At 44.9% G+C, this 57,671-nt stretch carries 54 protein-coding genes, 1 tRNA gene and 2 other RNA genes (2 of these 57 running past the window's edge); 51 read left to right on the top strand and 6 right to left on the bottom strand.

What is annotated here, in order from left to right; genetic code table 11:
* The 8 genes from hisD to ACESLK_RS08995 all read left to right on the top strand — a co-directional run.
* Positions 1-234, top strand: partial view of a histidinol dehydrogenase gene (hisD, locus tag ACESLK_RS09030; protein WP_373228987.1) — the 3' portion only. Its footprint begins 1,056 nt before the window's first position; the window shows 234 of its 1,290 coding nt (coding positions 1,057-1,290); its start codon lies off the left edge, out of view; it ends in the stop codon at positions 232-234.
* Positions 231-839, top strand: coding sequence for an imidazoleglycerol-phosphate dehydratase HisB (hisB, locus tag ACESLK_RS09025; protein WP_373228986.1), 609 nt, complete (start codon positions 231-233; stop codon positions 837-839). Before hisD ends, hisB begins: the two co-directional genes overlap by 4 nt.
* A complete protein-coding gene (gene hisH, locus ACESLK_RS09020) occupies positions 840-1,448 on the top strand; it encodes an imidazole glycerol phosphate synthase subunit HisH (RefSeq protein ID WP_373228985.1) in 609 nt (202 codons plus the stop codon).
* A 21-nt stretch (positions 1,449-1,469) separates the two neighbouring features.
* Entirely contained in the window at positions 1,470-2,204 is a 735-nt protein-coding gene (hisA, locus tag ACESLK_RS09015) for a 1-(5-phosphoribosyl)-5-[(5-phosphoribosylamino)methylideneamino]imidazole-4-carboxamide isomerase (RefSeq protein WP_373228983.1), read from the top strand.
* 76 nt (positions 2,205-2,280) lie between these two features.
* Positions 2,281-3,039: an imidazole glycerol phosphate synthase subunit HisF gene (gene hisF, locus ACESLK_RS09010; RefSeq protein ID WP_373228981.1), complete on the top strand. Its 759-nt coding sequence runs from the start codon at positions 2,281-2,283 to the stop codon at positions 3,037-3,039.
* Positions 3,036-3,716 (top strand): bifunctional phosphoribosyl-AMP cyclohydrolase/phosphoribosyl-ATP diphosphatase HisIE, encoded by a 681-nt coding sequence (gene hisIE, locus ACESLK_RS09005; protein WP_373228979.1) that lies wholly within the window; start codon positions 3,036-3,038, stop codon positions 3,714-3,716. The genes hisF and hisIE overlap by 4 nt, the downstream gene beginning before the upstream one ends.
* Positions 3,717-3,724: 8 nt before the next feature.
* A complete protein-coding gene (gene hisJ, locus ACESLK_RS09000; protein ID WP_373228978.1) occupies positions 3,725-4,528 on the top strand; it encodes a histidinol-phosphatase HisJ in 804 nt (267 codons plus the stop codon).
* Between the two features lie 81 nt (positions 4,529-4,609).
* Complete coding sequence (locus ACESLK_RS08995; RefSeq protein ID WP_373228976.1) at positions 4,610-5,560, top strand: ribose-phosphate diphosphokinase; 951 nt, start codon at positions 4,610-4,612, stop codon at positions 5,558-5,560.
* A gap of 113 nt (positions 5,561-5,673) precedes the next feature.
* On the opposite strand, the gene ACESLK_RS08990 is transcribed toward ACESLK_RS08995, so the two are convergent.
* Positions 5,674-6,180 carry a shikimate kinase gene (locus ACESLK_RS08990; RefSeq protein ID WP_373228975.1) on the bottom strand — a complete coding sequence of 169 codons (507 nt, stop codon included), beginning with the start codon at positions 6,178-6,180 and terminating at the stop codon, positions 5,674-5,676.
* 253 nt (positions 6,181-6,433) lie between these two features.
* On the opposite strand from ACESLK_RS08990, the gene ACESLK_RS08985 reads away from it, so the two are divergent.
* The 8 genes from ACESLK_RS08985 to ACESLK_RS08950 all read left to right on the top strand — a co-directional run bounded on the left by ACESLK_RS08985 (position 6,434) and on the right by ACESLK_RS08950 (position 14,516).
* Positions 6,434-8,164: a tetratricopeptide repeat protein gene (locus ACESLK_RS08985; protein ID WP_373228974.1), complete on the top strand. Its 1,731-nt coding sequence runs from the start codon at positions 6,434-6,436 to the stop codon at positions 8,162-8,164.
* Between the two features lie 224 nt (positions 8,165-8,388).
* Positions 8,389-9,339, top strand: coding sequence for a thioredoxin-disulfide reductase (gene trxB, locus ACESLK_RS08980; protein WP_373228972.1), 951 nt, complete (start codon positions 8,389-8,391; stop codon positions 9,337-9,339).
* Between the two features lie 61 nt (positions 9,340-9,400).
* A complete protein-coding gene (locus ACESLK_RS08975; RefSeq protein WP_373228970.1) occupies positions 9,401-10,354 on the top strand; it encodes an ROK family glucokinase in 954 nt (317 codons plus the stop codon).
* Positions 10,355-10,435: 81 nt separating this feature from the next.
* Positions 10,436-11,326: an RNase adapter RapZ gene (gene rapZ, locus ACESLK_RS08970; protein WP_373228969.1), complete on the top strand. Its 891-nt coding sequence runs from the start codon at positions 10,436-10,438 to the stop codon at positions 11,324-11,326.
* Positions 11,327-11,335: 9 nt separating this feature from the next.
* On the top strand, positions 11,336-12,322 hold the full coding sequence (locus ACESLK_RS08965; RefSeq protein ID WP_373228967.1) for a gluconeogenesis factor YvcK family protein: 987 nt from the start codon (positions 11,336-11,338) through the stop codon (positions 12,320-12,322).
* Positions 12,323-12,329: 7 nt separating this feature from the next.
* A complete protein-coding gene (whiA, locus tag ACESLK_RS08960; protein ID WP_373228965.1) occupies positions 12,330-13,265 on the top strand; it encodes a DNA-binding protein WhiA in 936 nt (311 codons plus the stop codon).
* Positions 13,266-13,367: 102 nt separating this feature from the next.
* The gene (locus ACESLK_RS08955; RefSeq protein WP_094042918.1) at positions 13,368-13,637 is read left to right on the top strand and encodes an HPr family phosphocarrier protein; all 270 of its coding nucleotides are present in this window, start codon (positions 13,368-13,370) and stop codon (positions 13,635-13,637) included.
* A 117-nt stretch (positions 13,638-13,754) separates the two neighbouring features.
* Positions 13,755-14,516 carry an SIMPL domain-containing protein gene (locus ACESLK_RS08950; RefSeq protein WP_373228962.1) on the top strand — a complete coding sequence of 254 codons (762 nt, stop codon included), beginning with the start codon at positions 13,755-13,757 and terminating at the stop codon, positions 14,514-14,516.
* Positions 14,517-14,602: 86 nt separating this feature from the next.
* Here the strand turns inward: ACESLK_RS08950 and ACESLK_RS08945 are convergent, their stop codons facing one another.
* The 4 genes from ACESLK_RS08945 to ACESLK_RS08930 all read right to left on the bottom strand — a co-directional run bounded on the left by ACESLK_RS08945 (position 14,603) and on the right by ACESLK_RS08930 (position 16,343).
* A complete protein-coding gene (locus ACESLK_RS08945) occupies positions 14,603-14,887 on the bottom strand; it encodes a hypothetical protein (protein WP_373228961.1) in 285 nt (94 codons plus the stop codon).
* A gap of 121 nt (positions 14,888-15,008) precedes the next feature.
* The gene (gene sda, locus ACESLK_RS08940) at positions 15,009-15,269 is read right to left on the bottom strand and encodes a sporulation histidine kinase inhibitor Sda (RefSeq protein ID WP_373228960.1); all 261 of its coding nucleotides are present in this window, start codon (positions 15,267-15,269) and stop codon (positions 15,009-15,011) included.
* Between the two features lie 232 nt (positions 15,270-15,501).
* On the bottom strand, positions 15,502-16,083 hold the full coding sequence (clpP, locus tag ACESLK_RS08935) for an ATP-dependent Clp endopeptidase proteolytic subunit ClpP (RefSeq protein WP_373228958.1): 582 nt from the start codon (positions 16,081-16,083) through the stop codon (positions 15,502-15,504).
* A 185-nt stretch (positions 16,084-16,268) separates the two neighbouring features.
* Positions 16,269-16,343 (bottom strand) — tRNA-Arg (locus ACESLK_RS08930).
* Positions 16,344-16,571: 228 nt separating this feature from the next.
* Here ACESLK_RS08930 and ACESLK_RS08925 point away from each other — a divergent pair.
* The 24 genes from ACESLK_RS08925 to ssrA (ACESLK_RS30105) all read left to right on the top strand — a co-directional run bounded on the left by ACESLK_RS08925 (position 16,572) and on the right by ssrA (ACESLK_RS30105) (position 45,406).
* Positions 16,572-17,594 (top strand): sugar-binding transcriptional regulator, encoded by a 1,023-nt coding sequence (locus ACESLK_RS08925; protein ID WP_373228956.1) that lies wholly within the window; start codon positions 16,572-16,574, stop codon positions 17,592-17,594.
* A 112-nt stretch (positions 17,595-17,706) separates the two neighbouring features.
* The gene (gene gap, locus ACESLK_RS08920; RefSeq protein WP_373228955.1) at positions 17,707-18,717 is read left to right on the top strand and encodes a type I glyceraldehyde-3-phosphate dehydrogenase; all 1,011 of its coding nucleotides are present in this window, start codon (positions 17,707-17,709) and stop codon (positions 18,715-18,717) included.
* A 608-nt stretch (positions 18,718-19,325) separates the two neighbouring features.
* A complete protein-coding gene (locus ACESLK_RS08915) occupies positions 19,326-20,507 on the top strand; it encodes a phosphoglycerate kinase (protein WP_373228954.1) in 1,182 nt (393 codons plus the stop codon).
* 11 nt (positions 20,508-20,518) lie between these two features.
* Positions 20,519-21,271, top strand: a complete 753-nt coding sequence (gene tpiA, locus ACESLK_RS08910) for a triose-phosphate isomerase (protein ID WP_373228953.1) — start codon at positions 20,519-20,521, stop codon at positions 21,269-21,271.
* A gap of 1 nt (position 21,272) precedes the next feature.
* Positions 21,273-22,808 carry a 2,3-bisphosphoglycerate-independent phosphoglycerate mutase gene (gene gpmI, locus ACESLK_RS08905; RefSeq protein ID WP_373228951.1) on the top strand — a complete coding sequence of 512 codons (1,536 nt, stop codon included), beginning with the start codon at positions 21,273-21,275 and terminating at the stop codon, positions 22,806-22,808.
* Positions 22,809-22,847: 39 nt separating this feature from the next.
* Entirely contained in the window at positions 22,848-24,140 is a 1,293-nt protein-coding gene (gene eno, locus ACESLK_RS08900; RefSeq protein WP_373228950.1) for a phosphopyruvate hydratase, read from the top strand.
* A gap of 332 nt (positions 24,141-24,472) precedes the next feature.
* Positions 24,473-25,237, top strand: coding sequence for a sugar phosphate isomerase/epimerase family protein (locus ACESLK_RS08895; protein ID WP_373228948.1), 765 nt, complete (start codon positions 24,473-24,475; stop codon positions 25,235-25,237).
* Positions 25,238-25,343: 106 nt separating this feature from the next.
* Positions 25,344-25,571, top strand: a complete 228-nt coding sequence (locus tag ACESLK_RS08890) for a hypothetical protein (protein WP_373228946.1) — start codon at positions 25,344-25,346, stop codon at positions 25,569-25,571.
* Positions 25,572-25,595: 24 nt separating this feature from the next.
* On the top strand, positions 25,596-25,754 hold the full coding sequence (locus ACESLK_RS08885; protein WP_373228944.1) for a hypothetical protein: 159 nt from the start codon (positions 25,596-25,598) through the stop codon (positions 25,752-25,754).
* A gap of 24 nt (positions 25,755-25,778) precedes the next feature.
* A complete protein-coding gene (locus ACESLK_RS08880; RefSeq protein WP_373228942.1) occupies positions 25,779-26,135 on the top strand; it encodes a hypothetical protein in 357 nt (118 codons plus the stop codon).
* Positions 26,136-26,259: 124 nt separating this feature from the next.
* Positions 26,260-27,084: a hypothetical protein gene (locus ACESLK_RS08875; RefSeq protein WP_373228940.1), complete on the top strand. Its 825-nt coding sequence runs from the start codon at positions 26,260-26,262 to the stop codon at positions 27,082-27,084.
* 5 nt (positions 27,085-27,089) lie between these two features.
* Positions 27,090-27,260, top strand: coding sequence for a hypothetical protein (locus ACESLK_RS08870; protein ID WP_373228938.1), 171 nt, complete (start codon positions 27,090-27,092; stop codon positions 27,258-27,260).
* Positions 27,261-27,369: 109 nt separating this feature from the next.
* Positions 27,370-28,599: a GNAT family N-acetyltransferase gene (locus tag ACESLK_RS08865; protein WP_373228935.1), complete on the top strand. Its 1,230-nt coding sequence runs from the start codon at positions 27,370-27,372 to the stop codon at positions 28,597-28,599.
* Between the two features lie 100 nt (positions 28,600-28,699).
* On the top strand, positions 28,700-28,939 hold the full coding sequence (secG, locus tag ACESLK_RS08860) for a preprotein translocase subunit SecG (RefSeq protein ID WP_373228934.1): 240 nt from the start codon (positions 28,700-28,702) through the stop codon (positions 28,937-28,939).
* A 138-nt stretch (positions 28,940-29,077) separates the two neighbouring features.
* On the top strand, positions 29,078-31,891 hold the full coding sequence (gene rnr / locus ACESLK_RS08855; RefSeq protein WP_373229010.1) for a ribonuclease R: 2,814 nt from the start codon (positions 29,078-29,080) through the stop codon (positions 31,889-31,891).
* Positions 31,892-32,073: 182 nt separating this feature from the next.
* Positions 32,074-33,009 (top strand): aspartate carbamoyltransferase, encoded by a 936-nt coding sequence (gene pyrB / locus ACESLK_RS08850; protein ID WP_373228932.1) that lies wholly within the window; start codon positions 32,074-32,076, stop codon positions 33,007-33,009.
* A 111-nt stretch (positions 33,010-33,120) separates the two neighbouring features.
* On the top strand, positions 33,121-33,603 hold the full coding sequence (smpB, locus tag ACESLK_RS08845) for an SsrA-binding protein SmpB (RefSeq protein ID WP_373228930.1): 483 nt from the start codon (positions 33,121-33,123) through the stop codon (positions 33,601-33,603).
* A 182-nt stretch (positions 33,604-33,785) separates the two neighbouring features.
* Positions 33,786-34,151, top strand: a transfer-messenger RNA (tmRNA) gene (gene ssrA, locus ACESLK_RS08840).
* Positions 34,152-34,753: 602 nt separating this feature from the next.
* Entirely contained in the window at positions 34,754-37,180 is a 2,427-nt protein-coding gene (locus ACESLK_RS08835; protein WP_373228928.1) for an HD domain-containing protein, read from the top strand.
* Positions 37,181-37,206: 26 nt separating this feature from the next.
* Positions 37,207-40,191, top strand: coding sequence for an AAA family ATPase (locus ACESLK_RS08830; RefSeq protein WP_373228926.1), 2,985 nt, complete (start codon positions 37,207-37,209; stop codon positions 40,189-40,191).
* A 182-nt stretch (positions 40,192-40,373) separates the two neighbouring features.
* The gene (locus ACESLK_RS08825; RefSeq protein WP_373228924.1) at positions 40,374-41,627 is read left to right on the top strand and encodes a HEPN/Toprim-associated domain-containing protein; all 1,254 of its coding nucleotides are present in this window, start codon (positions 40,374-40,376) and stop codon (positions 41,625-41,627) included.
* A gap of 145 nt (positions 41,628-41,772) precedes the next feature.
* Entirely contained in the window at positions 41,773-43,146 is a 1,374-nt protein-coding gene (locus ACESLK_RS08820) for a toll/interleukin-1 receptor domain-containing protein (protein WP_373228922.1), read from the top strand.
* A gap of 284 nt (positions 43,147-43,430) precedes the next feature.
* On the top strand, positions 43,431-45,083 hold the full coding sequence (locus ACESLK_RS08815) for a hypothetical protein (protein WP_373228920.1): 1,653 nt from the start codon (positions 43,431-43,433) through the stop codon (positions 45,081-45,083).
* Positions 45,066-45,406, top strand: a transfer-messenger RNA (tmRNA) gene (ssrA, locus tag ACESLK_RS30105). Before ACESLK_RS08815 ends, ssrA (ACESLK_RS30105) begins: the two co-directional genes overlap by 18 nt.
* Positions 45,407-45,713: 307 nt before the next feature.
* On the opposite strand, the gene ACESLK_RS08810 is transcribed toward ssrA (ACESLK_RS30105), so the two are convergent.
* Entirely contained in the window at positions 45,714-46,397 is a 684-nt protein-coding gene (locus ACESLK_RS08810; RefSeq protein WP_373228918.1) for a DNA-primase RepB domain-containing protein, read from the bottom strand.
* Between the two features lie 477 nt (positions 46,398-46,874).
* On the opposite strand from ACESLK_RS08810, the gene ACESLK_RS08805 reads away from it, so the two are divergent.
* The 11 genes from ACESLK_RS08805 to ACESLK_RS08755 all read left to right on the top strand — a co-directional run.
* A complete protein-coding gene (locus ACESLK_RS08805; protein ID WP_373228916.1) occupies positions 46,875-48,395 on the top strand; it encodes a spore germination protein in 1,521 nt (506 codons plus the stop codon).
* A 24-nt stretch (positions 48,396-48,419) separates the two neighbouring features.
* Positions 48,420-49,625 (top strand): Ger(x)C family spore germination protein, encoded by a 1,206-nt coding sequence (locus tag ACESLK_RS08800; RefSeq protein ID WP_373228914.1) that lies wholly within the window; start codon positions 48,420-48,422, stop codon positions 49,623-49,625.
* 5 nt (positions 49,626-49,630) lie between these two features.
* The gene (locus tag ACESLK_RS08795; RefSeq protein ID WP_373228912.1) at positions 49,631-49,864 is read left to right on the top strand and encodes a hypothetical protein; all 234 of its coding nucleotides are present in this window, start codon (positions 49,631-49,633) and stop codon (positions 49,862-49,864) included.
* A gap of 6 nt (positions 49,865-49,870) precedes the next feature.
* The gene (locus tag ACESLK_RS08790; RefSeq protein WP_373228911.1) at positions 49,871-50,971 is read left to right on the top strand and encodes a GerAB/ArcD/ProY family transporter; all 1,101 of its coding nucleotides are present in this window, start codon (positions 49,871-49,873) and stop codon (positions 50,969-50,971) included.
* 274 nt (positions 50,972-51,245) lie between these two features.
* Entirely contained in the window at positions 51,246-51,437 is a 192-nt protein-coding gene (locus ACESLK_RS08785; protein WP_373228909.1) for an aspartyl protease family protein, read from the top strand.
* A gap of 182 nt (positions 51,438-51,619) precedes the next feature.
* Complete coding sequence (locus ACESLK_RS08780) at positions 51,620-52,075, top strand: GNAT family N-acetyltransferase (RefSeq protein WP_373228908.1); 456 nt, start codon at positions 51,620-51,622, stop codon at positions 52,073-52,075.
* A gap of 183 nt (positions 52,076-52,258) precedes the next feature.
* Positions 52,259-53,401, top strand: a complete 1,143-nt coding sequence (locus ACESLK_RS08775) for a cation:proton antiporter (protein WP_373228906.1) — start codon at positions 52,259-52,261, stop codon at positions 53,399-53,401.
* A gap of 15 nt (positions 53,402-53,416) precedes the next feature.
* Entirely contained in the window at positions 53,417-54,289 is an 873-nt protein-coding gene (locus tag ACESLK_RS08770; protein ID WP_373228903.1) for an alpha/beta fold hydrolase, read from the top strand.
* Between the two features lie 185 nt (positions 54,290-54,474).
* Entirely contained in the window at positions 54,475-56,154 is a 1,680-nt protein-coding gene (locus tag ACESLK_RS08765; protein WP_373228902.1) for a ribonuclease J, read from the top strand.
* A 182-nt stretch (positions 56,155-56,336) separates the two neighbouring features.
* Positions 56,337-57,074: a hypothetical protein gene (locus ACESLK_RS08760; RefSeq protein ID WP_373228900.1), complete on the top strand. Its 738-nt coding sequence runs from the start codon at positions 56,337-56,339 to the stop codon at positions 57,072-57,074.
* Positions 57,075-57,084: 10 nt separating this feature from the next.
* A protein-coding gene (locus ACESLK_RS08755) for a vWA domain-containing protein (protein WP_373228898.1) crosses the window boundary here: on the top strand, positions 57,085-57,671 show its 5' end (the start). It continues 1,102 nt past the right edge of the window; 587 of the gene's 1,689 nt are visible here — the first part of the coding sequence; its start codon is at positions 57,085-57,087; its stop codon lies off the right edge, out of view.

The following is a 57,671-nucleotide window of genomic DNA, read 5'->3' as shown; positions in this document are numbered from 1 at the left end:
CCTGTAGGCGATTATTTTGCGGGACCGAACCATATTTTGCCGACGAATGGCACTGCACGGTTCTCTTCGCCACTTAATGTAGATGATTTTCTGAAGAAGTCCAGCTTGATCCGATATAGCAAGGAAGCGCTCAGGAGAGATGCTTCGGGTATTGCTACGTTAGCCCGCCATGAAGGCCTGGAAGCTCATGCCCGCGCGGTGGAAATTCGATTCGAAGGTGGGGAAATCCAATGAATGATGATCAAGTGAAGTTAAGCCGCAGTGCTGCGGTATCCCGTAAAACAAATGAAACTGACATTCAACTGTCCTTAGGCGTAGATGGTTCCGGTGAGGTTTCAATCGAAACGGACGTACCTTTCCTTAACCACATGTTGGACCTGTTCGCCAAGCATGGACAATTCGATTTGAAAGTCGAAGCCCGCGGAGACATAGACATTGATGATCACCATACGGTAGAGGACATCGGTATTTGCCTGGGTCAAGTTCTTCGAGAAGCGATTGGCGACAAATCCGGCATTAAAAGATACGCTAGCGTATTCGTGCCTATGGATGAGGCTCTTGCGCAGGTTATTATCGACATTAGCAACCGTCCGCATTTTGAATTGCGCGCCGAGTTCCCTTCTGCTTCCGTGGGAAGCTTCACGACAGAGCTTGTGCATGAGTTTCTATGGAAATTCGCGCTAGAGGCACGTATCACTTTACATGTAATCGTCCACTATGGCCGGAATACTCATCATATGGTTGAAGCAGTGTTCAAAGCGCTGGGACGTGCGCTGGATGAAGCGACTTCGATTGATCCTCGCGTGAAGGGCGTCCCTTCCACGAAGGGAGTGCTGTAAGTGATTGCCATTATCGACTACGGCATGGGTAACCTGCATAGCGTCAGCAAAGCCGTAGAGCGACTGGGCTGCGAAGTGATCGTGACATCCGATCCCGAACAAATCCTTGCGGCCGACGGAGCGATTCTGCCGGGCGTAGGTGCCTTCGGCGATGCGATGGCTAATTTGCAGGAAACCGGATTGGTGGAAATCGTTAAAGCGTATGCTGAATCCGGGAAACCGTTGCTCGGAATTTGTCTTGGCATGCAATTATTGTTCACGGAAAGCGAAGAGCACGGAACTCACCAGGGCCTCGGTTTGCTGCCTGGGCGAGTTGTGCGTTTCCAAGGAGACTACAAAGTTCCTCATATGGGCTGGAACGAGCTTAAGTTCTTACAGCCAAGCCCGCTGTTCGACAATGTCGAGCCGGGACATGTGTATTTTGTCCATTCTTTTCACGCGTTGCCGGAGCAAAGCACGGATTTACTCGCGGTGACAGACTATCACCAGCCAGTGACGGCAATCGTTGGACGAGACTCGGTATTCGGCATGCAATTTCACCCGGAAAAAAGCGGGATGCTGGGCATGGCGCTATTGGAGCGTTTTGTCGCATTGGCTGAGAATCGGTAAAAAAAGGGAGTTTTAAAAGTAATGTCTAAATTTATCATCTATCCAGCCATTGACATTCGCGGAGGTAAATGTGTCCGCTTGGTCCAAGGCGATTATAACCAAGAAACAATATACAACGAAGATCCTGTAGCGGCTGCTCTTGATTGGGAAGCGCAAGGGGGGCAATGGATTCACTTGGTGGATCTTGACGGCGCAAAAGCTGGGCATCCCGTAAACGATGAACTGATCGGACGTATTGCTAAGGCTGTAAATGTACCCGTTCAAGTGGGCGGCGGCTTGCGCAGTGTTGAAGATGTGGAGCGACTTCTCGGATTAGGTGTCTCCAGAGTTATTCTGGGGACGGCGGCAATCGAGGACCGGACATTTGTTTCCCAAGTTCTGAATAAATACGGAGAAGCAATCGCAATCGGAATCGATGCACGGAACGGCTTAGTGGCGACTAGAGGCTGGTTGGAAACATCGGAAGTAAAAGCAGAGGATCTAGCCGTGCAATTGGCGGGAGAAGGCGCGCAAACATTCATCTTTACCGATATTTCCCGGGATGGCATGATGGGTGGACCAAACGTAGAGGCCATTCTGTCGCTGGCGAAGGTGTCCGGTCGCACAGTAATTGCTTCTGGCGGCGTAAGCAAGCCTGAGGATCTGGACAATCTTGCTGTCCATGCCGCTGAAGGCATTGGCGGTGCTATCGTAGGTAAAGCGCTATACACAGGAAGCATTAGCCTCGCAGAAGCAGTCAGCAAATTCCAAAAGTAACTTTTAACCGTCGCACGGAGCACCAAAAGCAGCTGATAGAAGAGGCGGCGAATAAGAAGGAAGGGGGATGACCCTTATGCTGGCAAAACGAATTATTCCTTGCCTAGACGTGAAGGATGGACGGGTCGTGAAGGGTGTTAATTTTGTGAATTTGCGTGATGCTGGCGATCCGGTAGAGCTGGCGTCGATCTATGACCGTGAGGGCGCAGATGAGCTAGTGTTTCTCGATATCTCGGCATCCGTCGAAGGTCGAGCGACAATGATTGATGTTGTTCGGCGAACCGCAGGTGAGATTACGATTCCGTTTACGGTTGGCGGCGGCATATCTGCTGTTGAGGATATGAAGCGATTACTGCGTGCGGGTGCGGATAAAATTGGCATTAATACAGCAGCATTACGCAATCCGGATTTGATTACAGACGGCTCGAGAACGTTCGGAGCACAGTGTATCGTCGTGGCCATTGATGCGAAGTTTAACGCGGAGTGGCAAGAGTGGGAAGTATTCACCCACGGCGGACGCAACTCGACGGGAATTAGGGCTTTAGAGTGGGCGAAGGAAGCGGAACGCCGAGGAGCGGGAGAGCTGTTGCTGACGAGCATGGACGCAGACGGTACTAAGGATGGCTTCGATATCGCGCTAACCCGTGCGGTATCCTGCAGCGTTGGCATACCGGTGATCGCATCAGGCGGAGCGGGTAATGCGTCGCACTTCTCGGATGTGTTCGCGGATGGGCTTGCAGACGCTGCGCTTGCTGCAAGTATTTTCCACTACAAGGAAGTCACTGTGCAAGAGGTCAAAAACACGCTGCGCGGCAAAGGAGTGAACGTAAGATGACACAAAATGATCGGGCAAAATTACTAGAGCAAATTACATGGAGCTCGGAGGGGCTAGTTCCTGCAGTAGTGCAGGATGCCCTCAGCAAAGAAGTGTTAATGCTGGCTTATATGAACCGAGATTCGCTGCAGAAGTCTCTTGAAACCGGGCAAACGTGGTTTTGGAGCCGCTCTAGGAGCGAGCTATGGAACAAAGGCGCGACAAGCGGAAACACGCAGGAAATCGTCTCCTTGCATTATGATTGCGATGGTGACACGCTGTTAGCGAAGGTAAAGCAGAAGGGTCCAGCTTGCCATACGGGGGCATACAGCTGCTTTTACCGAGAAGCCTCGGCTAACGAGACGACTGTACCGGAACAAGGGAATAAGATGGAAGACCGTTTCGGACCGCTCAGCCGATTGGAAGCGACGATTGCAAAGCGGGATGCGGAACGTCCAGAAGGTGCTTATACCACCTACCTTTTCGAAAAAGGCCTAGATAAAATTCTCAAGAAGGTCGGAGAAGAGTCGGCCGAGGTAATCATTGCCGCGAAAAACCGAGACAAAGAAGAGCTGCGTTGCGAGGCTGCGGACTTGATCTTCCACCTAATGGTGCTGCTCCGCGAGCAAGGGATTCCGTTCGACCAAGTCCTGCAGGAGCTGGAATTCCGCAATCGGATGCCGGTTAAGAAGGATTAGGTGGCACAATGCGCATTGACTATCACACGCATAATTACCGTTGCGGCCATGCGGTCGGCACGCTCGAAGAATACGTTCTAAGCGCCATCGACAAAGGGCTGGAGCAAATCGGTTTGTCTGATCATATGCCGCTTGTCCATATAAGTCCGGAGGATCACCCCGATATTGCTATGTCAATGGAGGAACTCCCTCATTACGTGGAGGAATGCTTCAGACTTCAAGATGTATACCGCGACCGAATCGCCGTTCGCGTTGGGCTTGAAGGGGACTTTATCGAAGGCTGCGAGGAGCAAATCGCGGCAATCGTGAATGGGTACCCATGGGATTACGTGATCGGCTCTGTTCATTTTCTGGGAACATGGGATGTGACGGATTTCAGGCAAGTTCACCAGTGGGAAGGACGGAGCATCATTGGTGCATATGAACAATATTTCGATGCGATCCAGAAAGCTGCTGCGACGGGTTTGTATGATTACATTGGCCACATCGACGCGATTAAGCGGTTCGGGTTCCGTCCGGAAGAGGATTCGGCTCCCCTAGAGGATGCTGCGCTACAAGCGGTTGCAAAGCATGGCCTTGCCTTCGAGCTGAATGCTGCCGGGATTCATGCCCCCTGCAAGGAAATGTATCCCTCGCTAAGTATGTTGGAGCGTGCTAAAGCATACGATATTCCGGTAACATATGGTTCCGATGCCCATCATCCCGATAAAGTCGGCCATAAAGGCTTGGATGCTCAAACAATGCTGAAAAATGTCGGATATTCACAAATAGCAACGTTTGAGCGGCGAAAAAGGGTAATGAAATCCATTTGAACTATAGCCATTCTAATGTATAATAGGTTGACTGACGGTTTTCGACACGTTGATGTCGAATAGCCAAATTTGGAGGGGCACATGTACAGCAGCAAACTTCGTATTTTTTCGGGATCATCCAATCCATTATTGGCAGGAAAGATCGCCGATCACCTCGGATTGCCGCTTGGGAGAATCAAGCTTTCCCGATTCAAGAGCGGCGAAGTGTACGTTCACTATGAGGAAACGATTCGCAATTGCGATGTCTTCATCGTCCAATCGTTATCCCATCCGATCAATGACTACTTCGTAGAATTGCTGGTCATGATTGATGCTGCCAAACGGGCATCCGCTCGGACAATTAACGTTGTACTGCCATACTATGGCTACGCTAGGCAAGAGCGGAAAGCTGCCCCACGCGAACCAATCTCCGCGAAGATGGTAGCGGACGTCCTGACAACGGTAGGTGCTCACCGGATCGTTACAATTGATTTGCATGCTCCGGCAATCCAAGGCTTCTTTAATATTCCAGTGGATCACCTGACTGCGCTTGATTTGATCAGCGATTATCTGAAAGCCAAGGACATCCGAAATCCTGTTGTCGTATCGCCTGATGCAGGACGCGCTTCGACGGCTGAGAAGCTGGCGAATCAATTGGATTGTGCATTTGCTATCATGATTAAGAAACGCCCAGCTCATAACGAATCGGTCATCACTCACGTCATTGGAGATGTGGAAGGCTGTACACCGATCATTATCGAGGATATGATCGATACCGGCACAACCATCGTAAACGTAGTAGAAGGCTTGAAGGAACGCGGAGCGGAAGACGTATACGTATGTGCGACCCATCCTCTATTCTCTGGACCGGCCCTGAAGCGATTGGATCATCCGAACATCAAAGAAGTGGTCGTTACGGACTCCATCTTGCTGCCGGAGGACCGTTCCTCTCGGTTCAAGGTGATCACTGTTGCTCCAATGCTTGCCGAAGCCACGCGGATTATCATGGAGGGCGGCTCGATCAGTACACTGTTCAAGAACGCTGGGGTATAATCTTCAGATAATGACAATAAAAACCATCAACGAATTGGAATCTCCATTTGTTGATGGTTTTTTTTCTGTATGGAGATTGGACAATAAAGCAGGATTTGATCGGTTGTTCATCTCTAATAGTTCGGTTCATCAATTTTATATTCTAACTTTAAGGTTTGGACAATATAGTCGGCAACCTCTTCCGGATTCAAGTCGTCGGTACTCACTTTTGAATGGTTGAGGGAATATGCATTTTGGCGGGAATAAAACAGTTTTTCAATATCTTCCATCGATTTTTCTTGCAAAACAGGCCTGTTATCCATTATGAGGTGAATCCGATCTTTCCATGAGTCCCAGGTGATATCGAGAAAAAAAACGATGGAGTTTGACAGGCATACATTTCTAATTTCTTCTTGCATGAAAGCGCCCCCGCCGAGTGATACAATTTTTAAACGAGAGTTTTCGCATAAATCGACGATATAGTCCTTTTCAATTTGCCTGAACTTTTTTTCGCCTAGGGTCTTAAAAATCTGCGGTACAGACATATTTTGCTGCTTTTCAATTTCTTGATCAACATCAATAAAATCGCGGTACATTTTTTTTGCCAGATGCAACCCGATGGTGGTTTTACCCACCCCCATAAAGCCCGTTAAGATGATGTTTTTTTCTTTGATGGGTATGTGTTTGTTCGTAAATATGGCAAATCACTCATTTCCGATGGGTAATCCTCTAATTATAAAGGGAATGGAAATGAGATTCAATTGTCTTTATAGCTCACAGCTTCATTGCTTTTAGAGATGTTTGCTGGTTGGGCGTTATTATTTTATGGATTGCTCCGGCTGTGTTATAATCGTGGTTGATGGAGTCCCAGAACAACTAGGAGGTGCCTTGCCGATGAGTCAGCGGAAACGTGCGGCCAAAAACCGACGTCCCAAAGTGATCCCGATGCGTCTGGACGCTACCTTCTTCTTTGAACGAGCCGTACAGTCGCTGGATCGTTACCATTACGACAAGGCACTGAAGTATTTTCGCCGAGCGGTAGAGTATGAGCCGGAGAACCCTGTTAACCATTGCAATATGGCGGGTATTCTATCTGAGATGGGGCGTTATGAGGAATCCAATGTTATTCTTCATTCGGTACTCGACCAGATCGATCCTGCAATGACGGAATGCCACTATTACTTGGCCAATAACTATGCCAATATGGAACTATATGAAGCGGCGGAAGAAGCGCTTGTCCGATATTTAGAGAATGACCTGGAAGGCCAATTCCTGGATGAGGCTGACGAATTGCTGGATTTGTTGAACTATGAGCTTAATCGGCCAACGAAGCTTGCGACGATCAAGTCGAAGGAAAATATCTATGCGCATGACAAGGCCCGTGAATTGCTGGAAGCAGGCCAATTTGCCGAGGCGGTTAAGATGCTGGAAGAAATTATTCAGCGCGAGCCTGAATTTTTAGCCGCGAGGAATAACTTAGGTCTGGCATACTACTATATGGGGCTATTCGAGAAATCGGTCGAAACCATAACCGAGGTGCTGGATGCGGAGCCGGGTAACCTGCATGCGCTTTGTAACCTTGCGATTTTCTATCAACACTCCAATCAGGACGGTCCGCTGAAAGCTTTGATTACCCAATTAAACAAAACAGTCCCTTTCCACCCGGAGCATGTATTCAAGATGGCAACAACGCTCGGAATAGTGGGGGAGCATCAGGAAGCATATCGTCACTTTCGCCGTCTGCTGCGCACTGGGGAGCTGGCGGAAGAGCCTAGTCTGCACCATTTTGCTGCGGTTGCCGCCACGAATCTTATGCGGTACGAGGATGCGGAGAAACACTGGAAGCAAGCGGAGCGGTTGGATTCCGAGTCGCCGGTTCCTGCATTTTTCTTAAAACGTCTAGAGAAGGTGCGTTTCGGCGAGGAAGCTCCTCCAACGCATTACCATTACCACCTCCCCTTCGAGGAGCAGTTCCGACAATGGGAGCACAGCCCTGGTCAAGTGACCGATGCGCTGAAGCGCGAGCCCTTGATCCGCTCGTCGTTCTTCTGGGCGTTAAGGCACGGGGATCGCCGTACGAAGGTTCAGGTGATTCAAGCGCTGGGACTTGTAGCCGATGAGGAAGTTATTGAAGCGCTGAAGTCTTTCTTGATTGATGCGGACGAGGAAGACGAATTAAAGCGGGTTGCCGTTCTCGTGCTGCGTTCAATCGGCATTGAGGATTCGTTAACCGTTACGTTCGGCGGGAAAACGCTGACCTTGGAGGCTAGGCGCAAATCAGCTAAGCTGCCGATATGGGACAGCGCTTGGCAGGCTGTGCTGGAGCATGCTCTCGATGGGATGGCAGGACGATACGACGTCGTACAGCAGCATGATATGATGACGCTGTGGGTTGATTATTTATCCCGTGTGTATCCAGAAGTACCCAAGCTTCATAAATCTACGGGCTGGGCCGCAGCGCTGGAATATTGGACGGCTAAGATGCACCGTAGAACCGTAACCTATGCAGACTTAGTCAGTCGTTATGGTGTTTCACAGGCAAGCATCAGCCGTTATGCAAATCGCATTGACGAAGCTTGCGGCATTCGCGAGAAGCTGGACTTAACGACTTCTTCCTTCCACTAGAATAAGTAAAACGGCTTCTCGTTCATAGAGGAATAAACGTTTGTATAGAGCTATCAGAGAGGTTAAGGGTTCTACAAACTCGACCTTACTGATCTTATAAAAAAGACCGTAAAACGGCGTATGTGACAATGAAGCATTCTGCAAACGGTACTCATTCGTTGTACTCGTGACAACGAAACATTCCGCAGGCGGAACTCATTCGTTGCACTTAGGAGGAAGAAGTCATGCACAAAACGATTGTTATCGGAACAGGGCCTGCAGGACTAACAGCAGCGATTTATCTGGCACGCGCGAACTTATCGCCGCTCGTCATTGAAGGGCCTGAGCCGGGCGGTCAGTTGACCACGACGACCGAAGTTGAGAATTTCCCGGGTTTTCCTGAAGGGATTATGGGACCGGAGCTTATGACCAATATGCGTAAGCAAGCAGAACGCTTCGGTGCAGAGTTCCGTACCGGATGGATTAACAAGGTAGATATGTCCAAGCGTCCTTTCACCCTGTCACTTGAGGGCGGAGAAACCTTACAGGCGGAAACATTGATCATCTCTACAGGGGCATCGGCGAAATATATCGGCATTCCTGGTGAGAAGGACAATATCGGCCGCGGCGTTAGTACGTGTGCGACATGTGACGGGTTTTTCTTCCGCGGAAAAAAAATCATCGTCGTAGGCGGCGGAGATTCCGCGATGGAGGAAGCCAACTTCTTAACGCGATTCGCTTCTGAAGTCACGCTTGTTCATCGTCGTGATGAGATGAGAGCCTCTAAGATTATGCAAGACCGTGCCCGTCAGAATAACAAAATTCTATGGGGCTTAAACAAAACGCCAATTGAAGTTGTTGCAACTGGAATGGGCGTAACGGGATTGAAAGTACGCAACAATGAAACGGGCGAAGAGGAAATTATTGAAACGCAAGGACTCTTCGTTGCAATTGGACATACGCCCAATACGAAGTTTCTGGACGGTCAGATCGACACGGACGAACTCGGTTACATCCTTGTGAAGCCGGGTACAACGGAGACTAACATTCCGGGCGTGTTCGCATGCGGTGACGTGCAGGATCATAAATATCGTCAGGCTATTACAGCTGCAGGAAGCGGATGTATGGCCGCACTGGATTGCGAGAAGTTCTTGGAAGGCTCGATCGCTCAAGATTGGAGCAAATCTCTTTCATAAGAGTTTCAGCAGATAAAATTAGCTTCTTAACAACATTATTCTTTATGAGGTGTCGACAAAAATGTCAGAATCGTTGTATGTAGGCGTAGATTTGGGTGGAACCGCCATTAAGGTTGGCTTGTGCAACGCAGAGGGGGATTTGCTTCGTACGCATGAAGGCCCTACGCAAGCCGTGAATGGTTCGGATGCCGTGTTAACCAACATTGCAACCTACGTCAAAGAGCTTGTAGCTCCGGGAACTCCAGAATGGGATGCCGTTGAAGGTATAGGGATCGGTATTGCCGGGTTTCTGAATATTCCGGAGGGGATTATTGACTTTTCGGCGAACCTTCCATTTAGGAATGTGCCTGTTAAGAAAATCATGGAGGAAAAGATCGGCAAGCCGGTAAAAATCAATAACGACGCGAATGTAGCCGCGCTTGGGGAAGCTTGGGCCGGTGCGGGCAAGAATATTGCGAATTGTGTCTGTTATACTTTAGGAACTGGTGTCGGCGGGGGCATAATTCTTAACAACCGATTGATCGAAGGGTTTTCCGGAATGGCGGGTGAGCTCGGACACATTTCGATCGTACCTGATCTGGAGGCCATTCAGTGCGGTTGCGGTAAGATGGGCTGTCTGGAGACGGTATCCTCGGCAACCGGGATTATCCGGATGGCGACGGATGCAGTAGAACGCGGCGATAAGACCTCCCTAGTCTTTATTGAGGGAGAGATAACGGCAAAAGACGTGTTCGACGCTGCCAAAAGCGGCGATGAAGTCGCGCAGCGCATAGTCAGTCGCGCAGCCTTCTACTTGGGCAAATCAATGGCAGCTGTTGCAGTAATCATTAATCCACAGAGATTTATCATTGGCGGCGGAGTGAGCAAGGCTGGAGATTTTCTCTTTGCCCAAATCCGAGAGGTGTTCGATAAGTTAACACCAGACAATGCCAGAGACAGGGTCGAGATCGTAGCTGCCGAATTAGGCAACAATGCCGGAGTTGTGGGAGCGGCCGGATTGTTCCTTCGCGCATAACGTTCAGACGATCGGCTCCGCTGCACATTGAGCGTTAACGGGCGTTTGGTCGTTAAATAGCTACTGGGGGGAGGAAGACGAATGGATACAATAAATGTGCAGCCGACACTTGTTATCATTACGGGGATGTCGGGCGCGGGGAAGACGATAGCCGTTCAAAGCCTTGAGGATTTGGGTTTTTTCTGCGTCGACAATTTACCGCCTGTCCTTATTCCCAAATTCGCTGAGTTGATTGAACAATCCCAAGGACGGATTGCCAAGGTAGCGTTGGTGATTGATTTGCGGGGGCGCGAGTTTTTCACGGCACTGTCAGAATCTCTCAGCTATATTCGTGAGCATTATACCATTCATTCCGAAATACTTTTTCTGGATTCAACGGATTCGGTTTTGGTACAGCGTTATAAGGAAAGTCGTCGCATACATCCGCTCTCACCGGAAGGTATGCTCCTTGACGGTATCCACCTAGAGCGCAAGCTGCTCGAGGATCTGAAGGGCTGGGCGACGCAGGTCATTGATACGAGCAGTCTTAAACCAGCAGCATTAAAGGAGAAGATCATTGGGCGTTTCACGAACCTTGATCGAAATAATATTTCGATCAATGTGACCTCCTTCGGTTTTAAGTACGGCGTGCCGATCGATGCTGATTTGATCTTCGACGTTCGTTTTCTGCCTAATCCGCATTATGTGGAGCAGCTTCGTCCGAAAACCGGGGTTGAGGCGGAAGTATATGATTATGTGATGAAGTGGCCTGAAACGCAGACGTTCCTCACAAAGTTATTAGATATGCTGCAATATTTAATCCCTCTCTATCATAAAGAAGGCAAAAGTCAGGTTGTGATCGGAATCGGTTGTACCGGAGGGAAACACCGTTCCGTAGCGCTGGCTGAATATCTGGGGCGTAGGCTAGGTTCCAGCGATACAGAAATGGTACGAGTGAGCCATCGCGATTCCGAACGCGACAGGCATAGCTGAGGTGTGGCGATGAAACAACAGCTAAGCCTGGGACGAAACCCGCGTATCGTCGTGATTGGCGGCGGTACGGGGTTATCCGTCATGCTTCGCGGATTAAAGCAGAAGCCGCTTGATATCACGGCAATCGTTACGGTAGCCGATGATGGAGGCAGCTCTGGTATTCTACGTGAAGAGCTGCAGATCCCGCCTCCAGGGGATATTCGCAACGTCTTATCAGCTCTAGCGGACATTGAGCCTTTGCTCGCTGAGGTATTGAAATACAGATTTCAGAACGGTACAGGTTTAGCTGGCCATAGCTTGGGCAATCTTATTCTTGCGGCGATGACGGATATTACGGGCGATTTCGTAACCGGAATAACCGAGTTAAGCCGAATATTCGCAGTCAGGGGACGTGTCCTGCCTGCCGCTAATCAAGCCATCGTGCTTAAGGCGGAAATGGAAGATGGCTCCATTGTTGTAGGGGAATCTACGATTCCAAAATCCGGGTTGGCCATTCGCAAGGTGTTTATCGAGCCCGCTGATGTAGAGCCTCTACCGGATGCGGTTCTTGCTCTTCAGGAGGCGGATGCGATTCTGATCGGACCTGGAAGCTTATATACAAGCATTCTGCCAAATCTCATCGTTCCCAAGCTTGCGGATGCGATTGTCAAATCCGACGCTGTGAAGCTATTCGTTTGTAATGTGATGACCCAGCCGGGAGAAACAGACAATTATTCGGTTAGTGACCATTTGGATGCTATTCATGCGCATATTGGGCAGCACTTATTCGACTATGTGATCGTCAACAATGGGGAAATTCCTCCTCAGGTGCAAAGCTTATATGCCGAGAAGGGATCCACAGCGGTTCACCTGGACTTAGATGAGGTTACCCGCCTTGGCTACAAGGTCATCGCGGACACACTTGTATTATTCCGAACCTACCTGCGACATGACGCTGCCAAATTAAGTGATCATATCTATCATCTTGTTGAAGATTGGATGTTGCGAAAGGGGTGAAATGGGCATGTCATTTGCGGCGCTGACCAAAAAAGAACTAACTATGGTGGAATCGGAGAGCTGCTGTGAGAAAGCAGAGCTATCGGCGCTAATTCGGATGAATGGAACAATATCCCTCTCTAATAAGCGGGTTGTTCTGGATATCGCCACCGAGAATGCCGCAATCTCACGCCGGATGTACACCCTTTTGAAGCGACATTTTACCGTAGTGACAGAGCTGTTGGTCCGTAAAAAGATGCGGCTCAAGAAAAACAATGTGTATGTCGTACGGGTGCCAGCTGGTGCGGAGGCGATTCTAAGCGAGCTGTCAATCGTCTCCGAAGGCTTCCTCTTCCATCCGAGCATCGACAAAGCGCTGATTCGCAAGCCTTGTTGTAAAAGAGCATATTTGCGCGGTGCATTCCTTGCCGGTGGATCGGTGAACAACCCCGAAGGCTCATCTTATCACCTGGAGATTGCATCGATTTATGAGGAGCATTGTCAGGCATTGGTTGACTTAGCGAATAAATTTTCACTAAATGCGCGATTTATTGAGCGCAAAAAGGGATTTATTCTGTATATTAAAGAGGGCGAGAAAATAATCGAATTCCTGAGCATTATCGGGGCGCATCAAGCTTTGTTCAAATTCGAGGACGTTCGCATCATGAGAGATATGCGGAATTCGGTTAACCGTATTGTTAATTGCGAGACCGCTAATCTTAACAAGACAATCGGAGCAGCCGTGCGCCAGATCGATAATATCAAGCTCCTTCAGAAGGTGGTTGGCCTGAGTAACCTTCCCGACAAGCTTCGCGAGGTGGCGGAAGTCAGGCTTCAGCATCCCGATATTAATCTGAAAGAGGTTGGCGATTTGCTTAAAGGGCAGGTTAGTAAATCCGGGGTTAACCATCGTCTTCGGAAGCTTGATGAATGGGCAGAAAAAATCCGGAATGGCGGAGCATAAACCGTATAGCGTATTTGTTCATATCAATGGTATAATAGTTGAGAAACTATAGCACGGGGGTCCCGGCAGCGGGACGAATTAAAGATAGGGGGTATCCGGTCCATGACGAGACAGCCGGTGGTAGTTCGGCTTAAAACGGGTCTTCACGCCAGACCGGCGGCACTTTTCGTGCAAGAAGCCAATAAATTCTCTTCCGACGTCTTCGTTGAGAAGGATGAGAAGAAAGTAAATGCGAAAAGCATCATGGGCATTATGAGCCTGGCAATCAGCTCCGGTACGGAAGTCGCGATCAGCGCGGAAGGTTCCGACGCAGAGCAAGCTGTAACCGCTTTAGTGCAACTTGTAAGCAAAGAAGAGCTTGAAAACCAATAATAGTCCTTCGCGCGAAGCTCCCTGCAGGGAGCTTTTTGCATTTCTATTCAAACAGATGAAACATTTGGGGGGTAGAATTCGTCATAAGGTCAAACGGGCAGAAGGGAGTTTGGAAGGATGAAACAACGTACGGTTCATGTGTTAATGATAGCTGCAGTTGCTGTTGTGGTAGGGTGGTTTGGTTTTGGAAGAGGGGAGGCTGCAATTGTGTCGGCAGAAGTTACTCCTGTAAGTATGCCAGTGAATACGGTTACGGTCGGTGCCACTGGATCAATTAAGGTCGAACCCGATGTTGCACATTTGAGTTTGGCCGTTGAGGCCCGAGGCTCTAAGGCATCGGAAGCACAGCAAGCGAACGCGGACAAGTTCGCTGCGGTGGAAAAAGCATTGTACGAGAAATTCGCTATCGACAAGAAAGATGTAAAGACAACGAATTTCGATGTGCAGCCGGAATATAACTATACGGAGAAAGACGGCCGAGTGCTGAAGGGGTATCTCGCGGTTCATCAGATTCAAGTCACCTATCGGAACTTAGCGGAGATTGGGAAGCTGTTCGATGCCTTGACGGCGGCTGGTGCTAACCGTATGGATGGGGTTCGGTTCGATACAGAGAAGAAGGATCAGTATGAGCTGGATGCCCTGAAGATAGCAATGGCGAATGCTTCGGCGAAAGCGAGTGTACTGGCCACTTCAGCTAATCGTCAGTTGCAGGGTGTTATTAACATCGTTCAAGGAGATGTTTCTAACATGCCGATCCTATACGAGCGTGAAGAGGCTCGCAATGAGATGGCTAAGATGGCGGATGGAGCATCAACCTCCGTGCAGTCCGGGCAAATTGAGATCAGTACAAAGGTTACGGTTCAGTATGAGATGAAGTAGGATTGATATCATGACGTGTGTACTAGGAAGAGGCGGGATTCATTCCGTTTCTCTTTTTTTTCTACGACGGCATAATCGACAAACATTCACGCGTCCCTCTGGTTTTCTAGGTTTTGCAAGTGTCCCACCATTGTCGCAAAATGCAGCAATGAGCGCGCCTTAACCAAAATGCGCCCCACCATAGTCGCAAAATGCAGCAATGAGCGCGCCTTAACCAAAATGCGCCCCTCCATTGTCGCAAAATGCAGCAATGAGCGCTCCTTAACCAATATGTATCCCTCCATTGTCGCAAAATGCAGCAATGAGCGCTCCTTAACCAATATGTATCCCTCCATTGTCGCAAAATTCAGCAATGAGCGCTCCTTAACCAATATGCATCCCTCCATTGTCGCAAAATAAGACCTGCATCTGTTTTGTGTGTTTTCAGATCGAGAAAACAAAAACCGCAATCCGGATTAGGATTGCGGTAGTAGATGTTAAGTTGAAGGGCAGTTATGCCTCTTTATAATTTTCTAGTTGGCGGGTGGAAAGAGCCTCTTCCAATAATTCAATGAATTCGTTGGACAGGTTCATTTTCTTGGCTTCCCTGTAAACTTCCAGTAAATGCTCGTCTTTCAGCGGGCGAAGAAGTGACGCTTTATCACTAAGGCGACGGGCAGCCATCATATCGATGGAGCTATCACTTACGTATGTGCGAAGCGTTTTGTCTTCTGATTGCTTGCTAACAAGATACGGATAAGTCTGTTCGGGCATAAGTATCCCTCGCTTCTAATGTTCCTAAGTGATGACTAGAACTGGAGGTATTTGGATACCTTCTGAAGATAGCATACCATGGATTTGTAGTGTCGAAGAGAGGGCATTCAAAGATTTGAATTCTTGTTGACATAATAGAAAAACCGTGTTATGCGATTCTGATTAGGCGCAGGAATTAGAACAAACAAAAAACGTCAAGGGTCGAATTGATCCTTGACGTCTTTTTGGTTGTTTAGAGTTTAGTGATAACTTTGTCGATAAGTCCGTATTGCTGAGCAACATCAGCTTCCATGAAGTTATCGCGGTCGGTATCCTTCTCGATGCGCTCCAATGGCTGACCTGTACGTTCAGCAAGAATTCCGTTTAACTTATCACGCAGCTTCAAGATCCGTCTAGCCCGGATTTCGATGTCGCTGGCTTGACCTTCAGCTCCGCCGAGCGGTTGATGAATCATGACTTCGCTGTTTGGAAGAGCGAAGCGTTTGCCTTTCGCACCTGCCGCGAGAAGGAAAGCTCCCATCGATGCGGCCATACCAACACAGATCGTAGATACATCAGGCTTAATGAACTGCATGGTATCGAATATCGCCATGCCGGACGTAATCGAGCCGCCAGGGCTGTTGATGTAAAGGTGAATGTCTTTCTCAGGGTCTTCGGCAGCAAGGAACAGCAGCTGCGCGATGATGGAGTTAGCTACTACGTCATTCACTCCGGTACCCAGAAATACGATACGATCCTTAAGTAAGCGGGAATAAATGTCATAAGCGCGTTCTCCCCGATTTGTCTGCTCGACAACCATTGGTACAAAACTCATGTTTGACGTCCCTCCTTATATTGTTGGTTTAGCTGGATAGCGATATTGTTTTATTATCATAGCGAATTCACGCACGAAAGTCAAAGAAAGTCAAAGAGATATCCGAGGCTAAAAAAGGGGTACGATATAAAAAAACCGGCCGTATGGAACGGCCGGTTATGCTGAATGATATAGAATGGCGTAGTTGGCGCGCCCGTGAGGAATCGAACCTCAATCTCAGCCTTCGGAGGGCTGCGTCATATCCGTTGGACCACGGGCGCATATTGTTACAGCAAGAGTTATTATAGGTGATGGATGCACAAAATGCAAGATAAAGAGTTCTGGTAAATTTGTTATTTTCGTGGACATTTGCTGTTGCATCCTCTAGAAAAATTCGTTAATATAAAGGTGGGACTCAAAAGGATGTGGCGGGACATATTCGGTCCATCCGAAAAGTTCGCATAATTGCCGACGATGGCCATCTGGTCACAGGAGGAAGCGCGGAGAGAATGCGAAAAATTGTAGAAATTCAAAAGAAGCTGTTGCCTGATCTACTGCAGGTTATGGAGAAAAGGCACAAGATCCTGCACCAAATCTATCTGTCGGGAACGATAGGACGGCGTACATTGGCAACAAACGTTGACCTGACGGAGCGTGTCCTTCGCTCAGAGCTTGAGATTCTGCGAGCGCAAGGTTTGCTTGAAATAGGAGCGGCAGGGATGGCGCTTAGCGAAAGCGGACGTCAGCTGGTCGAAGAGATGGAACCGATCTTGAAGGAACTGTTCGGTTTATCGGAATTGGAAGAAACGGTGCGACAAGCCTTCGGACTAAAGCGGGTAGTTATTGTGCCCGGGGATTCCGACAGCTCAGACCATATCAAGCGGGAGCTTGGTCTTGCGGGAAGCCGAGTACTCCGAGACAGCTTATCTTCCGGCGATGTGGTTGCGGTTATGGGCGGATCGACAATGGCGCGAATGGCATCGCAGTTCGCTACGCCCATGCAGCTTCGGGATAACTGGTTTGTTCCTGCTCGAGGTGGTTTGGGAGAGAGCGTTGATTATCAAGCCAATACGATTGTCTCCGAGCTGGCCAAGCGAACCGGAGCGCGTTACCGAATGCTTCATGTGCCTGACCATCTAAGCGAGGAAGCTTATCAGACCCTTATGCAGGAGCCTAACGTTCGAGACGTCGTCGATATGATCCGCAGCGCGCGTATCGTCGTTCACGGAATAGGGGATGCCTTGACGATGGCAAGACGTCGGAAGCTCAGGAATGATACCAAGGATGAGCTGGTAAAGGATGGCGCGCTTGCAGAAGCGTTCGGGTATTACTTCGATCGGTCAGGCAAGGTTGTCCATCGGATGGCTACAGCGGGCTTGCGTCTGGAAGATATCGAAGCAGCGGGGATGGTAATCGGCATCGCGGGCGGGAGCAGCAAGGGTGAAGCTATCGCATCGGTCATGAGATTCGGTCATGATGACGTGCTGGTAACGGATGAGGCAGCAGCTATAGAGGCGCTTCGACATGTTTGAATATTTAAAAAAGTTACATGCTTAAGTATAGGGTAATAATTAGTGGTCTCGGTACTATAGGTACCTGTTATAGATCAAAAAAAATTTTTAGATCTCCGAGGAGGAAATTATTATGGCAGTAGTTAAAGTTGGTATTAATGGATTCGGACGTATTGGTCGTAATGTGTTCCGCGCTTCTTTTAAAAACCCTAACGTAGAAATCGTAGCAATCAATGATCTAACAGACGTTAGCACGCTTGCTCATCTATTGAAGTATGATACGACTCATGGTCGTTTTGACGGAACAGTTGAAATCGGTGAAGGCGCACTTATCGTTAACGGAAAAACGATCAAAGTATTCGCTGAGCGTGATCCAGGCGCATTGCCATGGGGGTCAGTCGGTGTTGAAGTCGTTGTTGAATCTACTGGTTTCTTCACGGCTAAAGATAAAGCTGAGCTTCACTTGAAAGGCGGCGCTAAGAAAGTAATTATTTCCGCACCTGCAACGAATGAAGATATTACAGTTGTTATGGGCGTTAACCATGACAAATACGATCCGGCGCAACACACAATCATCTCCAACGCTTCTTGCACAACAAACTGCCTTGCACCATTTGCTAAAGTCATTAACGATCAATTCGGTATCGTTAAAGGCATGATGACAACAATCCACTCTTATACAAATGACCAAAGTGTACTTGATGTGCCTCACAAAGACTTGCGTCGCGCTCGTGCCGCCGCGGAGAACATCATTCCTTCTTCCACAGGCGCTGCGAAAGCTGTTTCCCTTGTGTTGCCTGAGTTGAAAGGTAAATTGAACGGTATGGCTATGCGCGTACCTACTCCTAACGTATCCGTTACGGATCTTGTGGCTGAATTGAAAGTTAGCGTAACAGTTGAAGAATTGAACGCTGCACTGAAAGCTGCTGCTGACGGCCCAATGAAAGGCATCTTGAAATACTCCGACGAGCCGCTGGTATCCAGCGACTACAATGGCGATCCTGCTTCTTCTACAATCGACGCTTTGTCTACAATGGTTGTTGAAGGCAACATGGTTAAAGTCATTTCTTGGTACGACAACGAGTGGGGCTATTCTAACCGCGTTGTTGACTTGTGTGAATATATTGCTAGCAAAGGATTCTAATCCCCCTATGTCCCCCTTTTCCAAAGGGGGATTCCGAGGGCTCTGCCCTCTGGACACCCGTGTTGGCTGAGGAGCGGACTTGGGTGGTATGGAGAGTTACAATTGTGCTAGGAAACGCTATCGTCCCGGATTTGCTCTGCAAACCCGGGACACGCTTTACTCTGGAGGAAAGAAGGAACTCCCCGTCCGCGCTGTTGCGCTTCGGGTCCTTCAAGTAGAGCATGGCTCCCCCGCGCACTGACTTGCGCTTCTTGGGGAGCTGGGATTAAGAGCATGGCTCCCCCGCGCACTGACTTGCGCTTCTTGGGGAGCTTGGATTAAGGGCATGGCTCCCCCGCGCACTGACTTGCGCTTCTTGGGGAGCTTGGATTAAGGGCATGGCTCTCCCGCGCACTGACTTGCGCTTCTTGGGGAGCTGGGATTAAGGGCATAGGCTCCCCTGCGCACTGACTTGCGCTTCTTGGGAGCCGAGGTGAGAGCGCTGCTCCAACACGCATAACTGCGTTTCTATTGGAGTGACAATAATGATAATGCGGACACATGGCAGGCTCCTTGATCGGAGCCTAGCTTTGCGCCCGGGTGATTGAACATTCGAGGAGGACTGACTCTTGAACAAGAAAAGCGTAAGAGATGTCGAGGTTGCAGGAAAGAAAGTATTTGTCCGGGTAGATTTCAACGTGCCGCTCGAGAACGGTGCAATTACGGATGACACGCGAATTCGCGAGACATTGCCGACGGTTCGTTATTTGGTTGAAAAGGGTGCGAAAGTTATCCTTGCCAGCCATTTAGGCCGTCCTAAAGGCGAAGTCGTAGAAGAGCTGCGGTTAACTCCGGTTGCTGCTCGGTTGTCGGATTTGCTTGGCAAACAAGTGAACAAGTCCGAAGAAGTCGTAGGCGCTAGCGTACAAGCTAAGGTAGATGCGTTGAAGGACGGAGAAGTACTCCTGCTTGAGAATGTTCGTTTCCACCCAGGTGAAGAAAGCAATGATTCCGGCTTGGCCAAAGCTTTCGCCGATTTGGCGGATTTGTTTGTGAACGACGCCTTTGGCGCCGCTCATCGCGCTCACGCTTCAACAGAAGGCATCGCTCATCACATTCCTGCTGTTTCCGGACTGTTGATGGAGAAGGAGCTGGATGTACTTGGCAAGGCTCTGCACAATCCGGAGCGTCCTTTCACGGCTATCGTAGGCGGATCCAAAGTAAAAGACAAAATCGATGTCATTAACAAAATGATTGAAATCGCGGATAATATCATTATTGGCGGTGGACTTTCCTATACGTTCTTCAAAGCACAAGGCAAAGAAATCGGTAATTCGCTAGTGGACAATTCCAAGCTGGATTTGGCTCTGGAATTCATGGAGAAAGCGAAGAAGCTTGGGAAGAACTTCTATATCCCTGTTGATATCGTGGTCTCCGATGATTTCAGCGCGACTGCTAACACGGATATCGTGGATACCGATCACATTCCTCCAACATGGGAAGGTATCGATATCGGACCGAAAACCCGTGAAATCTATGCAGATGTCATTAAGAACTCCAAGCTGGTTGTTTGGAACGGACCGATGGGCGTATTCGAAATCGAGCCTTTCTCCTACGGTACTCTTGCGGTTGCTCAAGCATGCGCGACAACCGATGCTTACACTGTCATCGGGGGCGGCGATTCTGCTGCTGCAGCGGAGAAGTTCAAGCTTGCGGATCAGATGAATCACATTTCCACGGGCGGCGGAGCGTCGCTTGAATTCATGGAAGGCAAAGTCCTTCCAGGCGTAGTAGCGCTAAATGACAAATGAGGTGAACGAAGATGAGAACTCCGATTATCGCGGGTAACTGGAAAATGTTCAAAACAGTCAGCGAAGCAACAGCGTTCGTATCCGAGGTTAAAGGCAAGGCAGAGGTTGAAGGTGTAGAGAGCGTGATTTGCGCGCCATTCACGGCGCTTCCGGCTCTGGTCCAGGCAGTTAAAGGAACAAGCATCAAAATCGGCGCGCAAAATCTTCATTTTGAAGACAATGGTGCTTTTACGGGTGAAATTAGCGGTGCCATGCTGAAGGATATAGGTGTTCACTATGTGATCATCGGTCATTCGGAGCGCCGTCAATATTTTGCCGAAACGGACGAAATTGTGAACAAGAAAGCTCTTGCCGCTTTCCGTCATGGTTTAACGCCGATTATCTGCGTAGGCGAGAAGCTGGAAGAGCGTGAAGCTGGCCAGACTAAAGAAGTGTGCCGCGTGCAAACAGAGGGCGCGTTCGCAGGTTTAACTGCAAAGCAAGCCGCTGCATCCGTAATCGCTTATGAGCCAATCTGGGCGATCGGTACGGGCAAATCCTCAACTGCAGACGATGCAAATGAAGTAACGAGCTACATCCGCGGTGTTGTGGCAGGCTTGTTCGGCGCTGAAGTGGCTGACGAGGTACGTATTCAATACGGCGGAAGCGTTAAACCGAACACAGTAGCTGAATATATGGGTCAATCCGATATTGATGGAGCATTAGTTGGCGGCGCAAGCCTTGAACCGGCTTCTTATGTAGCTTTGGTTGAAGGGGCGAAGTAGGATGACAGCTCCTAAACCAGTTGCTCTGATTATTCTCGATGGCTTCGGCTTACGCGAGAGCATTCATGGAAATGCCGTTGCGCAAGCAAACAAACCGAATTTCGATCGCTACTGGAGTTCGTATCCTCACACAACCTTAACGGCATGCGGAGAAGCGGTTGGCCTGCCGGAAGGTCAGATGGGAAATTCCGAGGTTGGACATCTTAATATCGGAGCCGGCCGTATCGTGTATCAGGATCTTACGCGTATTTCTAAGTCGATTCGCGACCAAGATTTTTATGACAACTCCACATTACTCGGTGCAGTCAGACATGCGAAGACGAATGACAAGAAGCTTCACCTCTACGGCTTGGTATCAGATGGCGGCGTACATAGCCATATTGCTCACTTGTTTGCTTTGCTGGAGCTTGCCAAGAAGGAAGGTTTGGAGCAGGTTTACATTCATGCGTTCCTCGATGGCAGAGATGTTTCGCCTGACAGCGCAGCGGGGTACTTAACTCAGCTGCAAGCAACGATTGATCAGCTGGGTATCGGACGAATTGCAACGGTTCAAGGACGTTATTACGCGATGGATCGCGACAAGCGCTGGGAGCGTACGGAGAAATCCTACCGCGCAATGGTGTATGGGGACGGCCCGTCCGCTTACGATCCGATTCAAGCGGTGAAGGAATCCTATGAGAAATCGGTATTCGACGAATTCGTTATGCCGACAGTAATCTTGGGAACAGATGACAAGCCTGTAGGTCTAGTCGAGCCCGAGGATGCCGTTATATTCTTTAACTTCCGTCCAGATCGTGCCATTCAGCTGTCAAACGTATTTACGAATGAAGACTTCCGCGGCTTTGACCGCGGGTTGAATTTTCCTAAAAACCTGTATTTTGTCTGCATGACGCTGTTCGCGGAATCGGTTGGAGGCTTCGTTGCTTACAAGCCCAAGGAGCTCGATAACACGCTCGGCGAAGTATTCGTGCAGCAGGGGAAGAAACAGCTTAGAATTGCTGAAACCGAGAAATACCCGCATGTTACCTTCTTTTTCAGCGGTGGGCGGGATGAGGTACTCGAAGGCGAGACTCGCATTCTCATCAACTCGCCTAAGGTAGCGACTTATGACCTGCAGCCTGAGATGAGTGCATATGAGTTGACGGATGCTCTGGTTAAGGAAATCGAAGCGGACAATCATGACGCCATTATTCTAAACTTCGCCAACGCGGATATGGTGGGTCATTCCGGGATGCTGGAGCCGACAATCAAAGCGGTTGAAGCGACAGATGAATGCCTTGGACGGGTTGTTGATGCGGTTGTTGCCAAAGGCGGCGTCTGCGTCATCATCGCGGATCACGGAAATGCGGACATGGTTATCGACGATAACGAGCGTCCATTCACAGCGCATACGACAAATCCGGTTCCTTGCATCGTTACTGAAACTGGACATACACTCCGCGAAGGTGGTATTCTAGCGGACGTAGCCCCTACAATTCTTAAGCTGATGCAATTGCCGCAGCCTGAGCAAATGACAGGTAAATCTTTGTTTATCTAAGCTAGACCTATACAAACCTATTTAAAAGGAGTGTTACTCATGACCATGATTACTGATGTGTACGCACGCGAAGTGTTGGACTCTCGTGGAAACCCAACAGTGGAGGTAGAAGTTCGTTTGGAATCCGGTATACTCGGCCGCGCAATCGTACCTTCCGGCGCATCCACAGGTGCTTATGAAGCGGTTGAGCTTCGCGACGGTGACAAGAGCCGTTACCTAGGCAAAGGCGTTCTGAAAGCCGTTGACAATGTAAATACGATCATTGCTCCTGAAATCATTGGCTACGATGCCCTTGATCAAGTCGAAATCGACAACAAAATGATCGAAATCGATGGTACGCCAAACAAAGCAATCCTGGGCGCTAATGCGATCCTTGCTGTATCCATGGCTGTTGCTCGCGCTGCAGCTGATGCTCTAGATGTACCTTTGTATACTTACTTAGGCGGTTTTAACGCCAAAACACTGCCTGTACCGATGATGAACATCGTTAACGGTGGAGAGCATGCGGATAACAACATTGACGTTCAAGAGTTCATGGTTCTGCCAATCGGTGCGGCTACGTTCTCTGAAGCTCTTCGTATGGGAACTGAAATTTTCCACGCGCTCAAAGGCGTTCTCAAAGCGAAAGGCCTGAACACAGCTGTTGGCGACGAAGGCGGATTCGCTCCTAACCTTGGCTCCAATGAAGAAGCGCTGTCGACAATCATGGAAGCTATCGAAAAAGCGGGCTACAAAGCTGGCGTTGACGTATTCTTGGGAATGGACGTTGCTTCCACTGAATTTTTCAAGGACGGCAAATACCATCTTTCAGGCGAAGGAAAATCATTCACGTCTGCTGAGTTTGTTGACCTGCTGGCAAGCTGGGTAGAGAAATACCCAATCGTCTCCATTGAAGACGGATGCTCTGAAGACGACTGGGAAGGCTGGAAGCTGCTTACCGAGAAATTGGGAGACAAAGTCCAACTCGTCGGCGACGATCTGTTCGTAACGAACACTGAGCGCCTGTCAGACGGAATCAAGCAAGGCGTAGGTAACTCCATTCTCGTTAAAGTTAACCAAATCGGTACATTAACTGAAACTTTTGATGCTATCGAAATGGCTAAGCGCGCTGGTTACACAGCTGTTATCTCTCACCGTTCAGGCGAATCCGAAGACAGCACCATTGCTGACATCGCGGTTGCTACGAATGCGGGTCAGATCAAGACAGGCGCGCCGTCCCGTACGGACCGCGTTGCGAAATACAACCAATTGCTTCGTATTGAAGATCGCTTAGGCGCCACTGCCAAATACGGCGGCAAAGAAGCGTTCTACAACCTTCGCAACCTGAAATAGTTCGACATAAATAGTTCACGACATAAATAGTTCAACATAGATTCCAACATAATCAAGAAGAACGGACCCTTGTGCCTATGCACGGTCTGTTCTTTTTTTCGTCTGCTGCAAAATTACGAAGAAATAAAGCCTTCGAAGTCCGTATAAACGTAATAGGTAGATGGGTATATTTTTTCGCGGTAAAGAGATACTTCAAAATGGCATACAAAGAGGACAAAATGACTGCTCGTGATAACGCATTCTTAAGCCTATAATAGATGAGAGAAGACGAACTTATTACCGCACGGACTTCCGGGCGAAATCGAACTAACGATAGGGATGGTGGAATGATCATGAGTAAACCGCAGGTAGGCATTCAGTTATATTCCGTAAGAGACCGCAGCGAGAAGGATTTCTTGGGCACGATTCGGGAAATCGCAGACATAGGCTACAAAAATGTTGAGTTAGCAGGCTATTATGGCTTCTCGGCTAAGGAGGTTGGCCAGACGCTGAAGGATTGCGAACTGAACGCAAATTCCGCACACGTAGGTCTTAAGGTTAACGATCCGGAAATCTGGGATAACCTGAAGACACAAGTGGAGTATTACGCAGAGCTTGGCGTGAAGCGTTTTATCGTTCCTTATTATCCTCTTGGAGATAATCCGTCTCTGGATGACGTGAATAAGATGGCTGATAATCTTACGGAAGCTTCTAAGATCGTTAGAGCTGCAGGACTCGAATTTGGTTACCACAATCATGCCTTCGAATTCAAGCCGGTTGAGGGAAAGCTGGTCATTGATCACATTATGGAGAGAATTCCGGCGGACCAGCTGTTCGCCGAGTTCGACTTAGGTTGGGTGCAGGTAGCGGGCCAAGATCCCGCGGAGTATATCAAAAAATACGCAGGACGCCTTCCGGTCGTTCATGCAAAGGATTTCAAAGCGGATGGCAAGGATACGGAAATTGGCAAAGGAACGGTTGATTGGGATTCCGCTCTGGCGGCTTGCGAAGCTGCAGGCGTGGAATACGTGATTATCGAGCAGGAGCAATATGATGTGTCGTCATTAGAAAGCGCGAAGCTCAATTACGTTTGGTTCAAAGAGCGTGGTTGGATCTAAATATAACAGCATAGGAAGAAAAGGTCCGGATCATCTGATCCGGGCCTTTTTTTGCATAGATTTAAGGAAAATTTGGAACATTAATTTTAAAGGGGGGAATGCCATTATGAGTCGTCTGGTGGACATTATTGAGAACCATCATAACTTAGATCAATTCTTTTCCATCATCAAACATTATGGAGTTAGCGCGGAGTATATTTCCGATGCTCTCATCCAACAGTTTGAGCAAAAGTCGGAACAAAGCGATGGGGGCAAGGAAGAGACTAAAGAAGATATTCAAGTCTATCCTCAGGAGTTAATTGATGATCTAAAGCAATTCTATGCTAGATTCTGATCAGATGGAAAAGGGGTATCAAAAATGTCAGAAAAAAATCCATTTGAACAAAGTCAAATACTTAAAACCGGGCAGCAAGATACTCCGGAAATCGAACATTCAACGGACCATACCGATGAGAAAGATCCTCGCATAAAGTCTGAAAAAATTCGATATTCAAACGCAGACAGTTTGTATAAATAAATCGAAATAGAAAGGAGGATTTCCATGACCAGCTTATTGATGAAAATTTTTATATGTCCAATTGGAGTGATTGTCTCTGCTTGGTTATTTCCCGGCGTACGATATGGCGCTTATTATCAGCCAATCATCGTAGGTTTGATATTAGCCGTGGTAGGAGTTCTTATGGAGTACATGCTTCTGAAAAAAGGTACATTATGGATTAGTACCTTCATGGACTTTGCGGCATCAGTGCTTATTGTGTATTTTGTTTCGAACTGGTTCCCGGGGGCGGCTGTGACCTTCTTTGGAGCCATTCTGACCGGGGCTCTTTTAGCCATAACCGAACATTTTACTCATCTTTGGTTAATCCAAAGCGGAAGAACGCAAAAGGCGCCTGCATAACTTCGCGTGGCTAGTTTACATTTAATGACAAATAAACCATCTGTTTTTTTCGTAAATTGAATTTTAGTGAGGAATTATATAAACGGGCACAAAAGGTTACCCAACAAAAAGAGGAGGCTATAAATTGAAACGCAAAGCACTTACTTTGGCTTGTGTCATGGGGATGTCCGCAATGCTTTTTTCGGGTTGCGGTGTACTCGATAACAACGGCGGTGTAACGACTCGCAATGCAGATGGTGGAAATACAGTCCGTAACTTGACGAATAACGGTAATAACGCAATGGACCATAATAGGGGCGGCCTTGCTGGCAGAACTACAGGCAGAACAGATACTTTAGGGAATCGCACAATGGGCAACGGAAGAGGCACTACCGGATATGGTATGACAGGTATGGATATGGATAGCCAGTTGAGAAACTTAGGCTTCCAAAATGCGTTGGTAATCGGCAACACGATTATCGTCGCATCCGGCGACCAGCAGGATCAAACCAACGGAACAACAGGCACAGGCGGAACTACAGGCACAGGCGGAGTGACTGGTATGGGCGGAACAACCGGCAATCGCGGAATGACAGGTAGAGGCGGAACGGCCGGCACAGGCGGAGTGACTGGTATGGGCGGAACAACCGGTTTAGGCGGAACAACCGGCACTGGCGAAATGACAGGTAGAGGCGGAATGACTGGTATGGGTGGAACTGCCGGCACAGGCGGAACTGCCGGCACAGGCGGAACCACAGGCATGGGAGGACTGGATCAACTTTTCGGTCCGAATACTCAAGTTCTCAAAGTGACGGACAACCAGGCCATCAAAGCGATTCAAAGGGTTAAGTCCAAATTGAATTCGAATAATTCATTGGACCAAGCGTCCGCCATAGCCGCGGATATTAAAACCATTCTGAAGCACGCCACGCCGATGGATAACAATAATACCAATTCGGCAGACCGATAATTAATATGAATAATAGTGATAAAGACTCCGATTGGTCGACCGCATTAATCGATTTGATTAACAGGCCGGGAGTTGACAGGGAAAAAATAATACAGGGCAAGTATGTAGAAGCGGAGAAGATCACGGAATCGGGATGCTCATCTTGCGATGCTGTGACCCAAGCGGACGAATTGTAAATAGAAAAACGCAACAACCCACTGATACGTTAATCAGTGGGTTGTTTTACAACTGTTGAACCTTTGGTAAAATGGATGGGAGCGATGAGAGTAAAGGCGGTGGACGTTTGTGGAAATCAGGCAGCTGCGAGCAGATGAGTTCGAGGAAAGAGTGGCCTTATCCGAATTTGCATTTCAATTCCAATTACCTCCGGAGAAATTAGAAACCCATCGAACTGCGTTCCGTCCTGAGTGGGAATGGGGCATATTTAATGAGAAGGGAGAAATGCTTTCAGTTCTATCGATCCTTCCCTTCGAAACATGGATTCAAGGGAAAAAGATTGCGATGGGCGGTATTGCAGGTGTTGCGACCTGGCCGGAAGCAAGAAGGCAGGGCTCTGTAAGTAAGCTGCTTGTTCATTCGCTGGATACGATGCGTAAGAATGGCCAAACGATCAGTATGCTGCATCCGTTCGCTTTCTCTTTCTACCGCAAATATGGCTGGGAAATGACGATTGAACGTAAGAATTACACGATTTTGACTCATCAGCTGCCACCCCGTGTAGAAATGCCTGGCCAGGTTAAGCGCATGCCTAAGCCGGATATCAACATGCTGGATCAAGTTTATTCTAAATACGCTTCCCGCTATAGTGGGACGTTGGTCAGGACGGCGGATTGGTGGGAACGTAAAATCCTGTCCAAAACCGGCATGATGGCCGTGTATATAAGTGAAGCTGGAGAACCGGAAGGCTATGTGTTCTATGAGACGGTAAAACGCAAGTTGACCGTTCATGACTGGACGAGTATCACGGATACGGCGCGGCAGGCGTTATGGACATACATAGGTAACCATGACTCGATGATTGATGAGGTTTCGATTACGGTGCCGGTTGATGATTCGCTGCCGTTCTTGCTGCCAGATCCCAGGGTGAAGCAGGAGCTAATTCCTTATTTCATGACGCGAATCGTGGATGCGGAGGCTTTTGCAGGCTTGTATTCTTGGTCCGCAGGGGAGTCGGAAGAAGAAGTGGTCATTACGCTGACTGACGCGCATGCGCCTTGGAATAATGGGGTATTCCGGTTGGTGTGGAGTAAAGAAGGTACAGCACGGCTGGAGAGAATGGAACTGAAGACGATGGGTGAAGGGCAAGGGAATAAAATAGCGGAGGAGACTACTGGGCTAGCTTGCGGGGTGGGCGGGATCACCTGCGACATTCAGGCGCTAACGGCTATGCTGCTCGGAAATCGTAAGCCTATCTGGATGCGTGAAGCGGGTCGGATTACCGGATCTGAAGAGAGTATAATGATGTTAGAGCGCAGGATTCCGATTGGTACGACCCACTTGATGGATTTCTTCTAAGGTGGAAGCAGGTCATGAAAGAAAGAAGGTTGTCAAGCTGCCAGGCATTGTGATACAATCAAAATACTGTTTTTGTGTCGGTATCAGGGAGGTGTAAGCGATGGACGTTGTACTTAAAATTATTCTGGTTATTCTCTCGATAGGCCTAATTGCCGTAGTTTTGCTGCAACGCGGAAAGAGTGCAGGTTTGTCAGGCGCAATTTCTGGCGGTGCTGAGCAGTTGTTCGGCAAACAGAAGGCTCGGGGACTTGACTTATTCCTAGAGCGTCTAACAATCGGACTAGCGGTTGGTTTCTTTATCCTTTCTTTGGTAGTCGCTTATTTTGTTAAAGCGGCTTAATGACGTTAGAGATCAAGCGGGAAGCGCTAGCTTCCTGCTTTTTTTTGTCTGTTAGCGATTAGGGCAGGTCGAATCGTCCGATTGCCGATGACGCAAATTGTGTATACTATACGTAGGACGAGGTGAATAGGGATGCCGATGTGCACAGAGCAGGAGCTGCTCGATTTCATGCGGGAAACCGCTTATAAACCATTGACATACCAGGAGTTAGAGAAGCATTTTGGCATTGAGGATGCAGTTGGATTCAAGGAATTCCTGCGTCTGTTAACGGAGATGGAGCAAGACGGCAAAATTTTGCTAACCCGTACGAATCGCTATGGCGTTCCGGAACGGATGAATTTGCTGCGCGGTCGTATCCAGGCTCATCCGAAGGGCTTCGCATTCTTAATTCCTGATGATAAGGAACACCAAGATCTCTATATTCATGCGAATGACATGAAGGGTACGATGAATGGAGATATCGTACTCGCTCGCGCTACTTCTAAGAACGAGCAAGGTAAGATGGAAGGCGAAATTGTACGTATCGTCAAACGTGCGGTAACTCAGGTTGTCGGCGTGTTCCACAACCACGAGAGCTATGGCTTTATCGTGCCGGACGACAAGCGAATTAACAAGGATATTTTCGTGCGTGGGGAAGGTTTCATGGGTGCGGTGACAGGCCAGAAGGTCGTTGCTAAAATCATTACTTACCCGGAAGGACGTACCGCGGCAGAAGGCGAAATTATCGAGATTCTTGGACATAAGGATGATCCGGGCGTCGATATTCTTAGCATTATCCGCAAGCATGGCTTGCCGGAGAGCTTCTCGGCGGACGTTATGGCGGAAGCGGAGGCGGCTCCGGATTCCATATCGGACGACGAGATCGTACGCCAAGGGCGCCGAGATTTGCGGGATAAGGTTATCGTGACGATCGATGGCGAGGATGCCAAGGATCTGGATGACGCGGTTAACGTAGAGCGTCTGCCGAACGGAAACTTCTTATTGGGCGTACATATTGCTGATGTAAGCTATTACGTGCGCGAGAAATCCAAGCTGGATGAAGAAGCCTACAATCGCGGGTGCAGCGTATACCTAGTAGATCGGGTCATTCCGATGCTTCCGCATCGCTTGTCTAACGGGATTTGCTCGCTGAATCCCCAAGTGGATCGCCTCACGATGTCCTGCGAGATGGAATTCGAGCCGGGAACGATGAAGCAGGTACGCCACGATGTATTCACAAGCGTCATTCGGACGAAAGAGAGAATGACGTATACAAACGTCCGCAAGATCTTGAATGAAGAAGATCCAGAAGTGACGGAGCGTTATGCGGATTTAGTGGATAATTTCAAGCTGATGCGCGAGGTCGCTATGGCTTTGCGTGATCTGCGTATGCGCCGCGGTGCTATCGACTTCGAATTCCAGGAATCGAAGGTTATCGTGGACGAGCAGGGCAAGGCTGTAGATATCATTAAGCGGGAGCGTTCGATCGCGGAGCAGATTATCGAAGAGTTCATGCTGGTGGCGAACGAGACGGTGGCGGAGCATTTTCACTGGTTGAAGGTTCCGTTTATCTACCGGATTCATGAGGAGCCGTCTGCTGAGAAGCTGATGACATTCATGCAATTCGCCGGCAACTTCGGCTACGCGGTTCGGGGAAAAGGGAATACCGTTCATCCGCGCGCGCTGCAAACCTTGTTAGAAGAAATCCATGGCACGAAGGAAGAGACCGTTCTTAGCACTATGATGCTGCGGTCTATGAAGCAGGCGAAGTATGACGCGGAACCGCTGGGACATTTCGGTCTGGCTGCGGAATATTATTCGCACTTCACTTCGCCGATCCGCCGTTATCCCGATCTGGCTATTCATCGCGTGATGCGCGAGGTGCTGGAGAACGGAGGCGTTCTGCCGCCGAATCGCGTTGACTCATTGGCCTCCCGTATGCCGGATATCGCGTTGCAGTCGTCGGAGCGAGAGCGTCTAGCCGTTGATGCCGAGCGGGATACCGAGAAGCTGAAGAAAGCCGAGTTCATGCTGGATAAGATCGGCGAAGAGTTCACCGGTATGATTAACGGCGTGACAAGCTTCGGGATGTTCATTGAGCTGGAAAATACGGTGGAAGGGTTAATCCGTCTAAGTGATCTGACGGACGATTATTACCACTTCCATGAGCTGCATATGGCGTTGATCGGCGAGCGTACGTCGAAGATCTACCGAATTGGCGACGAGGCGAAGATCCGCGTGGCTCGCGTTAACATGAGTGACCATACGATCGATTTTGAGATGGTCGATATGAAGTCGCGCAGCGGGAGCCGGGTTAGCTTTGTCGATGCACGAGGACCGGGCGGGTTCGATCGCAAGCGGAAGAAACGCGCTGCCGGTGGAAGATTCGCAGGCGTTGGAGCTTCGGGAGAACGCGGAGGTCGCGGCGGATCCGGCGGCGGCAAGTCGAGCCAAGGTGATCGCGGCGGACGTGGCGACGGTAAGGCTAGTCAGGGCGTTCGGGGCGCGAAGTCAGGCGCTGCAGGTGGAAAAGGCGGAGTGAGTAAGAATAATATGGTCAACCGCGGTGCTCCGGAAAATCAGGGTAACGAGGATAAATTTGTTCGAGTAGCTGCCCCTGAGGAAGTTCAAACAGGTGAACGTTCACCGAAACGTAAAGGTAATGGTGCTGGAAGCAGTGGCAGAGCCGGCGTAGAGTCTAACGGTTCAGCAAGTGGCGGAGAAAGAGCCGGAGCTGCTCCGGCTAGGCGCGGTAAGCTTGATATGTGGGGACTTCCCCGCTCAGGCAATTATCCTAAGGATGCAGACGATGGTATGGATGGCGGCGGTAAGTCGCAGAATGCGCGCAAAGGCGGAAGCGGCGGCAACGGTCGCAGCGCAAGTCGGCCGCCGAAGCCGTTCACCAAAGCGGAAGCGTCGGTTCCTAAGTCTAGCGGTGACAAGCCGAGCAGACGGAAGAAGCCCAAAGAATAGCGATAAAAGAGTCTGCTGGGGAAGCTGCCCAGCGGCTCTTTTAATGTTGTGAAAGATAAACGCCGTGAAAACGAAGAAGCCGTTATTCTTGGTTCGCGGATACAGATTCCATTTTACAAATTTCGCCGTATCTTATAGGATAGAGCTTAGTGTGTATGGAAAAGTCGGGAGGCAAACCTGGGATGAAACAGCTGTATCATGTGTTGGGGGCCAAGCAGTTCGGCAAGGCAGATTTAGAGGATTTGTTTGAAGCAGCGCGGGCAATGGAAGGTATTGTCGCTCGCGGCGGAGACAGGCGGCATGAGGGACGAATTATGACTTCGCTGTTCTTCGAAGCGAGCACGAGAACCCGATTATCGTTCGAATCGGCTATGCACCGGCTGGGTGGCAGCGTTATTGGGACGGAGAATGCCGCGCAGTTCTCTTCTGCTATTAAAGGAGAGACACTTGAGGACACGATTCGGATTATTAGCGGCTATAGTGACGTTATTGTCATGCGGCATACGGATATCGGTGCGGCTAAACGTGCGGCGAAGGTAGCAGATATACCAGTCATTAACGCAGGGGACGGAGCGGGAGAGCATCCGACTCAGGCTTTATTGGACGCATATACGATAAAGAAGGAATTCGGACGGATCGACGGCCTGAAGATTGCGATGGTGGGCGATCTTGCGTATGGACGGACGGTTCACTCTCTTAGCTATATTTTGGCCAATTACCAGGATGTTATGATTTATTATATTTCCCCGGACAATGTGAAGATTCCGATTGATGTGAAACGTTATATGGATGAGAACGGTATCCACTGCGAAGAGACAGACGACCTGAATTCCGTTGCGGGCTCGGTGGACGTGCTGTACCAGACACGCATTCAGAAGGAGAGGTTCCCGTCTGCGGAGGAGTATGAGAAGGCTTCAGGGCGGTATATCGTGGACTCCGAGCTGTTGGACCGGATGCGGTCCGACACGATCGTACTGCATCCGCTGCCCCGTGCAGGAGAGATAACGGAGGAAGTCGATTCGGATCCACGCGCCGCGTACTTCCGCCAAGCCGTTAACGGCCTCTATATCCGGATGGCGCTGATCGACAAGTGCATCACGGAATCGCAGGGTAAATAAGGATAAAGCTAGGTTTTGCTTTGTTGATGGCGCGGTGCCGCGCATGCTATAATGTATTTCCGGCGCAAGCCGCGCCATCATGGAAGTGAAAGGTAAGGAGGGAGAAGGAAAATGGGTAAGAATTCGCAATACGACAAGCCGCTAGCACAGAATAAGAAGGCATCCCATGATTACTTCATCGAGGATACCTACGAAGCCGGCATGGTTCTGACAGGTACCGAGATCAAGTCCCTGCGCACCGGCCGTGCGAATCTGAGCGATTCGTTCGCCACCATTCGCAACGGCGAGATGTTCCTGCATAATATGCACATTAGCCCGTTCGAGCAAGGAAACCGGAACAATCCGGACGATCCTACGCGTGCTCGCAAGCTTTTGCTTCATAAAGTTCAGATTCATAAGCTGCTAGGCTTGACCAAGCGGGAAGGCTATACTCTAGTTCCTCTTCGCGTCTATATCAAGAACGGTTATGCGAAGTGCCTAATCGGCTTTGGTAAAGGGAAGAAGCAGTACGATAAGCGTGAATCCGATGCTAAGCGCGATTCCCAGCGTGACATTCAGCGTATTCTTCGCGAGAAGCAGAAGGTTAGCCATTAATAGAGATAGGTAAGGTAGCACGGGGATGATGTTCCAGTGTTGCCAGCAACATTTTAGGTCAATGTAAGCCGTACGTGTTATAATAGATTTGTAAGTTAAGCATTCAAGCTTGTGCTAGTGTCGTCCTTCGGGATGACCTTCCTGGAATGTCCAACTGCTTAGGCGGTGGCGACCAGCTATTCGGGGGCGTTTATGGATTCGACGGGGATAGAACGAGCGTGGGTAGCGGGTAGTAGGGCTGCGTCTGCTTCACTAACGCGGAAAGCCAATTAAACGGCAAAACACAACCAAACTACGCTGTAGCAGCCTAAGAAACTGCTCACGTGCTTCTACCTAGCATCGCCCATGTGACTAGGATAGGGGCTAACCTATAGTGGGATACGCCGTCTCATCTCCGCCTGAGGTGAGCTGAAGAAGACAATCAGGCTGACCCGAAGGGAATCCGGTGACAGGGAGTCTCTAGGGTGACATCAAATCTGTCACTACACCCGTAGAAGCACATGTGGCGTTGTCTTCGGACAGGGGTTCGACTCCCCTCGCCTCCACCATCACGAAAGCCGACCGCATGAGGTCGGCTTTTTTGTGTGGAGTGAGGGGTTGTCGTTAACCTTGAATCCGATGGAGGACATTGGGGTTCGTTCCGCGCGCAGGGAGCGTAGCGGACGAGCACGGCATCTCATTCTACCGATAAGACCGTCATCCGCGAGTAGGCTTCGTAAGCAACTTCAATCATGAATGGGATACCCCTGAGCCGAATAAAGAATACGACACAAGAAACCGACATGAAATAGTCGTGTTTCGTTTGGGGAGCTGAACGGGGAGTCGCCCCATTCCGTAGGAGGACACTGGGGAAGTTCGTGTCGAATTCAACGCGAAATAAAAAAGTTGTATATGACAGTCCAGTTTAAGAATCGAGATGATATGCTGTATGATAAAACGATTGTAGTTGATTAATAAATGAATATGCAGGAAATTGTCGAATAATGTGGAAATATTTAGACAGGGACCATTTAGGTCCCTATCTTTGTACTAAGAGACGATCTGTTACTTAAATTGATCCATCAAATGATGGATAGTAGTAAGCGGTAAATAAGAAGTGCGTGTAATTACGTTAATGTATATTGATATTAGCACCGTAGGGGGAAATGCCATGAATGATGATTGGCGTGAAGAAACCAAATCAAGATTATTAAATAGTGACTTGTATCAATCGTTAATATCTAAATGTAAAAATGAAGCATCAGGAGAGCATGTATTAGCTCTTGTAGACGATGTTTCTTATTATTCATATCAAAGAACAAAAACGATTCTCCGTCATATGGGTGAATTTACACTACATGATGGGGATCATTTATTTAGAGTATTGAAATTAATGGAGAATCTGCTGTCGCCTGTTAACATTGATGAATTGTCTGTACCTGAATTATTAATGTTAATTTTGAGTGCCTTTTTACATGACATTGGTATGGCTCCAGATGAGAAAACAGTAACTGCGTGGAAAATGGTATGGGATACTTCGCCAAAGTTTGAGGACAAATATGAGGAGAACGAATATTCTAATTTCAAAAGATACATATCGGCTCGACCAGATAGAATAGCGATAATCGATGAATTAGCTAAACAAGGTGAACATAACAAAGCGGATTTGTTGAAAAGTTATTTAATTTCAGATTATATCAGAGAAACTCATTCGTTTCGGTCAAGAGAAATAATATCTCAAGATTGGGCGGATAAAATCAAATATAGAGATACTGATTTGGCAAGTGAACTGGCTGAGGTGTGTTTTAGCCATAATGACAATGCATTATCCTTGCTGCATATGGATAAACGATTTTTATGCGGCCAAGGTATATATGCTTGTTTACCTTTAATTGCAGTTATATTAAGACTGGCGGATGTACTTGATTTTGATGCGAAACGTACTCCAGAAGTTCTCTTCTCACACTTAGCAGTAAAAAACCCTGTTTCTTTGCAAGAATGGAACAAACATCGTTCAATTGAATCCTGGTTCATAAGTAATGAGATTATTCAGTTTCATGCAAAGTGTACGCATCCTGCTATTGAGGCTTCTATTCATGCATTTTGCAACGTAATCGATTCTGAACTTAGTTCATGCAACAATGTAATTACATCTATTAATGAATTTCATAGAGGAGTTCGTAGAGACTTACAAATACAAATTCCTTTTAATGTTGATAGAACGAAAATTACAACCAAAAAAGACTTATTTGGGAAACCACTATATTTGTATAGAGATACCCACTTTAATCTTAGTAAGAATCAAGTGATTGATCTTTTAATGGGGACAAAACTATATGGTGATCCGGAGGTCGCATTGCGAGAGTTAATTCAGAACTCTATTGATGCTTGTTTACTTAGACAAGCTTTAGAAAAGCAATGGGGAAATCTATATGTTCCTGAAATCACTGTAAAATATAGCACTGAAAATAATGAAGATATTCTTGAAGTTATTGATAATGGAATAGGTATGGATCAATATATTATTGATTCATACTATTCAAAAGTCGGCTCATCATTTTATAAATCTTCAGATTTTTATGATATGAAATCAGAGTCGAAAGCAGATTTTACTCCAACCTCAAGATTTGGAATTGGGATATTATCTTGTTTTATGGTTGCTGATACCCTGATTGTAGATACAAGGAGGGCTAAAGGCCCCCATGAATCAAGTGATCCAATTCATCTGATGGTTGAAGGACAGGAGAGTATATTTTGGATTAAACGCGGAGAAAGGTCAACTCCAGGAACGTCAACAAAGCTAATCTTAAGGAAAAATAAAAACCCTTGGGAACGAATGGATGAAGATCAGTTTATAAGATCAGTAGAAACTGTAATTCCTAATCCACCGCTTAAAATAACAATTAGAAGTGATAGCCATATTAAATATCGAGATGAAAACAGCTTTAAAACAATAACGGCGGATTCCTTAGAAGGCCAAGAACTAAAATATCATGAGAATATAAAGAAGATCCAATTCTCTATAGAAGACAATTCTGGAATTGTAGGGTCTGTAGTAGCTTATATTCTTGAAAGTCGAGGTAATCCAGTAGATCGAATAAAGCTAACCTCGAAAAGTGTAGAGATAGATGGTGAGAAATATGATCTAAATAAATCATATTCCATGTCAGACAATGAGATTAAAATGCATTCGACTTCAATTAGCGTGAATACAGAAAATGAAATTAAACAATCGTCCACTTACAGTACCATAGTTGAATCTAAATCGAGGTTTTCTTTGCACGGAATTGAAATTCCAACAACACTTTTCCCACAATCATGGAGAACACAAAAAAATCAAGTGCAAATTAAGTGGCCTTTACCAGTCATGCTAGTAATTGATGTTTGCGGTAGTAGAGATCTAGACTTGAATTCATCTAGAATGCAGGTGTTATTGAGCGAAAAGTGGTTTGAATTTGAAGAAGATTTGGCTTTTTTGATTTGCGAGTCAATTTCGAAATCAGTGGATTTAAGTTACTGGAATTCTCTAAGAGACATATTATTAAGCAATGCCAGAAGTGAGCAATTTATAAATGGGTTAAAGAGAGTGAACAGATAGCTGAACACGGTAAGGGGGGGATTGCTTTGAATGAATCAGTACGAGAACGAAAAATACTGGATGATTTAGTTTATGGAAAGTCAGTTAATATTAATGGTAAGGAATATGATTTAAAGGATGCATTTTCACGGAAGCTTCTACAACATATTAGAAGACTTTCTGATAAAATAATTGAACCCCCAATTGGACAAGACAAGGTATCAGAGTTGATAAAAGCTTCGCAAAAAATAATTGAAATTGAAGAAGTAGTAGATCCTCTAAAACAGTCAGAAGAAACATCAGAACGCCCCCATAGAAAATTAAGGCTTAAGAAACTATCCGCATATAATTTCAGAGGTCTACAAAATTATAATAGTGTTGCATTTACATATGATTTTAATCCGCAACCGTATCTATTGACCGGAGTAAATGGAGCTGGTAAATCCTCTGTACTGAATGCTATTGTTTGGTGCTTAACTGGCCATTTGTTGTGGGATAGAACAATGCCAAGTATCCCGCCAAAAGTAGATTTAAAAACGTTAAAGGATGATTCAAGTGCTCCAAAGACTATAAAAAATAGCTGGCCAATTCAAGTTTCAATTCCTGAACTGGAGTCAATTAGTGTTGCGAAACCACACTGTTGGGTGGAATTAGAACTTGTTGATGGAGAAGAAGATACCCCTGTTCTGGTAAAGAGAGAATACAGTATAAATAAAGAGTCAGTAATTGGTCTGGAATCATTGGATCATTTAAGCATAGAACTTGCTCTTTTAATGCCTGGTAGGGTTAATCATATTCAATTGAATAATGACACTCAGATTGGAAAGATCTTTTTTCAAATAAGCGGACTAGATGCTTTAAATAAATATGGTATTTTTACAGGTACTAATGGAATTGGTAAGTCTTTAACTGCACATATCAACAAATTACAGCAGGAGTTTGAAAGTTTACAAGAGCAGGTAGGTAGTGAATCAAGGGTATTTAATGAGAATCTACCCGCAGATATGAAAGAAGCTTATGAGCAAGTTGCTGTTTCAGAAAACGATGCTGTTGTTAGAGCTAGTAGTAGAATTGATTGGTTAAAGACTGAAGAAGTTACACGTCTTAATCAATTGTCTGGTTTGTTTAGTCTCCCTGAGGAACTACCAGATCAACAATTGATTGATTTAGGTAAAGCCATCCTGGTTGCCCATGAAAACTTAAAATCGACAAATCCCTCAAGTTGGGGAGAAATCGAATCATTATTTAAGGCCATTGATGAATGGGATGGAGAGGCAGAAACTGTTTGGAGTAATACACAAGATATTATTAAACAGAACCTAGAGTTATCTTTAGATTGGTATGTGAAATTAAAACAAACTGAGAAACTTCGACTAAAAATCTTGGCTGCACAGCTCATAAAAGATTCTAATGTTGATTCATGTCCTCTGTGTGAACAAGAACTTGAGCATGACCATTCGCTAAGACAGGAAATAGCTACTTTAAATAAAACAGATGGAATGGCCTTGAAAAGTGTTGGTGAGATCTTGAGTTCATTAAGTGTTCAATTAGAGAATTCTCTTCCAGATTCTTTTAAACGCATAAAGCCTAACAAAATTAAAACAATTATCAATAACAGCTTTGAGTATAATATTGGGCGATTTTTAAGAGGGGATTTAGAATCTATCAGAAATATAGGATACAAGGCCATCAATGATTTATTAGACTTTGAGGAACCCTTCCTCGATTCTCAAATTAATTATTCTTGCCTTAAGCTTGTATTGATTGATGAGATATCTGTCATAGAACAATTTGAGGCATTCGAGAAGAAATTTGACGAGTACAATAAAAAGGTTTTATTAATCTCTTGGGCTTCACAGAATTTAATGAAGTTAACAGATGACCTGGAGATTGCGTTGGGTTATAAAAATACTGTAGAAACAACTATACTGGGTAAGCTCAGAATGGCAAATAACGTTGCGAGTTCTGCTAAGCCGATTCAAACTTGTGTAAACCAACTTCAAAAAGTTTTAGGTTTGTTTCAACAAAAAAACGAAGTTGAAACAAAGCTCAAAGTATCTAAAAAGGTCAAGAACGCCTGTACAGATTTATTAGTGCTCACTACTATATCAAATGAACTACTATTTGAAGACTTAGTGAGAGTAGAGACTGAGTTGTATGGAACTTATAAAAGACTATATGGGGGAGAAGATTTAGTCTTACAAAAAATAATCCCCACAGGTAGTGGTCGGAACTTTTCATTATCGTTTTGGGTAGGATTTAGAGATATGTTGGTTGAAGCAGGGGGAATTCTTAACGCTTCAAGGATAAGGGCATTACTCTGGTCTTATGTATTTTCATTAGCCAAAGTAGGCTCAGAAAATTCTAGCGGCGACTGGTTGAATTTCATGATAATCGATGAACCATTAACCTCCTTAGACCAAGAGCACCAAAGAAATTTTGCTCAGATAGTTTTTGATGCTAATATTCAAAAACAAATAATAGTTGCGTCTCACGACTTACGCTGGCCGAGAGAATTACAAAATCTATCATCAAGCCATCCAATATCAGCTAACTTTATTAGTTGCTATGGAATTTCTTCACAAAGGGAGTCAGTAAGATTATCGGAATGGATGGGACAGGTAGATGTGAAGTGGAAAAGATGGATGGATGACAACACCGACATTGAATCTGGACGAGACTATGTCGCAGCGGCTAGAGAATGGTGTGAGGATGAGCTTAAAGATATACTAATATGGGCTTCTTCACCATCGTTGGCTAGGGATACATTGGGCCCACTTATAAAAAAACTGGAGAAGGCTTTCACTGATGACCAACACTACGGTATTTTGCAAGTTACTCAATTAGTTGAATCTTTGAAGTCAATAGAAGCAGATTTACAAAACAGCCATCATGGATGTGCTGAACGGAAGAACATATTTAAAAATCAAATAGTTCAAGTTAACAAAATAATGTCAGGGAAAGTTATTGATAACGTAAGCATTATTCGAAGTACACTGCATCATCGATTGGGTTTAGTTACAATAGTATAGTATTACCAGTAAATGAGAAATTTGTGAAAGAACTGCGACCTGTGAGGTCGCTTTTTTCAAGGTGTTTATTGTGGGCCACGATCATTTTACAGGATAGTAAATACAGGTAGGTTTGAAAAGGTAGATTAAAAATTTGAAAGTGGTATTTTATCAATATTGTCATGGGTTTTGGAGGTATAACAATGGGAAGCTACGCTTCATTATTCATTTCTTCATTTGAGGCTTATTCATGTAAAAGCTATATTAGTCCGACTCTTATGACCTTATTCAGAGAGTCAGATAGGAAGCAGTTAAGTTGGACGGATGGAGATGGAGAAAATAGAGAGTCTTTTAAATACATCAACAGAGTAGGCTCAATTAAACTAAGATTAGATATTATGGGGTTTAATTTAGCGAACACAATTGATGAATTCACTTCAAAGAATGATAGTCATTTTTATATTAGTTACTCTGTTGACGATGTTTGGAATGAAATATTATACGAGAATTATTCTTTCGATAACTGGCTTAAGGCACTAAAATCAATTGTTAATGCGCAACAATATTATTTTGAATTAAAAGAATCAATGAAACCTAATGACGATCCAATATTGTATCATATATTAAATGAACACGAGGACGGGAATTCTTTATTCGGTTTCAAATGTTACGATATTAGATATGTGATTCGAGGTGTTCTAGAACTATTTAACGATGATGAGCAATTCTATATTGATTTCTCTGAATTGATTGATGCCGGTTACTACTCAGAAGAAGATAAAATCTGTGAATTATCATTACAAAATTTAGCAGATGATTATATTGCTAATGAGAAAATTATTATTTTATCTGAAGGTTCATCTGATATCACCATAATAAAACGTACAATGGAATATTTATACCCTGATATAGTTGGCTTTTATTCATTTATGGATTTTTATCAATCAAATGCATCAGGGAGTGCCTCGTCTTTAGTTGCTTATATTAAGGCATTTATTGGATCGGGAATTAGAAATAGAATAATAGCTTTGTTCGATAATGATACGGCGGCAGATGAGGCGATTTCGGCATTAAATAAAATTAACGTACCATCAAACATTAGAGTGTTGAGATATCCATATTTAGAGCATTGTAATGAATATCCCACAATCGGACCACATGGTATAGGATTTACAAATATTAATGGGTTAGCTTGTAGTGTTGAAATGTATTTAGGATGTGACATGTTAGTAAACAATGATCTTGATTATCCAACAAAATTAATACCTGTTCAATGGAAGGGGTATAGCCAAGGATTAAAAAAGTATCAAGGTGAAATATTAAATAAAGAAAAATTGCATAAGAAATACATTCATTTTTTAGACGACTTAAATGAAAACCCAGAATTAAAGGAAAAGCATGACTGGGAAGGTATGAAAGCAATAATTATGATGATATTTAATGCGTTTAATCGTTGAGTATTATTTTCTCATATCTTGAATATATGAATGGCAAGTGGCACTTAGATTATATCGAAATATAGGAGTTCTCCGTCAGAAGTAATCATTATTAATAAAGAAGTAACAATTCAAACGGATCTTGCAATGGGAGTTGAGGCATATTATGAAAAAAACCAACATTACTCCAACTGTGTTTATATCATATAGTTGGACTTCCGCGAAACATGAAGAGTGGGTAATTAATTTGGCGGGGCGACTCCGAAAAGATGGTGTCGATGCATTTATTGATAAGTGGCGGTTAAAACCTGGGCACGACAGATTTGCGTTTATGGAACAAATGATTGGCTCTAATGATATACATAAGGTACTGGTTGTTTGTGATAAAGGATACAAGGAAAAAGCCGATCAACGAATAGGTGGAGTAGGTGTTGAAACGCAAGTTATTTCAAAGAATATTTATACTAGAGTTCATCAGGAAAAGTTTATTCCTGTGATTTCTGAACGTGGTGAAAATGGCGAGGAATTCGTGCCTTCTTTCATGGCATCACTGATCTATATTGATTTATCGAATGTAAATTGCTACGAAGCAGGGTATAAACAGTTACTCTACGCAATTTTTGAAACAGCCGAGCATGAAGAACCCGAGCTAGGTAACATTCCGGATTATATCATAAATAAGAAGCCCGGATTGAAAGAAGACATACATATTTCTGAGAAGAATCAAGGTATACAAACAGGTGAGTACTATGAACCTATATTCATCTCCGATGATACTAGTCATAAACATAGTATTAAAAATGTTAGCTTGACTGCATTTTTGCCTAATCAATATGATTTAGGTTCTTGCCTAGTTTCATTTGTAATGAAAGAAATATCAGGCTGTATGTTCACTCTCCATGGTGAAAATCTTATTCACACCTTTTTTTATGGATTAAATACACCTGCAAGAGATTGCAAAAGAAGGTTTTTAGTTGGTTTTGATGAAAAAATTAATAGATATATTGTCCAATTCCCACATAACCGCTTTTATTTAAATCTTGATGAAGTAGAAGAACTGTGTAATATAGTTGATGAATTATTTCCATATTATATAAAGTCAATGCGAAAATACCGTCCAGCAAAATCTAGTAATATAGCTAATGTAAAAGACCTTCATGATTGGGTACTTGGAATTCAAAGCTTCTATAATGTTCATGATACTATAACTTTAGCAGTAGACGTGAAAAATGCATATGAGGCTTTAAAACTAGCTATATTCAGATCGAAACTAAGTGATGACGTTTTTGGTTACATCTCTATGAAACTAATACTAAAAGGTTTGACAAAGGATAATGCTTGTTTGAAAATTTCGGAACATCAAAATACTCTATCTAAAGGCTTCCGCCACAATGGGGAAGTTGATATGATCCTGCGTTCATTAGTCGTCCTTTTAAGAGACTGTAGAAGTTTGTTATCTCTCGATGAAATTAAAGAAATTATAGCATTGTTGCAAATATTTGAAGATACGAAGGATCTTTTTGATTTTAATGAACATTAGAGATAGTAGTTTTGTTACAAGTAGGTTTCGACAAGAAACTGCATCACACAACATGTAGGACACGCTGAGTAATAAACTATTAAACTTGGGATAGAGATAACTTATGAGTAAGGGGATTTTCTTTGGGAACTTTAAGGAGGAGTGGGCAAGACAACAACGGTTAATGAGATGTGGTTGTTGTCGGTGAAAAATGCAATGGTTCTCGGATGAAGTAACATAAAGTAGTGTCAAAACTGACGTTACAAAAGCAAATTCTATTAAGGCTTAGGGGGGGGAATGGATGCATGCAAACTTATTCAATAGCCAATGACTATCAAAATGAAAGTGATGCTATTGCTATAGTGCCTATTAAAAGTTTTGTTGTATCTGAGAAATATAGTGTAAACAAAATAAACATCTATCCTTCGGGAACGCTTAATGTTGAAGAAATTAGAGGAATGAGCTTTAACTTTAATTTTGAGGAGATAAAGAAAGAGTTTTATGATGCCACAATTATCACCTTTCCTATCACATATCAAAGACTTAATATGCTTGGAACTCTCCTGCCGAGTGAGAAAGAAAAGTTAATTAATAAAGTTTTAGGAATTGCGGAAGACGTTATGAATACATTTAGATTTATTAGTTCTAATTTCGATAAAGCATCAAATTTACCCCAAAGGGCTGGATATATTAACGATATAACAAGTGGTCTTTTGATATACTATCCCAATTTGCGTATATCGGATTATATATGTGATAAATACTATGTTTTTAATAAATCATTAGGCGAAGGCTTATACATCGAGGTTAGTCATTTAAAAACCGAATTAGATAAATACTTTACGCCTCTAAGGTCTAATCAAGGGGAAGTAGGAAATATCATAAAGCATGCATTCAGATTGTACTCTGACATATTATATCTACCCACTGCTACAAATAAGTTTATGCAGGCGATGAGTTTAATAGAATATTTATCTAATCCTTTTGAATACGAGAAGATGCAAAAAGTAAAATCAAAAATTGTACCTTATTCAGCCGAAAGTAAAAGTAGTTATCATGATATATGCGAGAGATTTAAGTATTTGACGAGTTTAACTGAGAACGGTGTAAATATTGGTTTGCGAACTTCCATAATTCATACAGGAAAAACATTGGAACAGATCATAACAAACCGATATGAAATAGATTTATTATTAAGAGAGTTACAAACCTATATATGTAACTTTATTAATGGAGTTATTAAATATTGCGAAAAAGATTGGAATTATGTCGAGATAAAGATACAAGAAAAATATGATGAAATACAAAAAATCAAATCTGGATACGAAGGGAAATTCGAAGCCGATACTGCTATAATTATTGATTTTGAATTTCTTAACCTAGCTATAAGAGAGGTATTTCAAATATATCCGAAGTATAAAGATGTGAAATTTAATATAGCCCAATTCATATCACTTTTATTGATTCAGGCAGATATTGAGAGAAAGAACTATCAAATTCCCGTTCAGTTAATATATAAGCAAGACGTGCCAATAAATAATAGTGTTGATGTGAGAAAAGTCAGTCAACTTGAAGGGCTGGGGTTTAATTCTTCGTTAGGCGAAGTAAGTATATATACATTTGATGGTGGGGAAGATTATGATTTAATCTTAGAAAAGTTTATTAGGGGTTATTTAATTGAACTTAATTACAATATTAGTCCTGGAGCTAAATTTACAAAGATCGTATGGATCTCCGATAGAAATAAGCTAGATGATGAGATATTTATTAAAGCTGAGAGTTCATGCAAGAAAATCTTGCTTGGAAGATTGGATAATAAACTAACTACATGCTACGATAAGTGTACTTGGTTTGATATTCAATTATTGATAATGAAAAGTTTGGGAATAGAATACTATGAAGAGTGTACAGAAGATTATATCTTCAAAATAGAAGATGCCCGATATGAAGGAGCATAGAAGTGTTGGTAGTAGGGCTGCGTCTGCTTCACTAACGCGGAAAGCCTATTAAACGGCAAACAACAACCAACTTTAGCAGCAGCCTAAGAAACTGACTGTTAAGCTTCTACCCTCCATCGCCCATGTGGCGGGATAGGGGCCAACTCTAGTGGGATACGCTGTCTAGTCTCCGCCTGGGGCTAGCGGAAGAAGATAATCAGGCTGAACCGAAGGGAATCCGATAACAGGGAGTCTCTAGGGTGACATCAGATCTGTCACTACACCCGTAGAAGCACATGTGGCGTTATCTTCGGACACAGGTTCGACTCCCCTCGCCTCCACCATAAGAACACTGACCGCATGAGGTCAGTGTTTTTTTGTTATATGGTGGTGGCGAGGGGTCGATCCGGTCCGAAGGAGGACATGGGGTTCGTTCCGCGCACAGGTCTGCGGAGCACAGACCGAGCACGGCATCTCATTCTACCGCTAAGAACGTCATCCGCGAATCCTCTGCTTCAGCAACTTTAATCATGAATGGGATACCCCTGAGCCGAATAAAGAATGCGACACAAGAAATCGACACGAAGTAGTCGGCTTTATTTGGGGAGCTATGACCATTTGTATGATAACTAAGCATTTAGCAAATTGAACTCAGTGTATAAGTCGAGGATTTAAAGCAAGTTTATTTATTAGTTCCTCTTGCGTAAACGGTTTTTTCCTTCCCAATTGGCGGACCCGAACTAAAAAGGGTCTGTCAGGATTTTTCATATGGTAGAATCCTGGTATACGCATAACTCTTGATAGATTTGTTATCTTTGGATCGGAGCCGAATTTTTGGGCTAATGCTTTTTGAATAGGTACGAATTTGCTTATGGAGCCACCTTGAATGACCCAATAGATGTGATATCCGTTTTTAGTTTCGATTATCATTGCATTTCTAATACGGTTCCAATGTTTTTTAAGAAACACTTTCTTCAATTGTGCGATTCTCTGTTCGGTTCGATGAGCTAAAAGGCGGTACTGGCCTTGTTTATTTCTTTTGATTGTAGTCAATAGAATCTGCTCTGAAGGGTTTGATTTTATTGATTTAATTTTCTGCTTGACCTGATCTCTTGTATTTAATTTTTCTGAAATTTTGTTTAGATCTACATCGATAAACTGTGCTCTGATTTCTTTAAAGTCACTATCCTTTGTTTCTCGGTAATTAATTTCCATAAAAACAGCATACCCTCTTGCATTTTGACTGAGCAAATGTATAAGTTTGTTCTTCTTGGAAATGAGATTTATTTGAGGAATTAGCCTTTCCATAAGATTTAGAGGTTTTTGCAGCGTCATCGCTTGTTTATTAATAAAAGAAGTATTATAGCTATAATGAGTGTGTTTTAGAGTCATTGACTAAAATAAAATGTAGACGTTCGTTCTTCTTGTAGCCCAGTTTTTCAATAAAATGATGTGCTTGGCTAGAACTTTGTCGCATAAGATTTGAATATTTTGTTAAACGTTGTTCCATTAAACCACATCCCTCTTCTATGCTAACGTCACACTTTGGTTTCTACACAATCATATTCTGGCAAGATGTCCTCAGTGTGAACGATAGCACCCATTTTTCAACTCATCGCCTTTATCTCGGAAAAAGACAGAGCCAAGCCATTTGTCACTATGGCCTGGCTTTTTTTTGATCTACACACATGCAGGTTCATCCCGAACAATTTTTTAATAGCGACAGTAGCGGCAACGGAGTTCTATAGTTTGAAAAGGTCTTGACAAGACGATACTTGATTTAATAATACGAGTGGAACACGAGGGTTAACGATGGAAGCTCTGAAAACAAGCCTGGAAGAAAATATTCAGCAGGTAAAAGCAGCTCTTGGAGACAGCGGAGATATCGTCATAAGAGAAATTCCGATTGGAAAACAAGGGGAACTTAAAGCAGGGATTATCTACACCAAAGGATTGGTAAATACCAGTTCTGTTCATAATTTTATCATCGAATCTCTCATGTTGGATACTCGGGGAACGGAGTTTGAGCAAAAGGTTTCTTCCGGTCAGAATGCTTTACAGCTCATCAAGGATTTTGCTCTTACGGTAGGAGATATTAAAGATGTAACAGATTTTGAGACGCTGTTTACCACCCTTTTATCAGGGAAAACCATTTTATTACTGGATGGATATTCGCAAGGTTTTGCCATCGGATTGGTCGGATGGGAAAATCGCGGGGTGACGGAGCCTACCTCCCAGTCGGTTATACGCGGACCAAAGGAAGGTTTCTCGGAAACCTTAATTACCAATACCGCATTGATTCGCCGAAAAATCAAAGACCCTAACCTGTGGTTAGAGAGCCGGAAGATAGGAAGAGTCACCAAAACGGATGTCGCGATTATGTTTATCAAAGGGATTGTAAATGACAAGGTGGTCGAAGAATTACGCTCTCGTCTGGATCGAATTGATATCGACGGGATATTGGAAAGCGCCTATATCGAGGAATTGATTCAGGACGCAACCTACACTCCTTTTCCTACGGTGTTCAATTCTGAACGTCCTGATGTAATTGCAGCCGGATTACTAGAAGGGCGTGTCGCAATTTTAATCGATGGAACTCCTTTTGTTCTCTTAGTCCCTGCTTTGTTCGGCCAATTCAATCAGGCAGCCGAAGACTATTATCAACGTGCGGATATCGGAACACTTATTCGTTTGCTTCGATATTTAAGCTTTTTTATCGCCTTGTTGGCACCTTCTCTCTACATTGCCATTACCACTTTTCATCAAGAAATGATCCCGACCGCACTGCTGATCAGTTTGGCAGCCCAACGGGAAGGGGTACCCTTTCCTGCTTTTATTGAAGCTCTCGTGATGGAAGTGACCTTTGAAATTCTGCGGGAAGCTGGAGTGAGACTGCCGAGAGCCGTAGGCCAAGCGGTATCCATAGTAGGGGCGTTAGTCATTGGACAAGCTGCTGTAGAGGCTGGCATTATATCTGCGGCGATGGTTATTGTGGTATCCATTACCGCAATCGCGAGTTTTGTATTTCCATCTTATAATATGGCAATTTCCGTAAGAATTTTACGGTTTGGGTTAATGGGGCTTGCCGCTTCCTTTGGTTTATATGGCATTACCTTGGGTTTAATTGCACTCGTGCTTCACTTGTGCAGCTTGCGTTCCTTTGGGATTCCCTATATGAGTCCTTTTGCGCCTTTCATTCTTGCGGATCAAAAGGATATGCTGTTTCGGTTGCCACAGTGGGCATTGTTTTCACGACCGCGCTTAATCAGTCAGAAAAACGTGATTCGAGAGCAAAATTCTCCACCAAAACCGGAACCGAGAAAACGACTATAGGGGATCGGAAAGGAGCGAGCGGGAATGATGAAACGAAAATTTATCATGCTGGGAATTCTCATTCTCGCCCTGACCGTGAACACCGGTTGTTGGAACCGCAGGGAATTGAATGAGCTCGCTATCGAAGTGGCGATGGGGTTCGATAAATCGGGGGATAAATATCGCATCACTTCTCAAGTGGTTGATCCCGGAGAAGTGGCGGCCAAGGAAGGCGGTACAGGTCGTACACCGGTCATGACCTATCAAGCCACAGCAGATACTCCGTTTGAGGCTCGAAGGAAAATGACAACGATGAGCCCCAGAAAAATATATTCTGCTCATATTCGAATGGTTGTAATCGGTGAGGAATTAGCAAAAGACGGAATAAATAAATTTTTGGATTTCCTATCGCGGGATCATGAACATCGGGCTGATTTTTTTATTGTTGTGGCGAAGGGGACAAGTGCCGAAAATGTACTAAAGATTTTAACGCCTTTGGAAAGAATACCTGCCAATAAACTGTTCGATTCCCTTAAAACGTCGGAGGGCGCTTGGGCACCCACTTCAGGCGTCACATTACATGATCTCATTTCCGACCTCGTGAGTACAGGGAAACATCCTGTCTTAACCGGCCTAAAAGTGAAAGGGAATCAGGAAATAGGTGAAAGCAAGGAAAATATAGAAGAGATTGATACTCCTACTCGGTTGGAATATACAGGACTTGGAGTTTTTAAAAAAGATAAACTCGTAGGTTGGCTAAGTGAAACTGAAAGCAAAGGGTACAACTATATCATGGACAACGTGAAAACCACAGTGGGTGTTATCCGCTGTCCGAAAGGGGGAAAAGCTGTTTTGGAGGTCATTCGAAGCAAAGCGGTGATGAAAGGGAAGGTAAAGAACGGAAACCCGGAAGCTGATGTCGAAATCCGTATAGAAGCCAATGTGGGGGAAATAGAATGCAAGAGCCTTGATTTAACTAAAACAGACACGATCTACGAAATGGAAGCAAGAGCGGAACAAAAGGTAAAAGAAATTACTGAAAAAGCAATAAAGAAAGCGCAGAAAAAATATAAAGTGGATATTTTTGGATTTGGGGACGCCGTCCATCGTGCAAATCCTAAATTTTGGAAACGTATAGAAAAAAATTGGGATCAGGAATTTGTGGATCTTCCGGTGAATGTAAAGGTTGATGTAAGGATTCGACGTACAGGAACCGTTGCCCAATCCTTCCTGAAAGAGCTAAAGGAGTAATCCGTATGTGGGTCATCTTTGGAATCCTTGCGGTAGCTGTTGCGATCGCCTTCATCGATGTTCCTTACCTTTTGAAACAAGGGTTGAAAAAGGAGCTCTGGACATTTTCGATCCTGCTCCTGTTCGGAACGGGGCTAAGCATTGCGGAAGGGTTGCAAGTGGAGATTCCCAACCCAATGGATGCGTTAGCTTTTATTTATAAGCCGTTTACTGATTTACTATTCGGTTTCTTTAAGTAGAACGGAGTGGACAAGTTGCTGGAAAACGGGAAGATCGCAGCGCGTCAATTTGCAATGCTGGTGTTTATGTTTACGGCGGGAAGCTCCCTCTTATTGGCTCCAGCCATGCTTGCTACCCCTGCGAAACAGGATGCTTGGCTGGCGGGTATTCTAGGGGTGGGTGCGGGACTTTTGTTCGGGTTGCTTTATACAAAGCTGGGCAGCTTATATCCCGAAATGAATTTGGCCCAATACAGCGAAAAAATCCTTGGAAAATGGATGGGCAAAGCCGTCTCGCTTCTCTTTCTCCCCTTTCCATTTCTTCTCGCTTCGCTTGTTCTTCGCAATATAGGGGATTTCCTCACCGTGTATATCATGCCTGAAACGCCAATCCAGTTTATCCATATTTTGATGTTAATCGTTGTGATGATGGGAGTCCGTCTTGGCATTGAAACGATAGCACGTGCTGCAGAAATTATTTTCCCATGGTTTATCCTCCTGTTTCTTTTGCTTGTGGTTTTTGTTTCGCCTCAAATAGATGTGCAAAAAATGCAGCCGGTCCTTGAAGAGGGGATGAAACCCGTGCTGCATGGTGCCCTTCTATTTGCAGCGTATCCTTTTATGGAGTTTGTTACTTTTTTGTTTATCATTCCTTATGTAAATCGGCCCAAGAAAGTAGGCAAGGCTTTTTTTGCGGGTACTTGCATGGGAGGAACGGTTATCGTCCTGCTCACGGCTCTCTCGATCTTGGTTATCGGTCCGGATCTCACAGCGAGAGATTTATACCCAAGTTATGTTCTGGCCCAAAAAATTAACATCGGTGATTTTTTGCAGCGGATTGAGGCGATTATAGCCGGCTTGTGGTTTATTACTATTTTTTTCAAACTAAGCCTTAGCTTTTATGCGACAACGTTAAGTTTGGCTCAAATTTTGAATCTGAAGGAATATCGTATGCTTGTATTTCCTCTAGGAATGATGGTGGTTGTCTTTTCTCTTGCAAGCAGTCCCAATATCGTCTATAACTTTACTACTATTCTGGAAACATGGTTATTTTTCGCCGGAACGTTCGGGCTCTTGTTGCCGTTATTCCTTTTAGGAGTGGCTGCAATTCGGAAAAGACTTTCCTGAGTTTAATTCATTATGGCACCCAAGAAAGCTATTTTATTATTAGGTCCTTCACCAGTGTAAACTCGCCTCCACAGGTCAGTGTTTTTTTGTTATATGGTGGTGGCGAGGGGGCGACCCAGTCCGAAGGAGGACATTGGGGTTCGATCGCGTGGAAGGCAAGCATGATCATCAAGATAATGGGCTCCGGAATGTAACTTGTTGCAATATGGATACTGCGTTCAAGCTTATATGCTACAATGAAACTAACTGTAAATCGTTTTTCGGAGAGCTTTATTTGAGGAATGTATTACTCGATACAGGATCGGCGGGGACGATTTTCAGCGCCGATGTAGTGGATGCCGTTGGGGTTAAGATAGAGCCTGGTGACTTTTTGAACAAAATCAAGGGTGTGGGCGGAGTAGAGGTCGTGTACTCCAAGCAATTTGATTTTTTGAAAGTGGGAGAGGCTTCGCTGGAAGCCTTATAGCAAGTAGACAGCCCCTGCACACTTAATCGTTTCATAAACGAATGGTACTGTTATGAAAATAGCCGAAAGACCGAACCATTCCAACCGAAACCTTATGCTTAAAAGGGATCTTATTATTCTTAAAGAAGCGGATAAGTGCTACCATTACTCTATCTTAGAAAACGAATATAGGGACGTGGAACATGATTATTAGGCAGGCTTCGGAAGAGGATGTAGATGCACTGATCCTGATGCGATGGGAATTTACATTGGAACATCAACCAGAAATGAAGGATGATTACAATCTTTTCGCCACTGAATGCAGAGCGTTCCTCCACCAAGCAATAAGTGGTGAACGGTGGCATATCTGGTTGGCGGAAGTGAATGGAGTTATAGCGTCACACATATACATCCAATTGATCGATAAAGTGCCGCGGCCAGGACGCATTACTTACCCTTTTGCCTATATGACCAATATCTATACTGATCCAGCATACCGATCTCGAGGAATTGGCAGCCAACTGCTTATGAGAATTCAGGAATGGGCGGTAGAGAGGAAGTTTGAATTCATTATCGTTTGGCCGAGCGAGGAGAGCAGAGAGTTCTATGCAAGGAATGGATATATACTTTGTAATGACCCAATGGAACTTCAACTATGAGAGTTATGTAATGAGAAGGCTTGACGTAGCAAACGCAACGGAATCCTTGCATGAGGTGTACTCTCCATGTATTATTAATAAATAATATTATATTGGATTCGAAGTAACGGAGGAGCCTGCACCAAGGGCTCCTTCTTTTTATTTTCTGGGCACAATATCATAAAAACATCTGGAGGCTAGTTCATGGAATTTATTCTTTATTTGATTCTGATTTTGTTTTTTACGAAGGTAGCAGGTGATTTATCTGTTCGAATTGGACAACCAGCAGTTCTAGGGAAACTGGTTGTCGGAATATTATTAGGACCCGCTGTACTTGGATGGGTTGAGCAAGGCAGCTTTATCGATGAGTTTTCGGAAGTCGGTGTACTTCTTCTTATGTTCATCGCTGGGTTAGAGACTGATCTAGAGCAGTTAAGGAAAAATTGGAAGTCGGCTTTTGCAGTAGCGATCGGTGGAATTATACTTCCCTTCATTGGGGGTTATAGCATAGCTTCAGCATTTGGGCTCAGTCAGACTTATGCCTTGTTTTTAGGTGTGATTTTCTGCGCAACCTCAGTGAGTATATCCGTTCAAGTATTGAAAGAAATGAATAAACTGAATTCTCGTGAGGGGACGACCATTCTTGGTGCAGCTGTGATCGACGATGTACTGGTTGTCATACTGCTAGCTGTTATGATGAGTGTAATCGGAACTGGAAATGACATCTCAATTGGCATGCTAGTAGGTAAAAAGCTTCTATTTTTCATAGCCATATTCCTAGCTGGTTGGTACGCCGTACCAAGAGTGATGAAATGGTTGGCACCATTGAGAGTGACTGAGGCCGTGATAACAGCTGCGCTAGTCATTTGTTTCGCATTTGCATATTTTGCTGAGTTTCTTCAGATGGCAGGAATAATCGGCGCCTTTGCAGCAGGAATAGCCATATCACAAACCAATTATAAGCACACAGTGGAAGAAAAAATTGAACCCATCGCATACTCCATTTTTGTACCTGTATTCTTCGTAAGTATTGGTCTTAATGTTTCCTTTGAAGGTATTGGTGATCAGTGGGGTTTCTTAACCAGCATAACAATTATTGCATGTCTCACAAAGTTATTTGGTGGATGGATCGGTGCACGGGTATCGGGATTTAATTCTAAATCATCTCTAGTAATCGGAGCCGGTATGGTAAGCAGAGGAGAGGTGGCATTGATTATTGCTGCAACGGGGTTACAAGCGGGTTTATTATTGCCAGAATATTTCACATCAGTGGTGATTATGGTCATTGTGACTACTCTTGTTACTCCACCACTTTTAAAAATATTTTTTCGAGAATCGAATCCATAAGGAGAATACCTGACCATGTATACGATTTATAAAAGTAAAGAAGGTAAGAAAAGGATTCAAAGTTACTACGAGTCATACTTGAAGCTGTTTGATGTGGAGTTTCAAAGAGTGTATATAGATACACTCTTTGGCAAAACGCACACATTAGTAACAGGGCCAATAGATGGTAAACCTATTTTCATCTTTCAAGGTGGCAATTGTATTAGTCCTATGACATTATCGTGGTTTTCTTCCTTGTTTGCGGACTACCGGATATATGCGCCAGACACCATTGGGCATCCTGGTTTCAGTGCTGAAACAAGAATATCAGCAAAGGATGAAAGCTACGCGCTTTGGGTTTCGGATTTAATGAATCATTTTAAGGTTGATAGAAGTGCATTCATTGGTCCTTCATATGGAGCTGGAGTTATACTGAGGTTAGCAACATTTATACCTGAGAAAATTGCCTGCTCTGTGTTAGTGGCTCCATCTGGATTGATAATAGGTCCAAAAATAAAAATGATACAAAAAATATTGATTCCGATGTTGATATATAAGATGAACTCGTCAGACAAGCAGTTACAAAAAATTGCTGATATTATGTCATCTAATAATATGAAAGCAATAGATAAAAACATAATCGGAGAAATTTTTTCGCATGTAAAGCTAGAACAAAATATGCCCAAGCTGACAGAGAAGAGGGAACTGTTAAACTACACATCTGCAACAATGGTCCTCGCAGGTAGCAAAGATATTTTCTTTCCAGCTGAAAAGGTGATTGAGAGAGCAGGAGAAATTATTTCTAATTTAATAGTATCAACTACATATGAAATGGGACATTTTCCATCTGAAGAATTGTTGAAGAAAATGAGTGCTGAAATAAAACAGTTCTTAAACTTAAACTATTAGGTGCTTCGGCCTATAATCGTCATATCGCTTCGTGTATAACAATAATATTTCTGTTCCATGAAGTATAATTCCCCTTGCTGCTATTCTCTTATCAATTAGCCTTAATTAATGTAACCGAGTATAATCATTTATAATGGAGTGAAACCATATACAACGTAAGAAAGGATAAGACTATGGAGAAATCTATGCTCATTAAAAAAAGCACAAGACGTAGGAGTATTCCCGCAGTCAAAATCTTCGCGCTTGGAGGATTAGGGGAAATTGGGAAGAATATGTATGGGATTCAGTACAAAGACGAAATCATCCTTATAGATTGCGGCTTGAAATTTCCCGACGCACAATTACCAGGCGTCGATTACATTATTCCTGATTTTCGATATCTGCTTGAACACAAAGATAAAGTAAAGGGTCTATTTCTAACCCATGGTCATGAGGATCATATCGGGGGAATTCCCTATTTGCTGAAGCAACTTCAAATTCCGGTCTACGGAGCCCCGCTAACGATCGGATTACTTCGGGCGAAGCTTGAAGAGCATCAATTGTTATCCGAAGCAAAATTGAATATCTTTAATGAGGAAGATTGTGTTGTATTCCAGTATCTTTCAGTTGAGTTTTTCAGAACATCTCATAGCATACCCGATGCATTCGGTATGGCGGTAAAAACGCCATATGGATATGTCGTTCAAACCGGTGATTTCAAATTTGATTTCACCCCGGTAGGACCATCTCCGAATATTCACAAAATGGCAGCTATCGGCGAGAGAGGGGTCCTTGCTCTCTTGTCGGATAGCACGAATAGCGAACGTACGGGGACGACTCCTTCAGAGAAATTAATTGGAGAGTCGATCTTTGATATTTTTCAAAGCTGTAAGGGAAGGATCCTATTCGCAACCTTTGCTTCTAATGTTCATCGATTACAGCAAGTCGTTGAGGCAGCAATAGCAACAGGTCGTAAGCTAGTCGTTATTGGCAGAAGCATGGAAAAGGTTTTTATTATCGGACAAGAACTAGGCTATATCCGTGTTCCAGAGGGTATGATCATTGAACCCAAAGACACAAACCGTTTCCAGGAACATCAATTAGTCATTATTTGCACAGGGAGTCAAGGAGAATCCCAAGCCGCGTTAACTCGTATTGCTTCTGGGTCTCACCGGTGGGTTCAAGTGTATCCGGAAGACACGGTCATTTTTTCTTCTTCTCCTATACCGGGTAATGTAGTAAGCGTAAACCGAAGTATTGATTTGCTAATGCGAGCTGGAGCTCATGTCGTGTATGGTTCTGTTCTGGATATACACACCTCAGGCCATGGCAGTCAAGAGGATTTAAAGCTAATGCTTCGTCTTATGAGGCCGCGATATTTTGTTCCTATTCATGGTGAATTTCGCATGTTGACCAAACATGCCGATTTGGCTGAAAAAACGGGCGTACAAAAACCCAATATTTTTGTTCTTGAGATGGGGGATGTTTTATATCTTAAACCTCAGCAAGGTCAAATAGGCGGGAAAATTCCAAGCGGCGAAACCTTGGTGAACGGGAAATTTGTCATGAACATGGATCAAGAAATTTTACTTAATCGATTACAGATGGGAAATAATGGGGTCGTTATTGCAGTTTTAATGGTATCAAAGGATACTCAGGAACTGTTAACTGGACCTACGCTTATCAGTCGCGGGTTTGTGTATGTGAGGGAGTCAGGAGCATTCCTGGCGCAAACAGAGGCGTCTTTAAAGAAAGTCCTTTCCTCAAAGATACTGAACTTAAAACGACAAGCCTGGTCGAACGTTATTGAAGAGACCTTAGATGGTATTTTCAAAGAAAAGCTTGGGCGCTCCCCTTATATTCTTCCGGTAATCATGGAACATTAGCCTCTGATGAGGTAAAAAAATATTGATATTATTAGAAAAGGAGCCAAGCGGCTTCTTTTTTGTTTTTTTAGGAATCCATTTAGCATATTAATAATTTGAAAAGACATCAGCAGTGATTTCAGGAGGTTGCTCAAGAGATTTATCCTCCGCATATTCCTAAAACAGGTAGAGGAGGTATAAGTATGGCTGGTACAAAATACATAAAACTACTGGGGATTATTGTTGGTGTGGTTGTTATGAATATCCTAGTGCTCTCGCCCGGATTTCTAGGAGTAGAGATAGGCGGAAGTGCTCTCACAACAGCATTCGGGGTAACGTCGCTGTTCGCTAGTGTGCTTGTGTTAATTTACGGGAGTTATGTCTTACTGTTTAAGCCGCCCGTTGTTTTACCTGTAAAACATATCAGAACGCACGAAGACTACGTGGAGGCTTTGACTCCCTACAGACGTGTAAAAGCGCTGGAGGATAATATTACTCTTGCCTTAGAACAGTTGGAGCGGTTGAAAAAGAAGAAGATCACCTTGTTAAATGTCCTAAATCAGAGGTTTGAAGCGACTGAGTTAAGTTATAAGAAGTTTGCTTCCGTAACCTACGAGGTGGAAAAGCTATTTTACCTGAATGTCAGGAGTATCCTGAACAGGCTCCATGTTTTTGACGAGTCGGAGTTCGAGAGTGTCATGAGGAGAAAGTCTAAGCCATTTTCTCGGGAGCTTCTAGAGGAAAAGACGAACGTATACAATAATTATCTAACTTTTATGAATAGTTCTATAGGTACTAACGAGGAAATCTTGTTGAAGCTAGATAAGCTGCTGTTGGAAATATCCCGCTTGGATAGTTTTGAGCCGGGGGATATTGAGAATATGCCTTGTATGCAGGAAATAGACTCGTTAATCAAGCAAACAAAATATTACAAACAGTGAGAGGTGCAGAATGGGTAATAGGAGCAAATTTTTTCTACTATCAGTTATCATCGTTGTATTCGTGTTCGTGCTTGTGTATTTAGGGGTAACTCTGACCTCGAATTTGGGGAAATCAAAAACACAGGTAGATTCGGAAGATGCAAGTAAGCGATTAAGCAAGCTATACTCCAATATCTCGATAAGTACGGAGACACCAGTAAAAGGACAGATCGACCTTAACCCTGCTGATCTTGGCGAGTCGTTGCCGGATATCTCTAAGTTCCCGATTACCGTAGACAACTCGACTGATCATTTTGTAGAGATTTTCTCTTCTACAGAAAAGTCGGGGACAGGTGTTGACGGTTGGTTGGCGGAAGCAGCGAACGAGTTTAACAAGGCTAATATTGACGTGAACGGGAAACCTGCTTCTGTTAAGATTCGTAACATCGCTTCCGGTACGGCCGCAGATTATATTAAATCCGGTAAATATGTGCCAGACGCTTTCACACCTTCAAATGAATTATGGGGCGAAATGATACTGGCTAGCGGTGTAAAGACTCAGCTTGTTTCTAAGCGTCTTGTCGGGAATGTTCCCGGGATTGTTATAGCGAAGGTGAA

Source organism: Cohnella sp., from assembly GCF_041640265.1.
In the GTDB taxonomy this organism is placed as follows: domain Bacteria; phylum Bacillota; class Bacilli; order Paenibacillales; family Paenibacillaceae; genus Cohnella.
The sequence above is the reverse complement of the archived record's forward strand: the minus strand, read 5'-3'. Positions and strand labels throughout refer to the sequence as shown.

Excerpts from the sequence above, each read along its gene's own strand:
- ACESLK_RS08990 (WP_373228975.1), bottom strand. The coding sequence starts at position 6,180 with ATGGGGGTGGGTAAAACCACCATCGGGTTGCATCTGGCAAAAAAAATG.
- ACESLK_RS08820 (WP_373228922.1), top strand. The coding sequence starts at position 41,773 with ATGAAAAAAACCAACATTACTCCAACTGTGTTTATATCATATAGTTGG.
- rapZ (WP_373228969.1), top strand. The coding sequence starts at position 10,436 with ATGGATACAATAAATGTGCAGCCGACACTTGTTATCATTACGGGGATG.
- ACESLK_RS08760 (WP_373228900.1), top strand. The coding sequence starts at position 56,337 with ATGGCTGGTACAAAATACATAAAACTACTGGGGATTATTGTTGGTGTG.
- smpB (WP_373228930.1), top strand. The coding sequence starts at position 33,121 with ATGGGTAAGAATTCGCAATACGACAAGCCGCTAGCACAGAATAAGAAG.
- ACESLK_RS08955 (WP_094042918.1), top strand. The coding sequence starts at position 13,368 with ATGACGAGACAGCCGGTGGTAGTTCGGCTTAAAACGGGTCTTCACGCC.
- ACESLK_RS08795 (WP_373228912.1), top strand. The coding sequence starts at position 49,631 with ATGTGGGTCATCTTTGGAATCCTTGCGGTAGCTGTTGCGATCGCCTTC.
- ACESLK_RS08925 (WP_373228956.1), top strand. The coding sequence starts at position 16,572 with ATGCGAAAAATTGTAGAAATTCAAAAGAAGCTGTTGCCTGATCTACTG.
- ACESLK_RS08770 (WP_373228903.1), top strand. The coding sequence starts at position 53,417 with ATGTATACGATTTATAAAAGTAAAGAAGGTAAGAAAAGGATTCAAAGT.
- ACESLK_RS08965 (WP_373228967.1), top strand. The coding sequence starts at position 11,336 with ATGAAACAACAGCTAAGCCTGGGACGAAACCCGCGTATCGTCGTGATT.
- hisIE (WP_373228979.1), top strand. The coding sequence starts at position 3,036 with ATGACACAAAATGATCGGGCAAAATTACTAGAGCAAATTACATGGAGC.
- ACESLK_RS08780 (WP_373228908.1), top strand. The coding sequence starts at position 51,620 with ATGATTATTAGGCAGGCTTCGGAAGAGGATGTAGATGCACTGATCCTG.
- ACESLK_RS08835 (WP_373228928.1), top strand. The coding sequence starts at position 34,754 with ATGAATGATGATTGGCGTGAAGAAACCAAATCAAGATTATTAAATAGT.
- ACESLK_RS08870 (WP_373228938.1), top strand. The coding sequence starts at position 27,090 with ATGAATAATAGTGATAAAGACTCCGATTGGTCGACCGCATTAATCGAT.
- hisJ (WP_373228978.1), top strand. The coding sequence starts at position 3,725 with ATGCGCATTGACTATCACACGCATAATTACCGTTGCGGCCATGCGGTC.
- rnr (WP_373229010.1), top strand. The coding sequence starts at position 29,078 with ATGTGCACAGAGCAGGAGCTGCTCGATTTCATGCGGGAAACCGCTTAT.
- ACESLK_RS08825 (WP_373228924.1), top strand. The coding sequence starts at position 40,374 with ATGGGAAGCTACGCTTCATTATTCATTTCTTCATTTGAGGCTTATTCA.
- ACESLK_RS08805 (WP_373228916.1), top strand. The coding sequence starts at position 46,875 with ATGGAAGCTCTGAAAACAAGCCTGGAAGAAAATATTCAGCAGGTAAAA.
- sda (WP_373228960.1), bottom strand. The coding sequence starts at position 15,269 with ATGCCCGAACAGACTTATCCGTATCTTGTTAGCAAGCAATCAGAAGAC.
- ACESLK_RS08815 (WP_373228920.1), top strand. The coding sequence starts at position 43,431 with ATGCAAACTTATTCAATAGCCAATGACTATCAAAATGAAAGTGATGCT.
- eno (WP_373228950.1), top strand. The coding sequence starts at position 22,848 with ATGACCATGATTACTGATGTGTACGCACGCGAAGTGTTGGACTCTCGT.
- gap (WP_373228955.1), top strand. The coding sequence starts at position 17,707 with ATGGCAGTAGTTAAAGTTGGTATTAATGGATTCGGACGTATTGGTCGT.
- secG (WP_373228934.1), top strand. The coding sequence starts at position 28,700 with ATGGACGTTGTACTTAAAATTATTCTGGTTATTCTCTCGATAGGCCTA.
- pyrB (WP_373228932.1), top strand. The coding sequence starts at position 32,074 with ATGAAACAGCTGTATCATGTGTTGGGGGCCAAGCAGTTCGGCAAGGCA.
- ACESLK_RS08800 (WP_373228914.1), top strand. The coding sequence starts at position 48,420 with ATGATGAAACGAAAATTTATCATGCTGGGAATTCTCATTCTCGCCCTG.
- ACESLK_RS08765 (WP_373228902.1), top strand. The coding sequence starts at position 54,475 with ATGCTCATTAAAAAAAGCACAAGACGTAGGAGTATTCCCGCAGTCAAA.
- ACESLK_RS08885 (WP_373228944.1), top strand. The coding sequence starts at position 25,596 with ATGTCAGAAAAAAATCCATTTGAACAAAGTCAAATACTTAAAACCGGG.
- tpiA (WP_373228953.1), top strand. The coding sequence starts at position 20,519 with ATGAGAACTCCGATTATCGCGGGTAACTGGAAAATGTTCAAAACAGTC.
- hisF (WP_373228981.1), top strand. The coding sequence starts at position 2,281 with ATGCTGGCAAAACGAATTATTCCTTGCCTAGACGTGAAGGATGGACGG.
- ACESLK_RS08950 (WP_373228962.1), top strand. The coding sequence starts at position 13,755 with ATGAAACAACGTACGGTTCATGTGTTAATGATAGCTGCAGTTGCTGTT.
- ACESLK_RS08890 (WP_373228946.1), top strand. The coding sequence starts at position 25,344 with ATGAGTCGTCTGGTGGACATTATTGAGAACCATCATAACTTAGATCAA.
- ACESLK_RS08775 (WP_373228906.1), top strand. The coding sequence starts at position 52,259 with ATGGAATTTATTCTTTATTTGATTCTGATTTTGTTTTTTACGAAGGTA.
- clpP (WP_373228958.1), bottom strand. The coding sequence starts at position 16,083 with ATGAGTTTTGTACCAATGGTTGTCGAGCAGACAAATCGGGGAGAACGC.
- ACESLK_RS08995 (WP_373228976.1), top strand. The coding sequence starts at position 4,610 with ATGTACAGCAGCAAACTTCGTATTTTTTCGGGATCATCCAATCCATTA.
- trxB (WP_373228972.1), top strand. The coding sequence starts at position 8,389 with ATGCACAAAACGATTGTTATCGGAACAGGGCCTGCAGGACTAACAGCA.
- ACESLK_RS08975 (WP_373228970.1), top strand. The coding sequence starts at position 9,401 with ATGTCAGAATCGTTGTATGTAGGCGTAGATTTGGGTGGAACCGCCATT.
- hisB (WP_373228986.1), top strand. The coding sequence starts at position 231 with ATGAATGATGATCAAGTGAAGTTAAGCCGCAGTGCTGCGGTATCCCGT.
- ACESLK_RS08810 (WP_373228918.1), bottom strand. The coding sequence starts at position 46,397 with ATGACGCTGCAAAAACCTCTAAATCTTATGGAAAGGCTAATTCCTCAA.
- ACESLK_RS08985 (WP_373228974.1), top strand. The coding sequence starts at position 6,434 with ATGAGTCAGCGGAAACGTGCGGCCAAAAACCGACGTCCCAAAGTGATC.
- ACESLK_RS08880 (WP_373228942.1), top strand. The coding sequence starts at position 25,779 with ATGACCAGCTTATTGATGAAAATTTTTATATGTCCAATTGGAGTGATT.
- gpmI (WP_373228951.1), top strand. The coding sequence starts at position 21,273 with ATGACAGCTCCTAAACCAGTTGCTCTGATTATTCTCGATGGCTTCGGC.
- ACESLK_RS08895 (WP_373228948.1), top strand. The coding sequence starts at position 24,473 with ATGAGTAAACCGCAGGTAGGCATTCAGTTATATTCCGTAAGAGACCGC.
- hisA (WP_373228983.1), top strand. The coding sequence starts at position 1,470 with ATGTCTAAATTTATCATCTATCCAGCCATTGACATTCGCGGAGGTAAA.
- whiA (WP_373228965.1), top strand. The coding sequence starts at position 12,330 with ATGTCATTTGCGGCGCTGACCAAAAAAGAACTAACTATGGTGGAATCG.